Annotated in this window: 48 protein-coding genes and 1 pseudogene (1 of these 49 running past the window's edge); 17 read left to right on the top strand and 32 right to left on the bottom strand. The window is 43.0% G+C overall.

Features of this window, described 5'->3' with window-relative positions; genetic code table 11:
• Both D9736_RS19355 and D9736_RS19350 read right to left on the bottom strand, forming a co-directional pair.
• Positions 1–172, bottom strand: the 5' portion of a protein-coding gene (locus tag D9736_RS19355) for a transposase (protein ID WP_130236376.1). It extends 167 nt beyond the left edge of the window; only the first 172 of its 339 coding nucleotides appear in the window; its start codon is at positions 170–172; its stop codon lies beyond the left edge, outside the window.
• An 81-nt stretch (positions 173–253) separates the two neighbouring features.
• A pseudogene (locus D9736_RS19350) lies at positions 254–334 on the bottom strand (recombinase family protein); the annotation flags it as partial.
• Positions 335–727: 393 nt separating this feature from the next.
• On the opposite strand from D9736_RS19350, the gene D9736_RS19345 reads away from it, so the two are divergent.
• Positions 728–1933 (top strand): AAA family ATPase, encoded by a 1206-nt coding sequence (locus D9736_RS19345; RefSeq protein WP_130236377.1) that lies wholly within the window; start codon positions 728–730, stop codon positions 1931–1933.
• A complete protein-coding gene (locus D9736_RS19340) occupies positions 1930–2901 on the top strand; it encodes a ParB family protein (RefSeq protein ID WP_240725565.1) in 972 nt (323 codons plus the stop codon). The genes D9736_RS19345 and D9736_RS19340 overlap by 4 nt, the downstream gene beginning before the upstream one ends.
• 788 nt (positions 2902–3689) lie before the next feature.
• Here the strand turns inward: D9736_RS19340 and cadA are convergent.
• From cadA to flgB, 21 genes are all read right to left on the bottom strand, one after another.
• A complete protein-coding gene (cadA, locus tag D9736_RS19335) occupies positions 3690–5822 on the bottom strand; it encodes a lysine decarboxylase CadA (RefSeq protein ID WP_130209511.1) in 2133 nt (710 codons plus the stop codon).
• Between the two features lie 77 nt (positions 5823–5899).
• Positions 5900–7231, bottom strand: a complete 1332-nt coding sequence (gene cadB, locus D9736_RS19330) for a cadaverine/lysine antiporter (RefSeq protein ID WP_130236378.1) — start codon at positions 7229–7231, stop codon at positions 5900–5902.
• Between the two features lie 363 nt (positions 7232–7594).
• A complete protein-coding gene (gene cadC, locus D9736_RS19325; RefSeq protein ID WP_130236390.1) occupies positions 7595–9112 on the bottom strand; it encodes a lysine decarboxylation/transport transcriptional activator CadC in 1518 nt (505 codons plus the stop codon).
• 338 nt (positions 9113–9450) lie between these two features.
• Entirely contained in the window at positions 9451–10971 is a 1521-nt protein-coding gene (locus tag D9736_RS19320; protein ID WP_130236379.1) for a methyl-accepting chemotaxis protein, read from the bottom strand.
• 43 nt (positions 10972–11014) lie between these two features.
• Complete coding sequence (locus D9736_RS19315) at positions 11015–11524, bottom strand: chemotaxis protein CheW (RefSeq protein ID WP_130209517.1); 510 nt, start codon at positions 11522–11524, stop codon at positions 11015–11017.
• A gap of 10 nt (positions 11525–11534) precedes the next feature.
• A complete protein-coding gene (cheA, locus tag D9736_RS19310; RefSeq protein WP_130209519.1) occupies positions 11535–13553 on the bottom strand; it encodes a chemotaxis protein CheA in 2019 nt (672 codons plus the stop codon).
• 1 nt (position 13554) lies between these two features.
• Complete coding sequence (motB, locus tag D9736_RS19305; protein ID WP_130236380.1) at positions 13555–14514, bottom strand: flagellar motor protein MotB; 960 nt, start codon at positions 14512–14514, stop codon at positions 13555–13557.
• Entirely contained in the window at positions 14511–15404 is an 894-nt protein-coding gene (gene motA / locus D9736_RS19300) for a flagellar motor stator protein MotA (RefSeq protein ID WP_130209523.1), read from the bottom strand. Before motA ends, motB begins: the two co-directional genes overlap by 4 nt.
• A 237-nt stretch (positions 15405–15641) precedes the next feature.
• A complete protein-coding gene (locus D9736_RS19295; RefSeq protein WP_130209525.1) occupies positions 15642–16379 on the bottom strand; it encodes an RNA polymerase sigma factor FliA in 738 nt (245 codons plus the stop codon).
• 175 nt (positions 16380–16554) lie between these two features.
• Entirely contained in the window at positions 16555–18207 is a 1653-nt protein-coding gene (locus D9736_RS19290) for a methyl-accepting chemotaxis protein (protein WP_130209527.1), read from the bottom strand.
• 96 nt (positions 18208–18303) lie between these two features.
• Positions 18304–19239 carry a flagellar hook-associated protein FlgL gene (flgL, locus tag D9736_RS19285; protein ID WP_130236381.1) on the bottom strand — a complete coding sequence of 312 codons (936 nt, stop codon included), beginning with the start codon at positions 19237–19239 and terminating at the stop codon, positions 18304–18306.
• Positions 19240–19275: 36 nt separating this feature from the next.
• The gene (flgK, locus tag D9736_RS19280; protein ID WP_130209531.1) at positions 19276–20913 is read right to left on the bottom strand and encodes a flagellar hook-associated protein FlgK; all 1638 of its coding nucleotides are present in this window, start codon (positions 20911–20913) and stop codon (positions 19276–19278) included.
• Positions 20914–21011: 98 nt separating this feature from the next.
• Positions 21012–21962 carry a flagellar assembly peptidoglycan hydrolase FlgJ gene (gene flgJ / locus D9736_RS19275; RefSeq protein WP_165382767.1) on the bottom strand — a complete coding sequence of 317 codons (951 nt, stop codon included), beginning with the start codon at positions 21960–21962 and terminating at the stop codon, positions 21012–21014.
• Positions 21962–23023 carry a flagellar basal body P-ring protein FlgI gene (locus D9736_RS19270; RefSeq protein WP_276319617.1) on the bottom strand — a complete coding sequence of 354 codons (1062 nt, stop codon included), beginning with the start codon at positions 23021–23023 and terminating at the stop codon, positions 21962–21964. Before D9736_RS19270 ends, flgJ begins: the two co-directional genes overlap by 1 nt.
• A 68-nt stretch (positions 23024–23091) precedes the next feature.
• Positions 23092–23805, bottom strand: coding sequence for a flagellar basal body L-ring protein FlgH (locus D9736_RS19265; RefSeq protein WP_130209535.1), 714 nt, complete (start codon positions 23803–23805; stop codon positions 23092–23094).
• A 55-nt stretch (positions 23806–23860) separates the two neighbouring features.
• Complete coding sequence (gene flgG, locus D9736_RS19260; protein ID WP_130209537.1) at positions 23861–24643, bottom strand: flagellar basal-body rod protein FlgG; 783 nt, start codon at positions 24641–24643, stop codon at positions 23861–23863.
• A 23-nt stretch (positions 24644–24666) separates the two neighbouring features.
• Positions 24667–25404: a flagellar basal body rod protein FlgF gene (locus tag D9736_RS19255; protein ID WP_130236382.1), complete on the bottom strand. Its 738-nt coding sequence runs from the start codon at positions 25402–25404 to the stop codon at positions 24667–24669.
• Between the two features lie 9 nt (positions 25405–25413).
• Positions 25414–26622, bottom strand: coding sequence for a flagellar hook protein FlgE (gene flgE, locus D9736_RS19250; protein ID WP_130209541.1), 1209 nt, complete (start codon positions 26620–26622; stop codon positions 25414–25416).
• Positions 26623–26655: 33 nt separating this feature from the next.
• A complete protein-coding gene (locus D9736_RS19245) occupies positions 26656–27369 on the bottom strand; it encodes a flagellar hook capping FlgD N-terminal domain-containing protein (protein WP_130209543.1) in 714 nt (237 codons plus the stop codon).
• A 10-nt stretch (positions 27370–27379) separates the two neighbouring features.
• Positions 27380–27784, bottom strand: coding sequence for a flagellar basal body rod protein FlgC (flgC, locus tag D9736_RS19240; protein ID WP_130209545.1), 405 nt, complete (start codon positions 27782–27784; stop codon positions 27380–27382).
• Between the two features lie 8 nt (positions 27785–27792).
• Positions 27793–28206 (bottom strand): flagellar basal body rod protein FlgB, encoded by a 414-nt coding sequence (flgB, locus tag D9736_RS19235; protein ID WP_130209651.1) that lies wholly within the window; start codon positions 28204–28206, stop codon positions 27793–27795.
• A 277-nt stretch (positions 28207–28483) separates the two neighbouring features.
• On the opposite strand from flgB, the gene flgA reads away from it, so the two are divergent.
• From flgA to flgN, 3 genes are all read left to right on the top strand, one after another.
• Complete coding sequence (gene flgA / locus D9736_RS19230) at positions 28484–29182, top strand: flagellar basal body P-ring formation chaperone FlgA (RefSeq protein ID WP_130209547.1); 699 nt, start codon at positions 28484–28486, stop codon at positions 29180–29182.
• A 68-nt stretch (positions 29183–29250) separates the two neighbouring features.
• Positions 29251–29544, top strand: coding sequence for a flagellar biosynthesis anti-sigma factor FlgM (gene flgM / locus D9736_RS19225; RefSeq protein ID WP_130209549.1), 294 nt, complete (start codon positions 29251–29253; stop codon positions 29542–29544).
• 15 nt (positions 29545–29559) lie between these two features.
• A complete protein-coding gene (gene flgN / locus D9736_RS19220) occupies positions 29560–30006 on the top strand; it encodes a flagellar export chaperone FlgN (RefSeq protein WP_130236383.1) in 447 nt (148 codons plus the stop codon).
• Positions 30007–30128: 122 nt separating this feature from the next.
• Here the strand turns inward: flgN and flhC are convergent, their stop codons facing one another.
• The 3 genes from flhC to D9736_RS19205 all read right to left on the bottom strand — a co-directional run bounded on the left by flhC (position 30129) and on the right by D9736_RS19205 (position 32780).
• The gene (gene flhC, locus D9736_RS19215; RefSeq protein ID WP_130209553.1) at positions 30129–30680 is read right to left on the bottom strand and encodes a flagellar transcriptional regulator FlhC; all 552 of its coding nucleotides are present in this window, start codon (positions 30678–30680) and stop codon (positions 30129–30131) included.
• Between the two features lie 10 nt (positions 30681–30690).
• Positions 30691–31038 carry a flagellar transcriptional regulator FlhD gene (flhD, locus tag D9736_RS19210; RefSeq protein ID WP_130209555.1) on the bottom strand — a complete coding sequence of 116 codons (348 nt, stop codon included), beginning with the start codon at positions 31036–31038 and terminating at the stop codon, positions 30691–30693.
• Positions 31039–32147: 1109 nt separating this feature from the next.
• Entirely contained in the window at positions 32148–32780 is a 633-nt protein-coding gene (locus tag D9736_RS19205) for a response regulator transcription factor (RefSeq protein WP_130209557.1), read from the bottom strand.
• Positions 32781–33798: 1018 nt separating this feature from the next.
• Here D9736_RS19205 and D9736_RS19200 point away from each other — a divergent pair.
• From D9736_RS19200 to D9736_RS19190, 3 genes are all read left to right on the top strand, one after another.
• Positions 33799–34791 (top strand): RepB family plasmid replication initiator protein, encoded by a 993-nt coding sequence (locus D9736_RS19200; protein WP_130236391.1) that lies wholly within the window; start codon positions 33799–33801, stop codon positions 34789–34791.
• 2362 nt (positions 34792–37153) lie between these two features.
• Positions 37154–38575 (top strand): hypothetical protein, encoded by a 1422-nt coding sequence (locus D9736_RS19195; protein ID WP_130236384.1) that lies wholly within the window; start codon positions 37154–37156, stop codon positions 38573–38575.
• A 1187-nt stretch (positions 38576–39762) separates the two neighbouring features.
• Positions 39763–40290, top strand: coding sequence for a polymer-forming cytoskeletal protein (locus D9736_RS19190; RefSeq protein WP_165382768.1), 528 nt, complete (start codon positions 39763–39765; stop codon positions 40288–40290).
• A 334-nt stretch (positions 40291–40624) separates the two neighbouring features.
• Here the strand turns inward: D9736_RS19190 and D9736_RS19185 are convergent, their stop codons facing one another.
• The 3 genes from D9736_RS19185 to D9736_RS19180 form a co-directional block, all read right to left on the bottom strand.
• The gene (locus D9736_RS19185) at positions 40625–41047 is read right to left on the bottom strand and encodes a hypothetical protein (protein WP_240779359.1); all 423 of its coding nucleotides are present in this window, start codon (positions 41045–41047) and stop codon (positions 40625–40627) included.
• Positions 41007–41267 carry an Ig-like domain-containing protein gene (locus D9736_RS23640; protein WP_240730454.1) on the bottom strand — a complete coding sequence of 87 codons (261 nt, stop codon included), beginning with the start codon at positions 41265–41267 and terminating at the stop codon, positions 41007–41009. Before D9736_RS23640 ends, D9736_RS19185 begins: the two co-directional genes overlap by 41 nt.
• A gap of 482 nt (positions 41268–41749) precedes the next feature.
• Entirely contained in the window at positions 41750–42289 is a 540-nt protein-coding gene (locus D9736_RS19180) for a C40 family peptidase (protein ID WP_130209563.1), read from the bottom strand.
• 844 nt (positions 42290–43133) lie between these two features.
• On the opposite strand from D9736_RS19180, the gene D9736_RS19175 reads away from it, so the two are divergent.
• Positions 43134–44345, top strand: a complete 1212-nt coding sequence (locus tag D9736_RS19175; protein ID WP_167850505.1) for a conjugal transfer protein TraF — start codon at positions 43134–43136, stop codon at positions 44343–44345.
• Positions 44346–44763: 418 nt separating this feature from the next.
• On the opposite strand, the gene D9736_RS19170 is transcribed toward D9736_RS19175, so the two are convergent.
• From D9736_RS19170 to D9736_RS19160, 3 genes are all read right to left on the bottom strand, one after another.
• Positions 44764–45108 (bottom strand): hypothetical protein, encoded by a 345-nt coding sequence (locus D9736_RS19170; protein WP_130209565.1) that lies wholly within the window; start codon positions 45106–45108, stop codon positions 44764–44766.
• 512 nt (positions 45109–45620) lie between these two features.
• Positions 45621–46073 carry a hypothetical protein gene (locus D9736_RS19165; protein WP_130236385.1) on the bottom strand — a complete coding sequence of 151 codons (453 nt, stop codon included), beginning with the start codon at positions 46071–46073 and terminating at the stop codon, positions 45621–45623.
• Between the two features lie 827 nt (positions 46074–46900).
• On the bottom strand, positions 46901–47272 hold the full coding sequence (locus tag D9736_RS19160) for a winged helix-turn-helix domain-containing protein (protein ID WP_130209569.1): 372 nt from the start codon (positions 47270–47272) through the stop codon (positions 46901–46903).
• A 1097-nt stretch (positions 47273–48369) separates the two neighbouring features.
• Here D9736_RS19160 and D9736_RS19155 point away from each other — a divergent pair.
• The 8 genes from D9736_RS19155 to D9736_RS19120 all read left to right on the top strand — a co-directional run.
• A complete protein-coding gene (locus D9736_RS19155) occupies positions 48370–48987 on the top strand; it encodes a fimbrial protein (protein WP_130209571.1) in 618 nt (205 codons plus the stop codon).
• 18 nt (positions 48988–49005) lie between these two features.
• Positions 49006–49728: a molecular chaperone gene (locus D9736_RS19150; protein WP_130236386.1), complete on the top strand. Its 723-nt coding sequence runs from the start codon at positions 49006–49008 to the stop codon at positions 49726–49728.
• Between the two features lies 1 nt (position 49729).
• Positions 49730–50443 (top strand): molecular chaperone, encoded by a 714-nt coding sequence (locus tag D9736_RS19145; protein ID WP_130209575.1) that lies wholly within the window; start codon positions 49730–49732, stop codon positions 50441–50443.
• Positions 50444–50455: 12 nt separating this feature from the next.
• Positions 50456–51184 (top strand): fimbria/pilus periplasmic chaperone, encoded by a 729-nt coding sequence (locus D9736_RS19140; RefSeq protein WP_130236387.1) that lies wholly within the window; start codon positions 50456–50458, stop codon positions 51182–51184.
• Positions 51185–51279: 95 nt separating this feature from the next.
• On the top strand, positions 51280–51834 hold the full coding sequence (locus D9736_RS19135) for a hypothetical protein (protein WP_130209579.1): 555 nt from the start codon (positions 51280–51282) through the stop codon (positions 51832–51834).
• A gap of 2 nt (positions 51835–51836) precedes the next feature.
• Positions 51837–54440 (top strand): fimbria/pilus outer membrane usher protein, encoded by a 2604-nt coding sequence (locus D9736_RS19130; protein ID WP_130209581.1) that lies wholly within the window; start codon positions 51837–51839, stop codon positions 54438–54440.
• 310 nt (positions 54441–54750) lie between these two features.
• Positions 54751–55353 (top strand): hypothetical protein, encoded by a 603-nt coding sequence (locus D9736_RS19125; RefSeq protein ID WP_130209583.1) that lies wholly within the window; start codon positions 54751–54753, stop codon positions 55351–55353.
• Between the two features lie 305 nt (positions 55354–55658).
• Positions 55659–57671 (top strand): hypothetical protein (locus tag D9736_RS19120; RefSeq protein ID WP_130236388.1); only part of this gene is annotated, 2013 nt, incomplete at its 3' end.

Below are 57671 nucleotides of genomic sequence, written 5' to 3'. Positions count from 1 at the left end.
CATCGTCAATAAACCTGACGGTAACGCCCTGAGCGTCAAATTTCTTCTTCCAGTTGTAAAAGGTGGCCTCAGAAATACCCATCTTTCTGCAGACTTCCCCTACGCGGGTGCCGGTTTCGGCCTGTTTCAGCGCAAACGCAATCTGTTCTTCGGTATAACGGGTCTTTTTCATGGTAATAAGCCTCTCTGTTAGCAGGAAGAAAGACCGGAGACTTCAGTTTAGACTGGTACTGTTTTCAGGGAGGAGATCACCACGACCAAGACGTTTTAGCTTCTTCACCAGGATAACATCACCGTCTTCCACTTTCATACGTAGCAGATCCAGCCCCCTCTGTCGGTAGTGGGATCTGAACAACCACCAATAGCCTGAGCAACATCTATTGCGTAGGCTTTTTTTATCAAAAATACCCTGATATTACCGATGTTTTTGGACTATAGCCCTGACGCGTATTGACTGAAAATAGTGCTATCAGAGTTCCATCAAGTTGAACGCAATACAACAACGATATTATCCAGACAGGCGCTTTATGTACGTCATCAGCACGACATAACCCGGCCTTCTGCCCCACTCCGATCTGGCGAATAACGCCCAAAGATGCTCACAACTCAACAGATAAGTGAGCCGCTACCCGCTATTTTTACCTTATTGCATCTGAAATGTTTACTTTGCCACTTGTATGTAGCATTCTTGACGAAATTCATCATTTCAGCATAAAGGCAGAAAATCATGGATACGCCTGTCCATCTGTTAAAAGTTGCGCAACGTTCAGAGAAAATGCTGTTTTCTCTTACCGAACAAATTCAGTCACAGAAAGAAGAGTTGCAGGAAAACAAGTTTTATCAGGTCTATGCCAAGGCGGCGCTTGCCCGGCTGCCCCGTCTCACGCGCGCCAGCGTGGACTACGCCGTCAACGAGATGGAAGAAAGCGGCTATGTGTTTGATAAGCGCCCCGCTGGTAGCTCCACCAAGTACGCCATGTCGATTCAGAACATTATCGACATTTACCATCACCGTGGCGTTCCTAAATATCGCGACCGCTATCCATCGGCATTCGCCGTTTTCATCGGCAACCTGAAAGGTGGCGTGTCTAAAACGGTCTCTACCGTTTCTCTGGCCCATGCGCTACGCACCCACCCTCACCTGCTTTATGAAGACTTACGCATCCTGGTGGTTGATCTCGATCCGCAGTCTTCGGCAACCATGTTCCTCAACCACACCCGGGCCATTGGCATGGTGGAGGCCACCTCCGCACAGGCCATGCTGCAAAATGTGTCGCGCGAGGAGTTACTCTCAGAATTTATCGTGCCTTCCATTGTGCCGGGCGTAGATGTACTGCCAGCCTCAATTGAAGATGCGTTTATCGCCTCACGCTGGGATGAGTTATGCGCCGAACACCTGCCGGGGCAAAATGTTCACGCTGTGCTGAAAGAGAATGTGATTGATAAACTGCGCAAGGATTACGATTTCATCTTTATCGACAGCGGCCCACACCTTGACGCGTTTCTCAAAAATGCCATCGCCTCAGCCGATCTGCTGTTAACGCCGGTTCCGCCTGCACAGGTCGATTTCCACTCGACGCTGAAATATTTAACCAGACTCCCTGAACTGGTTGAAATTATTAATGAATCCGGCATGAAGTGTAATCTACGGGGCAATATCGGCTTCATGTCAAAACTGTCAAATAAATCCGACCATAAGCTTTGCCATAGCCTGGCAAAAGAGATTTTTGGCGGCGATATGCTCGATGTCGCGTTACCGCGACTGGATGGCTTTGAGCGTTGCGGCGAGTCCTTCGACACCGTTGTCTCGGCAAACCCAGCCACCTATATCGGCAGCAGCGAAGCGTTGAAAAATGCCCGCCACGCCGCTGAAGATTTCGCCCGGGCAGTATTCGACCGCATTGAATTTATCAGAACCAACGGAGTTGTATGATGAGCGCCAAGAGAGTCACCATAGGCCGTACCTTCAAAACCCCTGCGCTGCACGAGGATGATGGCGGACCGTCTCAGGAGCAAATCTTTACTCTCTCCACTGGGCGTCATGTTACTTTTTCGTTGCGCACAATCCCGGCCAATGAGGTCGAAAAAGGAACCTATGTCATTCAGGAGATAAACGGTCGCGATCAGACCTCGCTGACCAGCGAGTCCCTGAAAGACATTACCCGCACGCTCCGCCTGCAACAGTTTTTCCCTTGCATCGGTATTGAGCGGGAAGATGGTGTGGAAATTATTGATGGTTCCCGCAGACGCGCGGCGGCAATTTTGTGCCATACCCCGCTGAAAGTACTGGTCACCACTTCAACGGTGTCTGCCGATGAGGCTCGTAAACTGGCGGCAGATATTCAGACGGCGAAAGAACATAACCTGCGTGAAGTTGGGTTACGCCTGATGGCGCTTAAGGCATCAGGGCTGAATCAGAAACAGATAGCCGCACAGGAAAAACTGTCACCGGCCAAAGTCTCCCGCGCCATGCAGGCGGCCTCCGTTCCGCAGGAGCTGGTTTCACTGTTCCCAGTGCAGTCGGAGCTTCATTTTTCCGATTACAAATTACTGGCTGCGGTAGACGAAAGTCTCGCCGAGAAAAATGTCGAACTGAGCACGCTGATCGAACAAATTTCAGAAGATATTGATCTTATTCTGAGCGAAGGTGGCCTTGCGGAAGATGAGATTAAAAATAAGCTGCTGAAGCTTATTCAGAAAAAATCGTCTTTGCTGATCTCGCTGCCTAAAAAAGAGAAAGCGAAGGTCGTTTCGCTGTGGGCTTTTGATGACAAAGACCGATACGCGCGTAAACGCGTTAATGGCCGAACAATCTCTTTTGAATTTAATCGTCTGACAAAAGAAGTTATGGACGAGTTGGAGCAGTCAATTAATGACGTACTCGCCAGACATCTTGAGTAGGTGTTTTCGCGCGGACATCATGAATGTGCGCGGTAATGGCTATTTAGCCCGACGTAGTTTCTTGCCGGATGCGGCGTAAACGCCTTATCCGGCCTACAGATTTATGTAAATGTAAGCGCTTACTTCATGTAATAACCTGATATTGCTGACAATTTCAACAAAAAATATCCCGTTAACATCAGATAATTCAACGAGCTGACGTGCAGGAAAATGAATTACCCTTCACATCAGCTATATCAGCAGTCAAATACCTGATGGTGAAACGAAATACTCAGGCATTACCTATGAATTATAATTGTGCCACAACAGAACTATTCCTGCGATGACAACAAAAAAACCGATAACGCCGAGTAACAAACTGATCGATACCTGATGACTAAACTTAATTTTTCGGTTACTGAACATAATCTCATATCCTTCCATCTTGCTTCTCCTTTTTCTGTGCTGGTTAATAGCAGGTATATATTTTACAGAGCAACATTTATCTACAATACTTTTCTGGGTGAAAAGAAAGTTTTTATCTTATTTCTTAATTATGTTTAACTTTCTTCTCGAAATTAACTTTTTTGTAGTATGCGCACTATCACATACTGACACTCAGCGTAAGAGAAAACCATCAGGATTTGGCCTTAGTTTAACGGCCAGGAGATGTTGAGAATATTGCTAAAGAGGAATGAGCAGCGGAAAAAAATAAAGCCGGTGAACGACAGCATGTATTCACCGGCCCCTTCCAATAGATCGATATAAGACAGAAGGAAATAAACTGTTATATCAATTTACTACTTTAATTACTTAAGTACTTTCACGGTATAACGGCCATCGGCCTGGCGATACGCACCATGAATATCGGTTTCAAAGCCCGGATAATGCGCGCCAATTTCACACAGCATCTGCAGGAACTCCAGTACCGGACGGCTTTCAGCGGTGATCATTTCGCCAGGCATCACCAGCGGTACACCCGGAGGATACGGCAGGATCATATTGGCGTTCACGCGACCGACCATGTCATCCAGATAAACTTCTTCCACTTCGCTATGCAGTTCTTTCTGGAATGCACGATACGGCGTTACCACCATTTCAGGCAGAACTTCGAACGCGCGATACATCAGATCCGGCAAATTATGGTGAGAAATCAGTTTATGAATATTCTGTGCCAGTTCCTGAATACGCATGTCTTCATAGAATTCAGGATCTTCCTGATACAGTGACGGCAGCATGTTTTTCACACGCAGGTTTAAATCAAAGGCGCGTTTGAACTCGGTCAGACCACGCAACAGGCTCAGAGCTTTGGTTTTATCGATACCAATGCTGAAGAGGAAGAGCAGGTTATAAGGACCGGTTTTCTCAACGATAATGCCATGCTCATCAAGGTATTTCGCCACAATGCTCGCTGGAATACCGAAATCGTCCATCGTGCCGTCTTTCGTCATACCCGGCGTCAGCAGAGTGACTTTGATCGGGTCCAGATACATATGCTCGTTGTCAATGTTCTGGAAACCATGCCAGCCGTTGTCAGAATTGAGCGGCCAGCATTCAACCTGGTCAATCTGCTCTGGCTGCCAGACATCAAAGAACCAACCTTCTGATTCACCTTTTAAGCGTTTAATCTCTTTACGGAACCTGATTGCACGATTAATAGAGCCATCAATCAGACGCTTACCGGCATTACCTTTCATCATTGCCGCAGCCGTTTCAGTCGATGCGACAATACCGTAGTGCGGTGAAGTCGTGGTGTGCATCATATAGGCTTCGCTGAACGTCTCTTCGTTGACATCCCCTTTCACATGGATCATGGATGCCTGAGAAAACGCTGCGAGCAATTTATGCGTAGACTGAGTTTCGTAAATCACTTTACCTTCAACACGACCACCGCTCATCCCGCATTTACCTTTGTAAATTGGCGAGAAATTGGTGTAAGGCACCCAGGCGGAATCAAAGTGGATGGATTTTACGTCCAGCGTTTTCTTGATGTAGTCGGTGTTGTACAGCAGGCCGTCATAAGTCGAGTTGGTAATAACAGCATGTACAGGCCAGGTGGCATTCGGAGTTTCTTGCACGCGTTTGGCGATGGTTTCATGCTGAAATTCGCTCTGCGGAATACCGCCTAAAATACCGTAAGCATTACGGGTCGGGCGGAAGTAGATCGGCGTAATATCGCTCATCATCATCAGATGGGTCAGCGATTTGTGGCAGTTACGGTCAATCAGCACAGTGCTGCCCGCCGGAGCGGAATACATACCGACGATTTTGTTAGCGGTTGACGTACCGTTGGTGACCATATAGCTGCGTTCAGCGTTGAACACGCGAGCAATATACTCTTCCGCTTCTTTGTGCGGACCAGAGTGATCCAGCAGAGATCCCAGCTCAGATACCGAGATGGAGATGTCTGATTTCATGGTGTTTGCACCAAAGAAGTCATAGAAAATGCTACCGACAGGGCTTTTCAGGAATGCCGTACCGCTCATATGACCAGGGGTACAGAATGTGTACTTACCTTCACGAACATATTTGAACAGGGCTTTGGTCAGTGGCGGCAGAATGGTATCGATATATTCGTCAGTATTTTGCTTGATTTTTAAGGCGATATCTTCTGCCGCGCCCAGCGCGTATTCGAAGAAACGCACCTGCATACGCAGCTCGTTAAGGCTGACATCCAGGGTAGAGTGAGTATTTGCAAACGCATACAGTGGCATGTACTCATTCATGGCGCTGATTTCTTCGCACAGAGCAAGATTGTACTTATCCCAGTCGAAGATCACGCCGCAAAGTTGAGCATTATTTTCAATCAGCTTCAGCAGATCTTCGCGGTCGTTTGGATAGACAACGTGGAAGCCCCGTTTTTCAAGGGCGCAATGCAATTCACGGATAGGCTCTTCTTTAAAGTAAACACCCATCTGATTCATTATCGCGATAACGTTCATATTTATATCTCCTGATAGAGCTGGCTCCTCCCGTCTCGTTGTGGGAGAACGAGAGGAACGCAGAGAAACGAAGGGAATTAGTGGGTGTCTACGCTGCTAACGTCGTCAGCAGCATGTTCGCGCTGGTGCAATTTACGACCGTAAAACATCAGGATTATCAGGCTGACGATAAATGTCCCGGTCAGCTCGAAGGACGTGGCGCCTGACAGAGCGATGAAGCAGAAGACACAACCCAGCACTGAACAAACCAGGCTGGCGCTGTTACGCAGGTTGACGCCTTCGAAACGAATCAGATCAACACAGGAGTAGAAGTAAGGAAGCATGGTTAACAGCACGGCGATCCCGGTTAGCACACCAAACAGGTCAGAAGCTTTACCACCGGTAGAGTTCATCACCGTGATCAACACCATCAGGGCTGTCATTTTCACCGCTGCAAGCAGCAGGCCTTTTTTAGGGATGTTATTACTGTCAACATCACCATAAACTTTCGGGAAGTTGCCGTCGTTTGCCGCACGGACACCCGCCTGGCCAACCAGCATCATCCAGGAACCGAGGGAAGTCAGACAGGCGAAAGCGGTAAAAGCAGAAACCACCGGTGCGGCCCAGCCGCCAAACATCGTCGCGGCGCTAACGGCGAACGGAGCACCAGAAGCAGCCATACGGTCGGCAGGGAACATCCCGGAAAGCACCTGGGTTGCGGCAATATAAACAATACCGGCCATTGCCGTGCCAAGCATGGTTGCCAGCGGAACGGTGCGTTTTGGATTCTTCACCATGCCGCTGCTCACCGCAGCAGATTCAACGCCAACGAAAGCCCACAGGCAGAGCAGAATACTGTTAATCACAGCGCGGCTGTCAGTCGTACCGGAGGTGTTCCAGTTCGCCTGGTAAGTCGCCAGATCAAACCAGTGCCAGCCAATAACAGCAGTCAGCGCGACAGGAATCAGTACCAGTATCAGGCCAATCGTCGTCAAACGACTCACCCAGGTACCGCCAAGCATGTTGACGAACGTAAAGATCCAGACGATAGCAATACAGGCAATGCCGGCTGGAATTGGGCTATTTAATACAGGGAAGAAAGTAGAAAGATAAGAGACTGCGGTAATACCAATAGCAAGGTTACCGATCCAGTTCGCATGGTAATAAAGAACACCGGTCTGGAAACCGAATGCCGGAGATATTTCCCCCGCATAAGCAATTGGACCACCTTGTTGCGGGTTTTTGGTCGCCAGGCGGGCATAAACATAGGCCAGCGACATCGCGCCAATAATAGAGATAATCCATCCCCAGATTGCAATACCACCAATGCTGGCAAGATTCGCGGGTAATAATGCAATCCCGCTGCCCATCATATTACCGGCTACCACGCCAGTACAGGCAAATAGCCCGATCTGTTTGGCAGAACTCATATTTTCAATCTCCTGGATTTAATATTCAAGGCACTAGTCAACATGTAAACAACGCTGCAGACTGGCCGACTACAGAAAAGAGTACTAATTCAGGAGAATGAAGTCCTAAAGATAAAATGAATAAACAATAAACGATATATAAATGATGTTTTTTAGAGAACCATAAAGGTTATCTGGATTATCTACGGTTATCATGAAAAGATAAATCTTGTTGAATATCAACAAATTAAAGTAACTTTCTTAAGAATAAAACCGTAGTTCATCTGACTTATGATGGATTACGTAAAATATAAATACGGTGACTGATGACATGAAAAAAACGCCTTATCATATTATTTAAGAAAAAATATGATAAGGCTTCATTTATTCTGCTGAAGAATAATTTTCAAGGTAGGGTACGATGCGGTTTAGTGATGTCTGGAATATTCCGTTTTTAATCCAGTACAGCGTGTTTTCACCAGGACGCAAATTAAATGCGGTAATATAGGCATCAGCAGCAAGACGGTTTTCGCCTTTCATTTCGTAGACTTTTCCCAGCAGGATATAGTTTAGCCAGGAGAGCTCATTTCGGATACCAAGATTAATTGCCTGATACGCCTCCTCCACGTTGCCACGATCTAACAAATCGACAGTTTTAATCTGATAGTAAATCGCTGAATCCTTGATCCCTGGGCTGTTACGAATTTTCTCCATCGAGGCATATAACGTTTTAAGCTGTTTGTCATCAAGCAACTGCTGCGTATGGCGAAAAATATCGATCAATGCTTTTTCAGCATTAACATAGGTAAATTCCGGGGACTGTTTCGCCACGTCTTCGAGGATTTCACTGGCTTTGTTTAGCGATGCAGCATCCCCCTGCATTAACAACTGATGTGCTTCAAAAAAATGTGCCAGAGACTGACTTTTAATGGGTTGATAATGGTTCATCATTTCCGTCATTTTGTCTGACCAGGATAGCGAGAGCGCCGATGATAAATTGCTCAGTAAATCATTCTGGATCGCAACCTCATTAGACCCCGTAATGAAGTAACGTTTATCCAGCATAACCTCGCCGTTCGCATGATCGACCAGGCGGACAGACATAAAACATTGCTGTGCGCGATAGTGACGTTGATTGAGAAACTCCAGCGTTAACGTTTTCCCTGAATTTCCCGAAACATGGCCACTGTAGTTTATTTTGTCATGCACCATATAATTAGAAAATGTGTTAAGCGTGGATGTCACCAGGCTTCCTAAGCCAACGGCATAAAAAAGCTGTAAATTCCAGTTATTACATGCATTTCCATTAACGAGGTGTATATCAATATCAAGTGGATTCAGCAGAAGCTGAGTATTGGTCGTCGTTAAATTAGATTTAATTGCTGTTTTTGCAACCATAAATACACAACTGAGCACGGCTAGTAAAAATATAGCCCAAACGATAACAACACGGAAATGATGATATTTACGCGGCTGATTATCCGTTAATTGAGGTGCGGTAATGGTGGGGGCATTGGTCGGTGGCGGAGTATCAGACATAATATCGGATTGTTCAGGCGTCAATTCCATTTCTTCAGCACACCATATTACCGGCGCGGTGAGTTTATATCCACGCTTGGGGATAGTAACGATATATTCATTATTTTCATCATCATCGCCATTTTTTAATGACTTGCGTAATTCAGAAATAGATTGTGTTACAACGTGGCTGGTAACGATATTACGCTTCCACACATGGTCAATCAACTCATCGCGCGTAAGCACCTCTCCGGGGTGATGAGCAAGAAAAACCAGAAGATCGATTAATCGCGGTTCGAGTGTTGTCCGCCGCCCGTTGCAGCTGATTTGATTAACATCGGGACTGACTAACCATTCGCCCACTCGAACGACAGGTTGCTGCATAAAATTAGCTCCAAAAAACGGCTTGTTATATGCAGATATTAACACCCTCTTCAATTGTTGCATCTGTTTCCATATTATTAACCATAAAATAAGTTAAATCTGTAGCAAAAATAAACCAACTTAAGATATTTAATGAGATTAACTCAGGTGTTTACCCTGGCTAATATAAAGGCATTTATATTAATCCTATATAAATAGATTAAGCCTACTACTAAAAATTAACCAGTCCAAACCAGGAGTAGTAACGAGAAAAACAGGAATAGTAATCGTAGTTATCGACAACGATGGCAGATATAACACCCTGGTAGGGTGCTATATCTGATGTGCATCGGGGATAATCAAAGATCATTAATCGGTAATTTAAAGAAGGCGATCATTTCCTGTAATTGTCTGACCTGATCATGCAGACTCAGTGCGATGGTTTCCGATTCGCCGACCAATATGCTATTACGCTGCGTCACGCTATCCATTTCAGTCAGTGCATACGCAACCTGCTGAATTCCCTTGCTCTGCTCTTCAGACGCCTGTGAGATATCATTCATAATGCTGTTGACATCATAAATGGCATCTACCATTTCATTAATCGTCTTACCCGCATTGGAAGCCAGCGCATTGCCTGTATTAACATGTTCAACGGCTGTGGTTATCAATTCATTGATTTCTTTTGCCGCACTGGCGCTGTTTTGAGCCAGATGCCGTACTTCACTGGCAACGACAGCAAATCCACGTCCATGATCTCCGGCTCTTGCCGCTTCAACAGCAGCATTAAGCGCCAGGATATATGTCTGGCGAGCGATGTCATCCACAACTTTGTTAATTTCCGATATCTTTTTAACACTTTGCTCAATAGTACGGATGGTTTCCGTAACCGCCTGCGCCGCCGTCAGCCCTTCCTGTGCCGTCGTATTTGCCGCGCTGGCAAATTCATTCGCTTTTTTTGCGTTGTCAGCATTATGCGCGACTGTCGTACTAATCTCTTCCATATTGGCAGCCGTAAGCTGTAATGCCCCCGCCTGCTCCTCTGTACGAGTTGACAGGTCGCTGTTGCCATGCGCCATTTCATCAGTACTGTCACTGATTAATTCAATTGAACTTTTAAACGTTGTAAGGATTTCGCTTAAATTGAGCCGCATAGTATCCAGTTGCTCAATAACTTCGCCAATTTCGTTTTTCTGACCGATGTCTAAGGTATGGTTAAGTTCGCCATTAGAAATTAAAGAAAAGCATTCTTTAATGTATTCAAATCGTGAGAATACTTTATTTTTTAACCATAGCCAGCCAACAACCGATAATATTATCCAAAAACCGAAAGAGAATATACTAACATAATAAGAGTCAGTTAACAGACAGTTAATAATATCCTTAGCTTCAGGCTCATCATATTTATAGACATAATCATCCAGAGCATTTTCCTGAATAACAAAATTATCGACCTCTTTTTGCACTTCACTCAGTCGACCCGAACTAAACGCCTTTTCAACATTTGCAAAAGCATTACTGACTGCCTGAGTGGATTTCGAACCAACTTTAGCATCATCAGAAATTACATTCAGATACTCATGGAAATAATTTTTAGCAGATTCCATGTTATGCATGGATTTACTATTGTCACGGTAATCCCATTCTTCAAAGACAAGTTCAAGCGCTTGCCGTGTCTTTGACAATTTATTGATCTGATCTAAACCTGTCGTTAGCCTGAAAACGTTATTCTTAATCTCAATAAAATGATATAATGTTATAATATTTGACATAGTGAAGAGCAAAACAACAAAAGAAACGGCAATAATAAAAGTTGTTTTTAGAGATAATGAGTCAGGTAAGAACCTGAGCTTCTCGCTGATTTTTGATGAAAAAATCATTATTCACCTGACCTGTAAGCATGAAAATTACTAAAGCAACATTTTAGTCAACTGATATTTCTGCTGTACGCTCAACCAATTGCATTTCTTCACTGTTAAGCAATTTTTCAATATCTACGAGAATAAGCATTCTGGAATCAAGCGTACCTAAGCCAAGCAAGTAATCCGTAGCTAATTTTGCGCCACTAAAATCAGGTGCCGGGCGAATTTGTTCGGGTGACAAGGAGAGCACATCAGAGACACCATCGACCACTATCCCAACTATTTTATTAGAAAAACTTAACACGATAACGACTGTGTTTTCATCAAATGCGACAGTGTCGAGATGAAATTTAACGCGAAAGTCAACTACAGGTACAATAACGCCGCGAAGGTTTGTCACACCGGCAATAAAATCAGGGGTATTCGCAATGCGTGTAACACGTTCATAGCCGCGAATTTCCTGAACCTTTAATATCTCGATCCCATACTCTTCTTGTCCAAGAGTAAAAATTAAATATTCATTACCGACATTTTCTTTTGCCGACTGCTTATCGTTATCTGTGAGTTTCATAATGTATTCCTTAATTGAGAACCTTGCCGGAATCCACTATTGCAGGCGTCATTGCTGTTCTGGAATAAAGCGCAGCAACATCCAGGATCATAGCTACGCTGCCGTCCCCCAGAATAGTGGCAGCAGCAATTCCCGGCACCTTACGATAGTTTTGTTCGAGATTTTTGACGACAACCTGATGCTGACCAATCAGTTGATCAACCAGTAGCGCATAACGAACGCCAGCACTTTGCACGACGACCGCAATACCTTCATTTACACTCTGTAAATCACTCTGGATACCGAAAAGATTATTCAGCTCTATGAGGGCCAGATATTCCTCTCTGACTTTCAATACCAGCTCACCGCCGGACATTCTGTTTAACGGCATTTCCAGTAACATCAGCGATTCCATCACTGCGCCAAGCGGAAGAACATAAATTTCTGACCCAACGCGTACAGACATACCGTCCAGAATTGCCAGCGTCAGAGGTAATATTATCCGGATAGTGGTTCCACGCCCCTGCTCTGAATGGATTGTCACATGGCCGCCCATATCCTGAATGTTTCGTTTCACGACATCCATACCAACACCACGACCGGAGACATCGGTAACTTTCTCTGCGGTGGAGAAACCCGCTGCAAAAATGAGCATCCAGACTTCTTCATCGCTGGGGTTATCACTAATAGCGACGCCCTGCGCATGAGCGCGATTAAGGATTTTTTCTCTGTTGAGGCCGGCGCCATCATCCACGACTTCGATAACAATATTACCGCCGTGGTGCTCTGCCGATAGCGTCAGGCTACCGGTAGCAGGTTTACCATTAGCGAGCCTGACATCAATCGGCTCAATACCGTGATCCAGACTATTACGTACCAGATGTGTAAGAGGGTCGATAATGCGTTCGATTAAACTTTTATCCAGTTCAGCAGAACCGCCCCACAGCGTCAGTTCTACCTGTTTATTTAATTTATTAGCAAGATCATGAACTAAACGCGGAAAACGGCTGAAGACATATTCCATCGGCATCATACGGATCGACATCACCGATGCCTGCAAATCCCGTGCATTACGTTCGAGTTGCGCAATACTGTTAATCAGCGAATCGTACTGAGCAGGATCCAGCCCCGCAGATAACTGTGTAAGCATGGTCTGGGTGATAATAAGTTCACCGACCTGGTTAATTATCTGATCTACTTTTTCTACGGCGACACGAATACTACCGGATTCAGTACCTTGTTTACGGGATTCGCTGGCACCACGCAGTTTTCTTGCTGGCGCAGCGCCAGTCGGGGAACTGGCTGTTGCAGAAAATCCACTATCGTTTGTTTCTCCCGCAACACCGCCTGTATCCGGACAGGTATTTTCTACAAAATCGTCATCACAAACATCAATTGTGATTTGTTCTGGTTCCAGAATAAAACATAATACCGCCAGAATATCATCCGCAGCGGTAGTGGTAAACATACGAGCCTGCAGGCTGCTTTTCTCAATTTTAAGATCCTGCAACTCGCCAAGATTTTTAAGTTCCTCAACAAGAGGTTCGAAATCCTTTTCTCCCAGATCCCTGAGGGTAATCTTTAAAATATCTTCTCCCGTTCCTGTATCTTTTTTACTTTCTTTTATCGGCTCGGACTGAGTGTTGTTATTAACAGTGCCCTCCCTGGATTCCAGGGCCATCTGTCTCAGTGCCTCGCAAATATACCGGTAGCTGTCCTCATCCGGCGAGCGGGAAGATTTATATGCATCAAGTTGATCCTGCATAATATCCTTACTTTCTAAAAAAAGATTAATGATGCCTTCATTGAGCTGGAGTTTTCCGCTGCGGGCATCATCCAGAATATTTTCCAGAATATGCGTTGTTTCCTGCAATATGGTAAAACCAAATGTCCCCGCGCCGCCTTTAATCGAATGAGCGGCTCGGAAGATAGCGTTCAGGCTTTCCTTATCAGGCGTTCGCGGATTAAGCTCAAGCAAATGCCCTTCCATATCTGCCAATAGCTCATCGGCTTCATCAAAGAAAGTCTGATAAAAATCGCTGATATCCATCTTATTTCGTCTTCTCCTGAACAGGAATTTCGGACGCGGGGTGTAACGGCGGGTTAGCGGTGCCAAGTGTGCTGGATGGCGCAGAGAGTTTTTGTTCTGTCACATCACTGTTAAGCAACTTATCCTCGTTCATAATTTCTTGTTCTTTCTCTTCACTCAGCACGAGGATACTGATACGACGGTTGACGGGATCGTCTTTCGCTGTACCGGTCTGATTCATACTGTCAGCATCACCGATAACCTGTAAGAATTTGCCAACTTCCAGACCATGATTAATAAGTATTCTTCTCGCCGCGTTAGCACGATCAACGGAAAGTTCCCAGTTGCTATAGCCTGCGTCGCCGCCGGCATAAGGCAACGAATCAGTATGTCCGGTTACCATTATGTGATTCGGTAATTGGTTCAAAACAGGCACTAATGCCTCCAGAATTCCGACCATATAGGTTTCCGGTGTCCAGCTACCAACTTTAAACATCGGGCGTTCCTGGCTGTCCGTTATCTGTATCAACAGTCCATTCGGGGTCAACGATAAACGTAAATTTGAACGGAATTTGTTCAGACGGGCATCCGTCTTCATGATGTCGTGCAGCTTTGACTCTGCATGCTTCAGCGTTTTATTTCCCGAATAGAAATGATCTTCCTGCTTTTGCAAAACAGTTTTCTGAACTTCCCCATTCTGATGAACAACATCCTCGCCACCGCCGGGAATAATACTTTGGCTCTGAGTATCTTTGTCGCCATGTTCGGCCATAGGTACGCCGATGGGGATTTTGAAATACTCTGCAAGCTGATGACGCTGCTCTGGCGTGGAGGAAGAAACCAGCCACATAACCAAAAAAAAGGACATCATGGCAGTCATAAAATCGGCATAAGCAATTTTCCACGAACCACCATGTAAACCTTCTTTTTTATTACCTGAGCGTCTTACAACAACAATGTTGCCGGTCCCGTTGTTCTTCATGGGGCCTCACCTGTGGAAGAATTATTGGCCGAATATTTCGCCTGGCGAACATGTTCCTCAAGCTCGGCAAAGCCCGGACGTTCGCTGGTAAAGAGGGTTTTTCGACCGAACTCAACCGCAATTTGCGGCGCAGAACCATGAATACATGACAGCAACGTAGTTTTAATACACTGAAGCATTTTTATTTGCTCGGCACTTTTCTGCCGTAACAGAGACGCCAGCGGAAGCACCAAACCATAGGCCAGTAGGATCCCTAAAAAGGTTCCCACCATCGCATGGGCTATCAAAGCACCAAGTTCAGCGGCGGGTTTATCTACTGCGCTAAGGGCGTTTACGACCCCCATAACGGCCGCCACAATACCGAATGCCGGTAAAGCATCACCTGCAGTCTGCAAACTGTGAACCGTTGTTTCATATTCCATTTCGCAGGTTTCAATTTCCTCATCCATTAAAGATTCCATTTCAAAGGCGTTCATACTGCCACTGATCATCAGTCGCAGGTAATCAACCATAAAATTCATCACGCTTTTATCTTTCAATAAGCGGGGATAAGAAGAAAAAATATCACTGCTTTCAGGATCTTCAATATCATTTTCCAGTGACATTAGCCCTTTTTGACGTCCTTTACTTAGCAGTAAAAACATCATGGCCAGTAAATCCATGTACATTTCTTTTGAGTAAAGTGCCTTAGCCCGGAATAAGACAGGAAATGTTTTTATAGTTGAACGAATAGCCTTGCCATTATTACCAACGATAAATGCACCCAGACCTGCGCCAGCGATAATCAAAAATTCGGTTGGCTGATATAATGACATCAGATATCCTCCGGCGAGGACATAACCACCAAACACAGTCACAAAAACTACAAAATATCCTAATAAAACAAGCATGTTCGCTCCTTACCATCGGTCATGCCTGGTATAAAAAAGGCTGACAGAGATGTTCACTACGATGAAAAACTACCGAACATCCCGACGGCAGCGTAAACAACGACAAAGAGAAATCTCTATCGTGATAATAAAATCACGAAGGCGAATGCTCATGGTTGCATATCTGTACAGGAGGTACGACAATCACATATTAGATAATAATATCTGTAACTGAATGACCAACCTCAGGACATCAAGTTATTGCAGATTAATATCTGCATGCATTTCAAGCCTTGCTCTTAATCTTTTGATTGTCTGACTGTGTAATTGGCTGATGCGTGTTTCTGTCACAGATAACAAGAGGCCAATCTCTTTCATATTAAGATCCTGCTGATAATACAGATTTAATAGAAACTGCTCTCGCTCGGGTAACTGCTGAATTTCTTCACTAATTTTCTGCATAAGATCTTTACGCAGAATATCGTTTAAAGGATTTTCCTCATCAGTTTGAAATTCAGAAAGTTCGAACCCTTCAACCCCATCTTCCATCAGCTCATCAAGCGAACATATCAGGCTTGAGTTTGTTTCCTGTAAAACAGTCTGGTAATCCTGCAGCGACATTTCCAGTTCCGCTGCGACTTCTTGTTCTGTCGCTGCATTGCCGGTTCGCTGTTCCACGCGAGCTATCGCTGCGCTAACTTCACGCGATTTTCGCCTTATGCGGCGCGGCGCCCAGTCATTTTCACGCAGTTCATCAATGAATGCCCAGCGAACACGCTGCGCCAGAAAAACTTTCAGTTTCACCCCCATACTGGGATCAAACTGATCGACTGCGTTCATCACTGCTATTGCACCAGCCTGCATCAGGTCATCCAGTTCAACCCCGGCAGGGAGTCGAGCTTGCAATTTAAGGGCTTCGTGGCGGACCAATCCGCCAAATTGCGCCCATAAATCACTCTTATTATATGTTACAGCCAGATTATATAACCCCTTCACTTTACCATATTCCGTATTATTACAATGAAGGCTTATTATTCGGCATTCCCGGGTAATCACATAGCCTGATAAAAGCGATTAAAGTGAAACATATCAGGACTTCAATAATCAAAGGTAAATTCATCTTTTATATACCTAATAATTATCCTGATATGTATCTTACTATTATTTTAATTTAGAATGATTCCCACTCATCATCTGACTGAATTGGTGTTTTTTTCGATACATCAGGTAATACATGTTTTCTGGTTTGTTTTTTAACATTCCAGGAACGTTTATCTTTTTCTTCTTCGACAACAAAAGAAGAAACCATATTATCCAATTCCCCGGCATTCGTTTCGACATCACTGGTGGTTTTAGCGGCCTGCTCTACCATCGCAGCATTTTGTTGCGTAACCAGATCCATTTCATTGATTGCCTGCGCAATCTGGCTTATGCCGATACTTTGCTCATCAGAAGCTGAGGTAATTTCTGCCATGATATCAGTAACCTGAATGACAGATTTGACGATCTCCTTCATCGATTCCCCGGCGACAACCATCTCCTGAGAACCGGTATTCATGTTGGCGACACAAGTATTAATCAGCAAACGAATCTCTTTTGCTGCATCTGCGCTACGTTTAGCCAGGTTGCGAACTTCACCGGCAACAACGGCAAACCCGCGCCCCTGTTCACCTGCACGCGCCGCTTCTACTGCCGCGTTCAACGCCAGAATATTGGTCTGATTAGCAATGCTGTCGATAACGCCGTTGATATCTGCAATCTGGCGGGAACTGTCTGATATTTCACGCATAATTCCGTCAAGATTACTCATCACATCACCGCCGTTGCGTGCGCTAATGCTGGCGCTTTCTGCAAGTTGTCTGGCGCTGTGGGCGTTATCGGCGTTCTGACGAACGGTGATTTTTAGCTCTTCCATACTGGCAGCAGTTTGCTGCAGTGCAGAAGCCTGTTCTTCCGTGCGTGATGACAAGTCATTGTTGCTACTAGCAATTTCATGAACATTATGGTAAATCTGCTTCACGCCGCCACGGATGCCATTAACCGTTTCCGTCAGCGACAAACGCATTTTTTCAACTTCAGCCAGCATTAAGCCGATTTCATTCAGATTACCAATTTTTGTCTGATGGCTCAGGTCGCCGCTGGCTATTGCCCTGAACGCCTCTTTTGCCATCTCAAGTCGTTGAAAAAGATTGCGTTTCAACCAGATCCGCGAAACTAAAAATATTACAAAGCCCAGCAATAGCGTAATCACCGAGATGGTGGTTATTCTTTGCGTTTCTATGTCTGACTCGACATTAAATTTGTTGGTAACACGAGCGGCTTCGTCCAGATAAGCGTCAATACTAGTGCGTAATGCATGTTGCACGTCCATATCGTCAGCAACGATATTGCCTGGATAATCTTCCGGATGCGTGATGAATCCCATTTTATTGGTTTCTCTGTCCAGAGCATCCTCAAAGCTTTTTTTGACAACCAGCGCCCGGTTATGTTCTTCCTGGGTGGTGAACGGCTTATCCATAAACTGGCTGATTAGCTTACGTGATTTATTTAACACATCACGATAAGTATCTATTTCATCCTGAGTAATTTCTTGTTTGGTAATATTGTGCATCATCAGCGAATTAATTCCGCTGAAACTGTCAAGCGTATAGATAGCCGCCATCATCAGAGATTCATTCTTATCCAGAGATAAGATGGCTCTGTCAAAATTCCTTGATGCGTTATTTGAGTTCACATAACTCAAACCGGATACCAACACGAGAAATAAGATGAACATACCCAGCAGGATATTCATCCAGGTCGAAATATTAAAGTGTTTTAACATGATTTCTTAACCAAAGTAAAAAATACCCTACTGGTAAGTGATTACCCTAATAATAGATATATTTCCCCTTCCCTGAATCAGGTCAGGGTTCAATATTTACCCAAGCGTTTTGAATATAGAAAGCTGCTGCATTGCCTGAAAAACGCTCATGGATGAATTTAAAGCAAATTCAGACATTTTCGATTCAGATAATACGCTGATCATGGTGTCCCAGTCAGAACCGGTTGATTCCTGCAGTCGACTCTGTACGGTAATCGCCTGAGTATCAGCACTGCTTCCCAGCGTTTCCAGCTGTTGCAGACTTGAGCCTACACGCGCCTGGATTTTTCCCAGGTTATCAATGGCTTTATGTACATCAGTATTGGTTTGCCCAATGGTTTCTTCAAACGTTTTACGTTCAGCGTCGTTCGGGTTTTCCGGCAGATTATTTAACGCGTCAATGGTCTTCTGTAAGGATTGCAGGATATTATCGCCCGTTACCGCATCAGTCGGGAAAAGCGCATCACCTGTCGTACCGGTCTGCATTTCCGTACTGTCTGACACATTCTGTGTCATTGGCGTCGTACCGCCAACGTAGGTGCCATCGGCCTGAAACGGTGCAGCACCTGTTTTATAGCCCGCAAAAATGTACTGTCCATCGCTGTTTTTGCTGTTCGCCAGGTCGAGCAAACGGCTGCGGATCCCGGATAATTCTGTCGCCAGCGCTTCGCGGTCCGCTTTGCTGTACGTTTCAGATCCCGCCTGAACAATTTTGCCAGCAAGGTCTTCGGTCAGTAAGCCGGATATAGACGTCAGCGTGTTATCTTCCTGCCCGAGGGCATCCTGAGCATATTTTCTTGCAGTATCAAACTCGCCCAGACGTGAAAGCGCATTTTGATACATCACCGCCTGTGATGCCTGACCTGGATCGTCAGACGGTTTCAACAGAGTCTGACCGGCAGAAAGGCGCACGGAGAGATCGTTATAATTGGTCATGGCTTTAGACATACTGTCTAACTGACGCTGATACATAAAACTGGTGCTAAGGCGCATAGCGATTATCTCAAAATAGAATATGTCAGTGACGTATTATTTAAGGCTTAACAGTGTGTCAAAAAGACTGTTAGCTGTTTTAAGCACTTCGGCATTGGCCTGATAATATTGAGAAAACATCTGTAAGTTGACGTATTCCTCATTCATATCTACCCCTGAAACCGCCTGCTGTTGCATTGCCCACTGGTCGCAGGCTTTTCCGGCGGTATCCTGTTCTGCCTGAAGGGTGCTGACCGTCGATCCCACAGAACTTACCAGGTTGGCATAAGCACCGGTCAGGGTCATATCTCCGACAATCTTTTCATCCTTAAGACCGAGCAGTATCGCAATATTTTTGTTGTTGCTTTGGTCTGTCACATCTTGCGAGTCGGAGGCAGCAATTCCATCACCATCGGTAATCGCCACTTTAATGCTATCTGCCGCGCCGGAAGCAGGATTCAGCGTAAAGCTGTCACCATCATTGGGTGTACCTGTCGGTGTCACGGTGATGCCGTCAAATGAGAGTGAACCACCAGGATTAACGGTTGGCGTAACGGCTTTACCCTCGCTGTTTTTCACTTCCCAGGCATTAGATGTGCCATTCCAGGTGATAGTATAATCTTCGGCATTAACCGCTGAGGCGTTATCTATGGTCACTCCCAGGGAAGCACTGCCGCTATTAGAGTTATAGCCTGTTGCCTGCGGAGCATCGAGACTGAAAATATCGCCACCGTGATTACCGTTATGATCATAGCCACCTTTATTGACCTCATTAAATCTCGACGCCATTTTCAGCGCTAACTGATTAAGCTGATTACGGGCATCGACCAGATCGGTATTACGGAATTTAAACAAACCGCCGAGATTACCTGTCGTGGCATTTTCATCCAGCAACTGGGGATTACCGGTGGCATCGATGTAAGCAACCTGCATCTGAGACGGATTTTTATCTGACGGAGTCGCTTTTAAATTGTAAGACTTACTGCCATTGACCAGTGACATGCCGTTTTGCATTGAGACATTCACACTGCCCGTGTCTTTATTTTCCGTGACATTAATGCCGATCTGCGTACTCAGTTTATTTAACAGTTGATCGCGTTTATCGAGTAAATCGGAAGGCATTCCGCCCGTCTGGCCATGAATCTTGTCGATCTCCGCATTCAGATTTGCTAACTGAGTGGTACAGGAGTTGATATCTTCAACGCTTTGACTGATTTGCGTGTTGGTATTTTTATCAAGGCCATTCAGAGTCTTGCTGTTAGAACGATACTGATTCGCCAGCGCTTCAAATTGCGACAATACACCCTGACGCGCAGCAGGATCGAGCGGGTTATCACTGACCGCTTCCATTGCCGTAAACATATTGCCAAGCGTCGTGGAGATGTTATTGGTATCATCCCCTAACATGTCATCAATCTGGCTGACCTGCTGGTAACGGCCCTGCATGGTGGTAAATTCTGTTGTTGCACCACGTACCTGATTATTCAGGAATCCGTCATACATGCGCTGAACGTCATCCACGGCGACACCATAACCAAAAAAACCATAATTAGTAGACTGGCCGCCCGCTTCTCCAAGCATAATGTTTTGACGGCTATACCCTGCCGTTACGGCATTCGTCAGGTTGTTTCCGACGACGTTAAGGGCACACTGCGCCGCGCTTAATCCATTCTGAGCCAGATATAATAAATTCATAAAGTACCCGCCATGTCGACGCTGATTGAAATCTTTAGGTTATAAAAACGCTGCTTTACTAATAAATCGGCCTGAGTGAAATTCCCTAAAGACTGTATTTAAAATATTGATGAAAGGTCCGTGTTATAGGCATTCACAGCATGCTCAGCCCGACCTTTAACTTGTTGAATAATGTTAATTAATTTATGTGCGTATGCAGGATCGGTAGCATAACCGGCTGACTGAAGCGCTTTTGCCGCCGCCTCTGGTTTTACGGCATTGCAGACATGTCGGTAACGCGGGTTATTAACCAGTAATGACGCGTAATCCTCCAGCGCCGCTGTATAAGACGGATAAACCTTAAATCGCGCTTTGGTCTTATTCGCCACCCCATGTTTATATTCGGTGGTGGTTATTTCCGTCGTTTCACCGTGCCAGTCAGATGCGGCTTTTATGCCAAACAGGTTATGGCTGGGTTTGCCGCTTTGTGTTGGGATTTCACGATTTCCCCAGCCTGATTCAAGCGCGGCCTGCGCAATAATAAGCTGATGCGGGATCCCACTTTTGCGGGCAACGGCCAGAGCAGGTTGCAGCAGGCGTGAAATAAAACCGCCCCCTTCCCGTAGTGCCGTTTCGGGTAGCTCCCGAACAGAACGAGGCACTAATTGCGATAGCGAGAAAGAATGCGCCGGTAAATGAGGCAGCGCCGCATTAAAATGCGACGTGGACGGGACATACGGCTGAGAAGTGGCGGTATGCGGATGAACACCACCGCCCATCTGGGCGACCATCTGATCCGCAAAGCCAAGTTTCCCCGTTTGCGCGATGTTCTGCGAAATTTGCTGATCGAACATCGAAGTAAACATCGAGGACTGTTGTGAATCCATCGCCCCGCTTCCCAACGAGGCATCGCGCATACTCTTCAGCATCATCTGTACAAACAACCCTTCGAGTTGTTGTGCCGCGGCTCTCAGACCGTTTGCCGAATTACTTTTTACGTCCCGCTTAAGCCCGTCAAGGCTATGTTCATCAAATGCGGCACCATTAGATATCATTGACAGGCTGTTCATTAATTGATCTCCAGGCGTGCGTGCAGGCAACCGGCGTCATTCATCGCTTGCAGGATCGCCATCAAATCATTCGGCGTCGCACCGAGACTGTTCAGCGCCCGTACTACATGGCTTAAATCGGCACTGGTGCTGACGCGTTGCAAAGAACCGCCCTGCTCACGAACAGAGACTTGAGTTTGCGGCACAACTACCGTCTGTCCGCCAGCCAATGGCGTGTCCGGTTGACTCACCTGACTGGAATGGGCGATATCCACGCTCAGATCTCCCTGGGCAACAGCACAGGTATCAAGCGTGACATGGCGGTTTATGACCACCGACCCGGTACGCGAGTTAATAATGACGCGAGCATCTCCGGAACCAACATTCAGTGACAAATCCATCACCGCAGCCAGAAAACGGACTCTGGCAGCCTCGCCATTTGGCGCATACAGTTTTACTGTCCGCGCATCTTCAGCCACAGCTGCGGAATAGAAACGGCGATTAATGGTGTCGCTAATCTTCTGGGCAACAGAGAAATCACTCGCGTTAAGCAACAGTTTTAACGGGCGCTGGTTGGCGTAATCCATCGGTACTTCACGTTCAACGGTTGCGCCGTCGGTAATACGTGCGCCGTTGAGCTGATTCACCTGTACGCTGCTTCCGCGGCTCTGAGCTCCGGCGCCGGAAACCAGCAAATTGCCCTGCGCCAGCGCATAGATCTGATTATCCGCGCCTTTCAGCGGCGTCATCAGCAATGTGCCGCCACGCAAACTTTTGGCGTTACCCATAGACGAGACGACCACATCGAATTTTTCACCCGCACGGGCAAAAGGCGGCAGTTCTGCCGTTACCATTACTGCAGCAACGTTTTTCAACTGCATACTCGACCCAGGCGGGACGGTGATCCCCAGCTGCGAAAGCATGTTGTTTAGCGTCTGCGTCGTAAACGGTGTTTGCATGGTCTGGTCGCCTGTACCATCCAGACCAACGACCAGACCGTACCCCATCAGAGAGTTACCACGCACACCTGACAACGAAGCCAAATCGCGGATACGCTCTGCCCTGACCGACAGGGAGAGCATAATTAACAATAACAGGCCGGTCAGACGGGTAAATTTATGCCAAAAATAACGATTCATCACCGACACCTTTAGAACGGAGAAAGATTCAGGAACAGACGCTGTAACCAGCCCATTTGTTCGGCTTCGTTGATATAACCGTTACCAACATATTCGATACGCGCATCGGCAACCTGCGTGGAAACCACTGTATTGCTACCACTGATTGTCCGTGGGTTAACCACACCGGTGAAACGGATAAACTCAGTCCCCTGGTTTATCGCTATTTGCTTTTCCCCGACCACGCGCAGGTTGCCGTTAGCGAGGACATCGCTGACCGTGACGGTGAGCGTACCGCTGAAAGTATTTCGAGCAGCCGCACCGCCTTTACCCGAGAATTCATTTTTACCGCTGATCTCCGTATTAGCCCGATCGCCACCAAACAATCCTTCGATAAAGTGCGGGATTGTCTTGAATGAAAGCCCTGTCGAACCGCCATGAGAAGCATTGGCAGACGAACTTTTGCTGGCGCTGACATTTTCCTGCAACACGATGGTCAATGTATCACCCACATTTCTTGGGCGACGATCTTCAAACATCGGCTGAAAGCCATAGTTCATCGTGCCGCCAGGCTGAAAAATCGCGCCATTATTAGCAGGCTGATACGGGATCTGCGGCGTCACAGATGTTGCACCTTCGACCAACGGTTTATGAGGGATATACGCGCATCCTGAAAGAAGCGCGACCAGGGCAACATGCGTTAACAGACGCCGCAGTAAGCGGCCAGAATCTATCGGATAGGTCATAACGATCACATAATAAAAAAAAGCCGCGAAACCACCTGCGGCTCAAAGGCACAAATCAAAGCTGCGTTAAACGCTGCAGCATCTGGTCCGAAGTAGAGACAGCTTTGCTGTTAATCTCATAGGCACGCTGAGTCTGAATCATGTTGACCAGTTCCTCGGCCACGTTGACGTTCGACGTTTCCACGTAGCCCTGTCGCAGCGTACCTGCGCCATTCTGACCAGGTGTTGTTTCATTCGGTGCACCGGAAGATTGCGTCTCCCGGTACAGGTTTTCACCAATGCTTTCCAGACCGGTATCATTGATAAAAGTACTCAGGGTAAGCTGCCCAACCTGTTGTGGCTGCGCCTGCCCGGCAATGGTGACGCTGACAATACCGTCGTTGCCGATGGTGATAGATTTTGCATCCTGCGGTACGTTTATCGCCGGCTGAACCGGATAACCGCTGGAAGTCACCAGTTGACCGTTCTGATCAAGCTGGAACGAACCATCACGGGTATACGCTGTGGTGCCATCCGGCATCATAACTTGCAGGAATCCATCCCCTTCAATAGCCACATCTTTCGAGTTGTTGGTCTGGGCCAGGCTGCCCTGGCTATGAATTCGCTCAGTGGCCACCGGTCTTACCCCTGTTCCTAACTGTAAACCGGAAGGAATAGTGGTTTGTTCAGATGACTGAGCGCCCGGCTGGCGTAGCGTCTGGTACAACAGATCTTCAAATACAGCTCGCTGACGTTTAAAACCATTGGTACTTACGTTAGCCAGGTTGTTGGATATAACATCCATATTGGTCTGTTGTGCTTCCAGGCCCGTTTTTGCAATCCACAGGGAACGGATCATGCGTTATTACTCCTTACCAGTGATTAGCTGGCGCTCAATAACTGATTAGCGTTACGTTCATTGTCATCAACGGTTGTGATGACCTTCATATTCATTTCAAAGCTGCGCGCGGTGGTGATCATGTTCACCATTGAATTGACGGGGCTGACATTGCTGCCTTCCAGCATCCCCGGCATAAGCTGCAGACTCGTATCCGCCGCCAGCGAACTGGCATCACGGGTATGGAATACACCGTCATCGCCGTGCTGTAGTTCGCCTGGTAGCGCATTGACAATCTTGATGCGCCCGGTTTGCGCTACGGCTGACGGTTCTTCACCGGCACCCAACGCAGAAATGGTGCCGTCTGGCGCGATAGTTAACTTTGCCTGAGTAGGTACGGTCAGCGGACCACCATCGCCTATCAGTGGCAGACCACGGACTTGCAGTTGCCCGTCCGCCGTCATCTGGATATTGCCGTTTTTGGTGTAACCTTCGGTACCATCCGGCAGTTGTACTGCCAGCCACCCTTCTTTTGGCAGCGCGACATCCAGCGTGCGGTCGGTTTTTTCGACTGTTCCCGAGGAGTAGTCACTACCAGGAGTCGATTCGGTCACCAGCGTGCGGGTCGCCATTGACGGGCCGTCTACCGGAACGGCACGATAAGCGGCAATCTGTGCGCGAAACCCCGGCGTCGAGGCATTAGCCAGGTTATCAGACACCACGGCCTGGCGATCGAGGGCCGCCGTTGCGGCCCCCATAGCGGTATATATCGCGTGATCCATGTTTTGCTATTAACCCAGGTTAACCAGCGTTTGCAGGACTTCAGACTGTGTTTTGATGGTCTGAGAGTTGGACTGATAGTTGCGTTGGTAGACGATCATGTTGACCATCTCTTTACTCAGATCCACGTTTGAGGCTTCCAGTGCGTTACCGCGCAGCGTACCGAGGTTCCCGGTATCAGAAATCCCAACGACCGGCTGGCCGGATTCCGGGCTCGCAGACCAACAGTTGTTCCCTGCTGGCTGCAGCCCGCCTGGGTTATTGAAGTTAGCCAGAACAACCTGGCCCAGTAACTGCTGCTGCCCGTTGCTGTAAGAAGCAACAATCTGGCCGTTATCGCCAACGACATAACCCGTCATCGTACCCGGCGCATAACCCGTAGTTTCCGGGCTATCCATCGAGTTATCGGAAGCCTGCTGCGACAGTTTGGATAAATCGAGATCGAAGTTAAGTGCTGCGGCACCGTTGTACGAAGCGCCATCGACTTTCAGATTTGCGGGGGTCGTAACGAGCTTTCCGCTGGAATCAAATGTTATGTCAAGTTTTTGCGGTGTAGCGCCCGGAGCGGTAGAGTCATTAGAGTAGACGGACCATGTGTTATCTGCCGTTTTGACAAAATAAACATTAATGGCATGCTCATTACCCTGGCTGTCATACGCATTCACTTGGGTAGAATAGTTATAGGAATCGCCATCAGTCGTTTTAAACGGATGCGTTACTGTATCAATTTTTGTATTTCCGGAATCCAGGTTACCGCTCAGGCTACCTGCATTAGAGGCTTTTGCCGGCATCGCGCCCGTTGGGATCTGCAAAGGCCCGACCGGTGAACCAGCCTGGACAGTTGGCGGTGTACCAATGGCCATATAACCGCTCAGGCGCATCCCCTGACTGTTCACGATATAGCCATTGGCATCGGTCTTAAACTGACCGTTACGGCTATAGAATATTTTCCCCGCTTCGGTTTCCATACGGAAGAAGCCATTGCCCTGAATACCCATATCCAGCGGGCTGGCGCCAGCGCCAAGAACACCATCGCTGAAATTCTGATCAACGCCAGCGACCTGAACGCCCATACCGATTTGCGAACCTGCAAACACGTCGGCAAATGAAATAGAGCCGGACTTAAACCCGACAGTTTGCGAGTTGGCAATATTGTTGCCGACGACGTCCAGCGCCTGTGATGCGGCGTTTAACCCGCTAAGACCTTGTGAAAAACTCATTTTATTTCCCGAAAAACAACATAATGAAATTGATTATTCAATGAGATAGACATTGGCCAGCGTGGCCGTCTCATCATTACCTAACTGCAGAACAGCCCCTGTCTGGGTGAAAGAAACACTGTCTACTTTTGATTTTTTCAGCGACACGATGTCAGGAGTGCTGCCGTCCGGGTTGGTAGCGGAATACGAAACGGTAAAATTCGTATCGCTTACTGTGCGTGGATCGGAAGGCTCGAAATCACTGAGATCGTCCAGGGTATATTCATGCACGCCGGCTTTAACATCTTTCAATTTTCCGGTGTAAGCATTTCCTGCATCATCAGTCAGCGTGACAGTGACGTCGCTCGCATCCTGATTGACAGAGAGCGCAAACTGATTATTGCCACCCTGTGCGGTAGAAACAGTGGTATCACCTTCTACCAATACCTGGCGCCCTACCCATTCGGCAGCATTCATCTGCTGCATACTGGTGACCAGCATCCCGACGCTATTCACTGTGCCGTTCAACTGCTGCACACCCGCCGCCGTATTAAACTGCGCCAGCTGAGTCGTAAGCTGGTTGTTATCCATCGGATTGGTGGGGTCCTGATTCTGCATTTGCGCAACCAGCAACTGCATAAAGTTATTCATAATATCTTCGGCGCTGCTGCCATTGGTGGCGGAGGCCGCGCTATTACTGGTTGCTGCTTGACTGGCTTTATTAACTGCGGCAGAACTGCGTTGTGTCATGACGGGTAAAACCGACATTACTATTTCCTTACTGACCCAAAGTCAGTGTTTTGAGCATCATGGTTTTCGCGGTATTCATTACGTCGACATTGGCCTGATAACTGCGGGAAGCTGAGATGGTATTAACCATTTCGCCCACCACATCGACATTCGGCATATGGAGATAGCCTTTGTTATCTGACTGAGGGTTGTCAGGGTCATAGACCAGACGATCCGGCGCATCGCTTTCCACCACATCACTGACTTTCACTCCGCCGATCTCCTGATCCGCAGCATGATCAACGCTAAAAATGACCTGTTTGGCTTTATATGGTTTACCGTCCGGCCCGGCGATACTGTCGGCATTAGCCATATTACTGGCGCTGACGTTCAGACGCTGAGACTGGGCGGCCATCGCTGAACCGGAAATATCAAAAATACTTAGAAGTGACATAATTTTATTTATCCCTGACTAACAACCGTCATCATGTTTTTAATCTGTGATGTCAGAAACGTTAAACTGGACTGATATTTCACTGAGTTATCTGCAAAATTAACACGCTCGCGATCCATATCTACGGTATTACCATCAGCGCTGGGTTGATCGGGTATACGATAAAGAGGTCGTGGATCAGTCATTAAATGCGTACTGTCAGCAATATGTCTTTCAGAGGTGACCGTCAGACTCATATTATTGTCAGTCGCCTGACTGCGGTTAACGGCTTCCTTTAACTGTTGCGAAAAATCGATATCCCGTGCGAGATATCCTGGTGTATCAGCATTCGCGATATTAGAAGCAAGGATGCCCTGGCGTTGTGTCAGCAGACTCAACGCATGCTGCTGAAACCGGAATTCACTGTCGAGTTTATCCAGCATGAGATAAAACCTTTCTTGTTTATTAACAATATTGCGGTGCATTTTATGGTGAGAGGTCGAAAAAACCATAACGCAAATATGCGACAGCAATGACGTCAATTAACCAGATTGTTCCCCAAAATGGCATACAAAAAACACTTTGATATATTTTGAAATGTCTATCCTGCAAACAAACGCTTTTACGGCATCACATTAGCGAGTAAAAAAATTGCTTCTCAGGATATATTATTGTGCATGTCTTAAGTCGAAAGCTTTTCTGACGAAAGGTCGATAACAAATGTTATTTAAACGTTTACCCCTCGTTTTATTACTTTTCCTGATCGTTTATCTTAATCTGACAATCCTGGCTCATGCCTCACAGTCAACCGGTCAGTCGCTGTCGTCGCGTATCGCATTGCTGCTGGCCCCTTATAGTCAGGGAATGCCACAATTACAGGTTACGATCCTGACCCCTACCACTCAACTGGCAACACTTTGTGGAAACCCGGCATTACGTTTACCTGGCCATACAAAAAAACTAAGCGGCAATCACAGCATTATTGCCTCTTGCGGAACACATCAGAAATTCATCCAGGTTTCTGTAAGTGCCACGGCGACATACTGGCTGGCAGCACATGAACTTACACCTGGGCAAACGGTAAGTCAGAATGATATCCAGTCACAACGAGGGAATATTGACCATCTTCCAGCCGATCTCATCCTCGACCCACAGAAGATTATTGGTGCAACGCCAACCCGATGGATACAACCAAATCATCCTCTGACTTTCAGCGAACTACGCCAGCAATGGGTGATCCACACAGGTGAAAAAGTTGATGTGATGACCAAAGGCGATGATTATGAGATTCATACCACCGGAAAAGCATTAGACAATGCAACCCTCAGAGAGTCATTTCGCGTACAAATGCACTCCGGGCAAACCCTGCTGGCGACAGCCGTAGGTAACGGTAAGGCATTTATCAGCCAGAACGACTGACTTCAGTTATTTCCCTGTACGCCGATATACATAGTACCCATTCATTATTATTTCGAATCAGGATAACTATGAGTATCGAGCGTATTTGCCAGACCTCTCCTGTACAGGGAGCTGACATCCGACAATCAACGGATTCACGTCAGCCTCAACCGCAGGGTGGATCACTGCGATCCGACGATCAAGATGCCAGTGTGCATGTTGAATTAAGTCATCTGTCTGACAGATTTACCTCAGATGATTCCAACGATGTAGACCACGCCCGCCTCGCCAAAATCTCTGCGCAAATAGCCGCCGGTGAATTAACCCTGGACAGTGATCATATCGCCGCCCGGTTGGTTGATGAGATTATTCGATTTTCATAAACCAGGAGTAACAAAGTGAAAGATCAGTTAGAAAAAAATCTTATTAAATTGCAAACACTTCTTGATGAACTGGAAGGTACCTTGCTGGAAGAAGTTTCCCAGCTCAGCCGCGCGAGAATAAATCCAGTCTCGCTTCAGGTTATCTCTGATAATAAAAGTCGTTTGTTGGCTGCAATTAATTTTTATGATGAAGAACGTAAGCATGCAGAAAAAAATGCACAGCTTTATATTCCTTATAAAAATAATGCCAGACTTGCCACTCGTTGGGAAGGGATTACTTTGGTGCTACGTCGTGCAAGTGATTTGAATCAAAGGAGTAATCAATTACTCGAAATCCATATGGAAAGAGTAACCACTCTGCGAAAATTAATAGTTCAGACTGGAAATATGCCATCACTTTATGGAGAAGACGGCGATCATTCTCATCATCACGTTGGAAATAGTTACCGGATTTCTGTATGAGTCTGGTGAAGATAGCAGCCAGAAAACCTCTGTCACTCCACGTCTTTATAATCGCCCCCATCCCTGCCATTCTGTGCATTTGAAATCCACAGATGGCAGGAAGATATGCGTATTAGTTTTCATTAAATCTCATGGCTTACATGTTCAATTGATTGTTCTTTCATTTTTTTGCTTGCGCGAGAAGGTGGAAAACACAGGCTACAGGTAAAGGTGTGCAAACTGTATCCTGGTGTTGTGACAAAACTGCCACCGCAACCGCAACAACGCGTCAATTCTACCATTCCGCAGTCAATGAAGCGTAACAGCGTCCAGGCTCTGGTTAAGCTCAGGATAGACTTCTCACCGGATTCCTTCTGAATCTGGTCCAGATACAGTCGGTAAGCTTTAAGCATGACTTCGACTGGACGGCCAAAGTTTTTCTTTTGCAAAAAGCGATAGATGTTATAGAAAATCGAAGAATGAATGTTCTGTTCCCATGACATATACCAGTCAGCAGAAAATGGCAGCATACCTTTTGCAGGCGAACACCCTTTAATTTCTTTATAAAGTCTTAATAACCACCGACGACTCAGATTCGTTTCACTTTCAAGAACCTGCATTCTTGCGCCAAGATTAATCAGTTCCATTGCAATTTGAGCATCCTTAACTTCATTAATAATGCTTTTATCACTCATAATCGTACCCTCAGATGGCAATGTTTTTCTGTTCGGACAATGAATCCAGTAATTCTGTGGAAAGAATAATTCCAGTGTGAATACGTTGCAGAGCATCAATCCTTGAATCTCTGGTTAAACAATTAAGTATCATTTCACTGTCTATACGTAAACGACAAATTAATTGTCCGGTAGACGATAATTTAATCAACTGAGGAAGAGATAATCCCACCAGAGATTCCATTGTCGCTTCATTTAGTCCCAGTCTGAAGCCGGCAGATATTTTATCCTCCAAAATTAATCGTTGTGCCAATAAAAGGTAAGTCAGATTCAAATCATGGATTGCTTGTGATTGTTCAGAAAGTTCAATCGCATTCATTATGTTATTTCTCCAGACAGACTCTTATTGAGCCCAGCTATTAATATTTAGACACAAAATAAAACATTATATTATCGCCTGATTCTACTGAACACATCAGGTTGGCTTACTGATAAATATTTAAAGATGACTGCTTCAAAATAATATCCTGGTGTTGGGAAACCTATGGTTTTCTGCTATTAAGTGCAAAAAATCATCTAACATATTATTTTAAAAGAAAAAAATCATAGTATATACGCAGACATGCCACTCTTATGATAGGTCGAGATGGCATCACAGCACTGTGAGGATGATTTCAATTTTACATAAAAGGTCATAACTCTTATGAATGGTGATAACTATGGGTTATTTCCAGAAAAGCAAAATGCCGTTGAGTTATTTCATGAGTTAGATTTTAAACAAATGATCTCGCTATCAAAATACCTTAGGAATCATTTCATGATAAAATATTATTCTAATATAAACAAGATGTTACGTGTGTACTATAAAAACATTCCTAATGATATTTAAGTTGTAATTAAGTATCTTGTACTAACAAATGATACTTTACAGTAAATTCAACTGGCTTAGAGAGATTTCATTCTTAAAAGCTGTCATCCACCTTTCAGTTGAGTTATCAGACAAATACCCATTTTTGTATGCATTGCCGATTTTCGTTGATATCAGGTTATTCAGACAGGAAAGACAGTGAAGTGATAAACGTTGGCTGGAGTATCTCAGACGAAAACGTCAGGGGCTGCATCACCAGTCAGCAGGGAATAGCAGGACGAAAAGCGCCATGAAGAGCTCTTCAGACGTCTGGAAACAAAATGGGGTCCCGTAAATGGTTAAGCGACTAAAGACAAGGTCTGGCAGTAAAACAGAGGTTATGTAGTGGGCGACGACTATTGTGTCGGCTCTCTCTTTTTCCAACGGCGGGCTGACATGTGAAGAATCAGAGTGCGGTTATTGCTCTTGCCGTAGAATAGTGGTCACAATCATATGACCACTACAGTGACAGTATTCTGACAACGCTTTCCTGGACAGGCTCTTACTCCTATAGAGCTAAAAACACCCGAAACGAGCGAAATTTATACTAACTACCAGGCGCTATACCTTTCCCTTATACACTATATGGTACATACACCCATTCTCAGACCTACTTTTAGAAGTTCAATTCCACTATGAACATCCATTTTTTTCATCAGATTTAAGCGGTGTGTTTCAACAGTTTTATTACTGACGTCCAAAATTTTTGCGATATGTTTATTTGTTTGCCCATCTGCAATAAGTTGCAGAATTTGTCTTTCACGCATAGTCAGAAAATTACAAGGGACGGGTTTTCTTGTGACGGGCGATGTCTGAAGCAAACCATCATCGAAATAATGAGTATTATTATAAATATTTTCAATCGCGTGGTTTAAATTTTCAGGAGGACTGGTCTTCCAGACAACCCCCATAGCACCGGCATCAATGAATTTGTTTGCATCTATATATGGTTTTTTTTCCATATATGATATTAATTTTGATTTTATTCTCATAGAGTGTATCCAGCGTATAAGTTCAATGCCCCCCAGACCGTCAGAGAACTCACCAAGAATCAATACATCTGGCTGATATTGTGAACAATACTCAGCTGCACTCAGAGCATCAGTGAAGGTAGATGATACTTCATAAATAGATGGATACTTTGATAAGAATGTTACTATTCCCTTTAACATCAGTGGATATTTATCAGCTACCACCACACTAATTTTCTTCATTGTCTTCTTCCTTTTCCGGCAAATCCCTGGATCACCTTATAAATTTTAGGTGATTAACCCTATTGATTGTAAATAGGACTAGTTATATAGTCATGATGGAAATATGATTTATAGTTCATAACTACTTTTATATTTTTCTGATAATTTATTAATGACTAACTATGTGCTTAATGTAATAAGCTCTGTTTTTATTTTTATAAATATATGATCTCAATTTTTGTTGTTGTTATTCGTTCAATGCTATTGAGTTATTTTTTATGATGTTTATTTGTTGTTTAATACCTTCCAATTGTGACTTTTCTTCACACAGTGCTCATTCGTCTGTACAGATTATGCTGCTCCAGCAGCGCCTGATAGTCAGTTGAACCGTATTGGCTACCACATCAGTGTACTGTGACGTTTTGAGGCCTCTCACATCTCTACAGCGCTATTTACAGGGTATTACAGGACGTCTTCCCGTCGTACGAGATGATGCGTACCGGTAGTAATCGTATGTGGCCTCAGGTTGATGATGATTGCCTGGCACACTTTACCTTCAGATAATCAGCTGATGTCTCTTGTCATTCCCGGGTTCTGGCGATGAACTTTTCTGCTCATTACTCATAATTACTTTATTCGTTTAGATCACAGTAGTTGATCCTAAGTAGATCCTTTTAAGATCCTAAATAGATCCCAGATCGCTGTAGCCTGCGTCAACATTGACTTCCGGGCGATCTTGATAAGCTATAGTTTGTAAATTATAAACTATAGCCTGCATTCATATATGCTGTAGCGAGATAAACCCAGGCTGTAGTTTGCAGTCTGTATAAGCTATAGTGAGCACTCTCTATAAAATTAAACGATAGCGATAATGTATTTTTTCTTTATTTTATAATGACATACGGATGCCCTTATAGATTCATACAGGTGTATACACAGGTTACGCACAGCATATCAACAGCTGTTTTCTTGTGCTATTAGCTCGGTTATATGGACTGGGTGCCCAAACTTGGAGCTGATTTTGGAAAAAGATATTGATATTAAAGATTTTTTTGATGAAGTAGATAAGCGAACAGGAGAAGTTGTATCTCTTACTCCGAACGCTAATAACACTGTACAGCCTGTTGCGCTAATGCGCCTGGGGGTATTTGTGCCTACCCTCAAATCGCTTAAAAACAGTAAAAAAAATACACTCTCAACGACAGATGCCACTGAAGAGTTGACCAGACTCTCACTTGCTAAGGCTGAGGGTTTTGACAAAGTGGAAATCATTGGCCCGCGACTGGATATGGACAATGATTTCAAAACCTGGGTGGGAATCATACATTCTTTTGCAAAACATAAAGTTATAGGTGATAAGGTTCAGCTTTCGTTTGTTGAATTTGTAAAGCTTTGCGGGATCCCGTCAAGCCGATCGTCTAAAAAGCTTCGTGAACGTATCAGCCCTTCCTTAAAACGGATTGCCGGGACAGTCATTTCGTTTACCAGCCAGACTAAAGAATATACGACGCATTTGGTTCAATCCGCGTACTACGACACAGCTAAAGATATCGTCATACTCCAGGCTGACCCCCGATTATTTGAGCTTTATCAGTTTGACCGAAAAGTTCTGTTGCAGTTAAAAGCGATAAACGCGCTTAAGCGGCGTGAGTCCGCGCAGGCTCTGTACACCTATATCGAAAGCTTGCCCAAAAATCCTGCACCTATCTCAATAGCGCGTTTGCGCGCCAGGCTAAACCTGAAATCGCCTGTTTTTTCGCAAAATCAGACGGTTCGCAGGGCAATGGAGCAGCTGAAAGAGATCGGATATCTGGATTACACGGAGCTGCAACGTGGACGGAGTGTGTATTTTAACGTGCATTATCGCAGGCCTAAGTTAAAAGCTCCCCGCTCTGATAGTGAAGCCTATGAACAACCTGAGCATACAAATGACTCGGTTGATCCTTCTCTGATTGAAAAAGTTAAGTTACTAGAAAAGCTGGGGATTGATCTCAAAGATTTGGAAGCTCTTTTGAACCTTCGTAAAACATAAGCTGTAGTCAGTAGAATGGACTGAATACTCACTATAGTTTATGTTTAATCGGATAGTGTCTTTCGATTTTGCAACGCTGATATCTTCAGTTTTTTATATAACTAGCTGAAAATTAATGTGTTTTATACATCCCCTCTCATTCTTACATCAATAGTGGTGCTGTTCTGCATCACTATTGATTTCTTTTAAGCCTGGTTTTACATAGGATTTTGACGACCTTTGCTCTGCTCAATGGTGTTTGCATCAAGTTAAGGATTACTGATTTAAATATAATAAGTAATAAGCAGATTAAAAAGTAAACACAAATGCTATTAATGCAATATAAATCAGATAGTTACTTGTTTTTTGCCTTAGTGCTTATACTCGCTATAGCTTATATTAATCTTAAAAATCGACACTACTCCCTCTCTATAGTTTATGTTACTACCTATAGCATATGTTACTCTCTATAGTTTATATTGCTGCCTATAGTTTATTTAAATGAAACTAACGTACTGATATGCTGAGAAACATCAGCTAAAGAAAAGATAAAGACAGGAAAGCTCAGAGGCCAAAGTTCGGGACGTGGTTATCATGTAAGAGTGTAAGAAAGCTGATAAAGTGCTTATGACACACTGTTATATTGGTTTGAGCGATGAGGATATAATGTTGTCTGATTAACGAAAGTGCCTGTTATATCTGTATCATTTATCATATGTATTTTTATATCTATATGTTATTTCAAAATAACAGAGCTAATCTGAAGATATCTCTTACAACATCTGTTCTCTCTATAGCTTATGCATCATGATCTGGTTCAGATTGCTTTGATAGCTCTGGCTTCTTGCTCTTTTGAGCGTACGAATGTTTGTGCAATTTAAAATCAATATATGAATAAACAATAAATAATTCAAAACGATAACTATATCCTGGCATTCTAGGTTAGAGCCTGGTGATGATCATACTTATGCTCATGCATATTAAAGATGCTTATTACTCACTGTAGCTTATTTATCCTTAATAAGTATGTTCTGTCTATAGTTTATCATAAGGACAATCCTTCATTATCCTGGTCAGCCAGAGTATAAGATTACTATCTATAGTATTAATTTGAATTGGTCTTTTATAGAAATGACATCAAAACTTGAACCGTCTTTTCTGGCTAATTACCCTTTAATTCTGTTATTCATATGTGTGTTATTCTTTTTTGATTCATATCAGTCTGTAAGTTGAAAAGCTTCCCCCATGATGTCGCCCGATTTTTAGCAGGCTATTTAATTGTTTTCTTCTTGTCATTATTAATTCATTCCTTACGTTCTTAGCCCGCTGTATGAAGATAGCTTTTCTTTGATCGAGATGCTTAGTCCTTTTTTTATGTCATATGTGGAAAGGTACTCCATTTAATATGGCTGATATGTGGACGTAGTATCCATTTCTGCCATATTTCTCATTGGTAAAAAAAATTATAAAGTTATGTATGAAATAATAGTTTGCACTGAGTAACCGTGTGTCGATTTCACCCTGAAATCGGTAGTAAAAAACGCTATAAATCAAAGCTTTATTTGTGTTTTCTCTATGGCGAAATCACCAGGGTGAAGAGGGCTGAAATATCATTCAGTGATTGTTAACACATTATACCTATTGTGACTCTCGACTCATTGGCGCCGGAACTGAAAGTGGAAATTACGGATTGAGTTCTGACCTCAAATTTTTGGGCTATAAAGTCTGTTGATGCGCTTTTCTTACTGCCTGCAAATAGCTACCTGGTCGCTTTATCAATAAAAATCTCACTTAACATTGTTAAATGATGAAACGTTGTTATAAAACGTATCTGTTAAAGGTGTGGACCAACGTATGGTTAATGACTGACAGAGGAACCTTAAGTACACGAATGCTAATGTTGACGATTTCAACCTGAAATTTTTTGAAAAAATTCAGTAAATCAATGGATTGCTTACACTGAAGGTTGGCGAAAGATTTTAATCATCATGAATGAAAAAGGCGGTTCAGTAGAACATGAAATCGCTTTGTATAAGTCAGCATGACTAAATGGCAGATTACAGTAAGGCAACAACCTGATAGAAAAGAGCTTTATTTCGGAATGTAATGGCTACTATGTACCAATAATCCTTCATGTACTTTTCAGGTATGTAGGCAAAAAACGTTTAGATAAATACTGAACTGTTCACCTTGCGACAGTATTGCCATGATGGCTGTTTGACCCAGTTTTTATTTTATTAACGTTAACGTTGGAAAATCTGAATAAAAGAACCGTAAGGATTAAGCGTCGGGATCGCAACTGATGATGTGTTCTGTGCTTGTTAAGTCGTGTTAAGACATATCAGCTTAGTGTGCCGATCCTTTTGAAGGGAGAAAATCGCATATGTCAGAAAAATATGTCCAGGTATGCTCTACTGTATGTGCGATGAGTCATTTAGAAACCGCTGCATTGGATGGAATTGAAACGTATTCGACAAAATATCAGCTGGATGTTGCAGGGGTAAACGTCGATTTTAGCAGGGCTGATGCTATTGCTGATTATGCAATTCATAACTGTCTCAATATTATCATGCGTACAATTAGCCCTGATTTTGGCAAGGCGCAGAAAAAAGAAGCGAAGGTAATTGCTGGTTTATTAATGGTATCTTCGCAAATAGCAAAACTATCTGAAAGCGCAGAAAAAGAACTTGCTCAACAAAACTATGTTGAAGCATTGCGTCACCTGGTCTCACAGGCCTGTCTCAGTTTGAGTTTATTGGTATCTACAAATGATAAGTCTGGTTACGGCAACTACCGGCTATTATGCCGATTGCTGGATATAGCAAAAAATTCTGATTGCCGACAGCGGTTGTTGAAGAGGTTTCAGTTAGTAGACGCATACTTTACTATGTGTAGCGTTGATGACCATTGTGTAAAAAAATTAGGGATTAACGGGACATTAGCTTTTCGTAGTGAGACGTCATCACATTATTGCGATGACCTGCCAATACTGGTTCAATTTCCTGTTCAGGTGGTAGATGTAAGCAAAGAACCTTACGCTCTGTCACTTATCAAAAAATATCATTATCCGGCCTTCCCTGAATCCACAATTGAAGGTGATTTTGTTGTTAATGCTCGAATCGCAGAAAAATTAGAGAAAACTCGCCAACAAGCTTTAATACGTTCAAAACGTTACCAGAAAGCAAATGATAAGCTCAATGAAGCAATTAAAATATTACTGCACGATATAACGCGAGGCATTTCTGGTATTTTCGAACTGAATGGGGGAGAGGGGGATTTTAGGGAAATTTATCAATATATAGATGTTGTAAAAAAGGAAAATGAAAACAGAAACGAAGAGTATCAAAAGTGGCAAAAATCATCCTTGCAATATATAGAATATGCGAAAAAATTATTAGATAACACATTGATTATACAGAATAATATACAGAACATCTTTGCGATAGTTGCAGGGTTGGAAGCATTGGGTACTGATTATGTTACAGTAATGGAAAAATATCTTGAATCAAAAGGTTTGATAATAGATGGTAATGATAAAATCAAATCAAAATTCAGGATCCCTGCTATCTCATTAAATGGAAATTTAATAGAATACAATATTGAATGCGGTTCAGTAATATCTATTCTTGCTGAGGCTGAACGTTGTTATTCAGGTAGTGAGAAAACTAAATTTATATGTAAGAGTAATGATGTTATTCCTGTAGTTGATCCTTCTCTTTATTTTGAAGTTAAACAGATCATTGAGTTAGTAACTAATTATAAGAATAGTGCTTCTGAACTTATAAGGTCTATTAGCTCAGGTTGATTTGGCTGTTACTGATTATTTATAAGAACCCGAGCAGCTAATGTCTGGCTCATATCTTTCTCTATTCCTGATGTTATGGATGACTTGCTGATCAGGGGCTCATGGGCAATGCCTGACTTAGCGTTGACTCATTAACCATTTGAATAACTCCCCGGTAATTACCCGAATTGACATAAATGTGCCATTGGTAGAATATTCCAGTGCTGTAGTAAATCTGCGGCCGGGATTAGCCTCCCGACAATCATCGTGCCATATACCGCATTAGCGGTTTTTTTATGCCCTAAGCATGGTCACTTTCGCATATGATGGGTGTACAGGGGCGAAGGCATTCGCGCCGGTTTCATGATGTCCGGTAGGCTAACCCTGTACGGCTCACTACTTTCTCAATACCTTCGCATCGATATCAACACATAACGCTTAACGTGGATTTGTATTGATTAACTAAAACTGGCCATCTCTCAACCAGTTAAGGTGATTCAAGATAGCGTGTATCCAGGACCACCGCGTTTATACCCATGGTGGGCAGCTGGCAACTAACTACCCCTGTTCTTTCGTGAGCCGCCATCAGGCTATAGTCCCATCATTACACCCTTCATGGTTGTTATTGTTGCGATACTTTTTACGCCATCGGCTGTCATGTTCTGTGGAGAGCATATTATCTCTGTTCAGATGGCCAACGACACTTTCTGGTTACCTACCGTTTAGCGCATGACCTCAACCCTTTAGAATTTTCCCCCTGGGCCGATTTGTACAGTGAGTCAATGTACATTGCGGCAGCGATCCTCATTGCAGTCGTATAACCACTGAAGAAGGTATGTTATGTCCCGGTCCATGATTATTGTAAATCAAAGTAAATATGTTGAGATGAGAAGCAATACATCACAGTTATTGTGGGATGAGGTAGCGTACACAATCACAGTAATGGCGACTGTATTTATGGGGAAGTTACCTTGCCTTAACATCATTTGGGATAAGCATCTTCCCGAAGATATCGTTTACAGATGATTTCACCGATGAACTCTATTTCTCATAATTATACAGCGAACAACATGTTTCTGAATGCGGGAATCATTTCCTGGAGTCTGGCATTATTTTTCTGGTATTCAGGAAAGTTTTTTATCGCAGTGATATTGTTTTTTCTCATAATTTTTTCTTTCTCAACGCATTTTTTACAGAAAAGGATACTCATGATGTTTAACAAATCTAAGGCAGCAAAAGATAAATTAGAAATACTTTCAACACCGGAAAGTGTTGTAGACGTCGGTAGTACTGTAAAAAAAATGGAAAACAGAAATTCAGCTAATGAGACAGGGACAGATAGCACGGTTATTGCCAGTGATGTCGTCTTTGATGGCAATATAAATTCTAATAAACAAATATACATCTATGGTTGTGTGAATGGGAACGTAATTGCTAAGGATGGGTTGGTGAAAATAATGCGCAATGGTGTCGTGGAAGGAAATATTACCAGCCGGGAGTTAATTGTGGATGGTAATATAAAAGGGCATTGTCAGTCTGATTCTGTTGATATTTATGAAAATGGCCGTCTGGATGGAACATTGGTTTATATTTCTTTATCTATTAAGAAAGGTGGTGTTTTTACAGGTAAAGCTGAAGTATTAACTCAGGCTCCCGTAAAACAAAAAATTGTCGAGCTAAAAAGTGAGAGCGTCACTGTTGTTCCAGAAAAATGTGCATCACGCGAGAAGCGATAATCTGCACATGGTTGCAATTTAAGAACTGTAACTGGTGAAAGTGCCTGGTCAGGATTTACAACAGACAGGTAATCGATTCCTGCTATGAACGTTAAACGCTTCAGATTTCCTGGAGCATAAAAACGAGCGAAATGCAGTAAGATTGTACCTCAAACGTCCTCATTCGTACGGTCTGGTGTTGCAGACAGGTTTGGTAAGGATAAGGACTGTATGGATAGCGCAAGAAAGGATCTTTATAAGATCCTTTTTTACTGCGTGTATTTTGATAATTTTAGTGGTTGTTTACTTTACAATAATGAAAATGACAGTGAGCAAAGGAATTTAACCTTTCTCACTACTTGGCTATAGGCTCGCCATAGAATGCTACTGCCTGAACGATATACCCAGAATCAGTGAGCTGATCTAGTCTATTATTCTCTGCACAATAAAATTCATCGTTTTCAGCCGTATAAATGCGACAGTAACCATCTAACTGTGGTTCTAATTTCCATCCAACATTAGCCAATGTGCCCCATTCCTGATAAAGGCCGGTATTAACCTCGCGCCTGTTATATTGTTCATAATTGTTCAAATCGGAATCATTAATATCGCGCCGTGCTGGAAGTTGTCCCTTTACACTTGCAATCCATGTTAAAGCCCCTTCTTTTGTGTGATAAATTTTAGTGCTATATTTAAAATAACGTTTTACAGTAAAGGTATATCCTGACAAAAATTCACTAAGCAAAAATATAAAACGATTTACTACAACAACTTTCATCCACGTTCGGAAAGGTCACTGTGCCATCCTGACTAACAGTCAGTATTTTATCAGGAATACACTTCCAGGCTACGTTAGTATTGTTGGCCGGGTCATCATCAATGACCATCTTAAAGGTAGCACCAGGGAACAGAGTGTTAGGAAAATGATAATCATCAATCATATAATTTTTAATATCAAAAATATATCCATCCACTAAAACACCGGTAATTGCATTCATAAACAACCCCTCATTGCTGGTAAAATTAATATTTTTATTCCTGTAGAATGGAACACTATGGATATTAATAAAATTAAATGAAATCCGATGTTATTTATGGCTTATATACTAACCTGTTTATGGTTATCTTATCGTTCATTCAATCTTATGTACTGTATAATTTATTACCATAGGAATAATAATTATTATATCCTTATGGTGAAGTCTATAAATATCGTTTTAAATCATTTGGTTAATTAATTTGATAGGTATAAAGTGGTGTGCGATATAGAAATAATTTGATATGTCTGGTGAATTGTTCTTCTCGATGATCGCATAAGTGTTCCCCGTTTCCGGGCGGTCTCTCTCCAGAGAGAATGATGGATATATATGACGCTTTCTAAGCACATATCCATTGGAGGGAGAACTCCAGTCCGTCCAGTATAAGGATGTACTGAAGTCCTCCCTGCTTTTGTGTGGTCAGCATACGGAATCGGAACGCCTCAGGAAATCATCAGACGTCTTGCTCCCAGATAATGACGGCGGTAAAAATCTTTTTCCAGGCTGACAATTTTGACATTTTGCCCTGTATGTGGCGCTTCTATGAAATGTCCATTTCCCACATAAACACCGACATGATCGACACGTTCCCCATGTATTGAGAAAAATACCATGTCACCAGGTTGTAGAAGCATATAAGGAACATGGTGTGCCTGTGGCATGGAATACATGCCGGCGGCGGTCCTGGGAAGGGTAATGTGAAAATTCTTACGCCACGCGTACCAGATAAGACCACTGCAATCAAATCCGGTTTCAGGGGAAGCGCCTCCCCAGCGATATGGCTTACCCAGTTGTGCCATCAGCGTATTAATGAAGACTGTATTGGGCGACAATTTATGCTGTCTTGTCGAGTGGGATGTTTTTGTTTTGCGATGATGATTGACGACAGGAGTGTGTCTGATGTGGTGTACCGGCGATGCCAGTGTTGAGGCATGGTAACCTAACATCAGTAAAAACAATAAAGAACGATGATGTCGATACATAATGTAGACCTCTCGTTAATATGTAGAAATTCCGATGCTGTAAATTCATCCGATGATTTCTTTAAGATCTCTTTGAACCCGGGAGTTGGCACGATGTGAAAAACTGTTAACTCTGGACCGGCTTTTGAACGGGTAGAAAAGATCGGATTTTGTTCGTCTATCATTGCAACGGGAGACTGGAATATCCTGATGGTGTCGTGATGAAATTCTGATGGGAAGTCATAAAGCAGGAGCTGTTACAATGAATCTGCTTTCCTATTCAGTGATGGATTAGAACGTGAAATACGAATTGTGTTTTCTTAAAGTAATTTACTGTTTGGTGTGACTATTTTTGTATATCATCAATGGTTTATTTGTTAATGAATTGTACGGTGGTGGTGATTTTATTTTACATAAGGCTAAAATATGATGTTTGATAAAAAATCATAACTGAATGAATTTAAATAAACATAAATAAAATAATGTGCAAAATACGGAAAATATGAGAGTCCTGCGTAACACAGGAATGGCGTGCTTGTAAGTCGTAAATTAAATACACATTGTCGTTTATGTAAGTTATATTCATTAAAATCAATAAGTAAGCATTGTCTGATGCTGGACATGGTAGTGCTGAACCAGCCTCAGAGTATTAAAAAAAGATTATTAGTTACTGCGATTAATATCCGTGAACTTACCGATTGGTTAGGTGTCTTGAGTTATAGGAAACAATCTGTTTCGGCATCGATTAAATATCAGAATCTCCCTTCGTGATAACTACGCACTATTTTTTGGGGGCGATGCCTGTATATAGCTTCGGTGGGATTTTTATTAAAAACAATTCATTCTTTTGGCCAGGAAAATAAAAATGAAATTTACGCTAAGTCAGTATTCTCTGCTGACCTGTGCTTTTTTTACTGCTCTGTCTGGTAATGCTCAGTCGTCTACGACCTATATGGAAGCCAGTAATGATGCTATGGGAGGGACGGGAGTTGCATCGTCTCATTATTGTGCGGCAGCACTCGCTAATCCGGCACTGATGACGAGTGCCACCGCTTCCGATGATTTCAGCATGATTCTGCCGTCAGTCGGAGTACAGGTATCGGATCCCGACCATTTGCAGAGCGATGTGGATGCCGTGAAAGATGCCTGGGATCGCTATGATGCAGCTCTATCTGGTGCAGTCGCGCCTTTGGGGGCCGCGACCGATCTGCAACATCAACTGGAGAAATTTAAAAATACACAGGTGAATGTGCTGGCGAGTGTAGGCATGGTCGCGACAGTTCCGAACAGTCAATTACCTTTTGCCCTGATACTGAAGTCATGGGGGACGGCAACGGTGGAAGGAAAGGTCAGCGACCACGATCTGCAATATCTGGATGATGTGACTAAGGGCAAAATTATTCCAACAGCGAGCGATACTGATACGTTGACATCGCGGGCCTATGGTCGTGCGGCGGCAGTGAGTGATGTCGGGATTGCTATTGCTAGGACGTTTGAGACGAACGGGCTCAGGTATTCTCTTGGCGTAACTCCGAAATATCAGCGTGTGGATCTGTTTAATTACAATACCACGGTACAGAATTACGACAGCCACGATTTCCGTAGCCATGAATACCGTAATAATACTCCCGGTATTAATGCCGACATTGGTTTTGCTACTGAGCTGAATGAACACTGGATGCTGGGTCTGGCTGGGCAAAATATTGTTCCCCGTAGTATTGATACGAAAGAAGTTAACGGGCTGAAAGAAACCTTCAGGATTCGCCCACAGGTAACTGCCGGGGGCTCATGGCATAACGGAATCGTGACGACTGCATTGGATGTAGATCTGACGCCGGCCAGTGGTTTTACCCATGATACAAAGCGCCAGTTTGCGGCTATGGGGGCTGAAGTTAACGCCTGGAATTGGGTGCAACTACGTGCGGGCTATCGTCAGAACATCGCTTCTTCAGAGGGTAGCGCCTTTACTGCCGGTATCGGCATTTCACCTTTTAATATGGTACATCTGGATCTGGCAGGCCTGGTGGGCACTGATCGGACATATGGTGCTGTGGCTCAATTAAGCGAGACTTTCTGACAGAAAACAGAATCCGGATTACAGTAACATATTACTGTTTTAGTACGGGCATATAGCGGCGCTGTGACAAATATAGTGAAGCGTATGCCCGTAGTTTTTGTGGCAGCTGTCGATGTATGATGTCAGTAGGGGGGAATTATATAGCAATACAATAATGTATCGGTAATGAACAGGGATATATTGAAGAATACAAAATGCGCACTGACTAAAATTATAACGATAAAGATAATCGAGCGTAATCATATTTAGATGATATTTTCTTTTGAGATAAAAAATACCCACCATGATACATGGTGGGAAAATCGAACAATGAGTAGGACGGTTGTAGCAGGAATTACCTCACACAAGAATCATTATTAACAGGATTAAAAATTGTGTATATAGGGCCATTGCCTGATAATTATTCTTATCACTTACCTTACATAAGCACTTTAACTTTGGATATCCATCCCCTTTGTTGCATACAAAGTTCTATCCACTCATAACGAGTATGTTCATTGACATCAATCACATAACTTCGTAAGGTTGGTGAGCTATCATACTTTTTTTTGCAGTGCCTGTTGTTGCGACATTTTTCGACGTGTGCTTCATAAACTGTTCTTTCCGCTACTCTATTCTTAACGGGATATTTCTCTTCAGCCAATGTTCCGCATTCATATTGTGCAGTTGAAAGATCCTGGGCATCAGAGCGAGTGCGTTGCCATTCTGTTGTGCATCCTGATAATATGAATGAGACTAGTAGTAGGACGTGTATTTTTTTCATATCATGTTCCTTATGTTCTGCTTGAGTATCTACTTCTTATATCACACACACTACGTTTGTCTAACTGAACAGTATTGTCGAAGCGAAATACTTATTATTGACCAGTGTAATAAAAATAATATAAAAATAGAAGATTTGTATCAGATATTCAATACAGTTGATTACTTATGTCTGTGATCATTGAAGGTGGTTAAACGTGTCATAATCCTCTGGCGCTTAGATGCTAACTGGCATAAGACTGCTGTTTATCATCCTGGCTGCGAAATGATGACGAAAACTAGGCTACGATAGTTCAGATCGTAAACTCAGTTATGGCTGAGTATGAAATGGACATAGAAAAATAAGAGGAACAACAGTGGCATATACGGCGGAAATCGTGGGGGCGGGTAACCTGAAGTTACTGTAACAAAAAAAGGTATATATCATCAGAGAGTGAGCAGGAATAATACTCATTCCTGCCTGGTAACAGGAATGATTTATCTATGATAAATGTGAAGTTGGCGGGGGGGGGGCTATTGTAAAACGGCATTTCTATGAGGATATGGAGTATGATGATCAATTACAAAGCGGGTCACTTTGCCAGTGATAGAAGATAGATCACAGCGGAAATAAAATGGGATCCATTTCGACCCGTAAATAAGGTATTGGCCATTGCCAGTTAGTCTGATAGGAGTATGTAATATTAAACTATTTTGTTCCCCGTCACTGAGTGTGACTTTCTCGACGAGAGATTCATGTTTTTGTATAACAGTCATTGCAACGGGGAGGCACAGGAATTCTGCTACCTGATGTGCTTCGGTCCACTCATTTTTGATCGCTGTTCTATCTTGTTCATTACTGATTTGTGCCGCCATAATTTCTTCAAGATAATTTTTTTGCTGTGCCGTAAGAACTGAAGAAAAAGCAAAAGCGGGAAGAATTAGTGTGCCGGCAAAAAGTAACCTGGTTGTCATCTTTGTTATCATATAATTCTCCATTAAAAACAATAAAATCCAGGGTTATTGATCTATCAGATACATTCATTTTCACACGAAAAAAAATAAAATCTTGATGATAATTATGAAATCTGGCATCACCTGTCATTTGATTGTATCAATTAAGAATAACAAGTTACTGAAGAATGTGGTTTTGGTTATAACTTATTGAAAGTGCACATTATGATCGGGTACCAAACCATATAAAGGAACATGTTTAAAATTTACCATGTAACTCTGGACGTAGCCAAAGATAACGAGGGGAGCTGAGGAATCATGCAAGGTGAGCCTCGTCATTGACCTGAACTTGTTAATATTCAAAGGTAAGGTTGTGATACAACCTGGTTATTAAAGCAAATGAAAGGCTCAATAGTGCTACATTTCCTGTTGACAAATTAGCTGAGTAAAAATTTAAAAAAACAATAACGCCGATAATCAAAAGATTGTGGAATATAGAGAGTAACTACAATTATTCTTGATTATTAGTTAAAAAATAACATTTCAGTGATTTATAAATAAAAATGAAGAAGAACGTTTATGCCAATGGTAGCTTGTTTCTTCAATTATAGTTTTGTCAAATTAGTTAATAAATGATTTGTATGTTAATTATATGACCTGTAAGCGTTTTGTCAGAAATGATACTGTGGTTGCTATATTGCAGTGTTAATAAAAAATATTCCCCTGCCATCTGGATGCACAGAGGAACAATAGCTAAAGCATTGCATAATATTGAAATTTAATTATTCTAATGTCACTAATAAGGAATTAAACTATTAGGCTACATAAATAATTATAGGTATAGTGTGTGTAGCGTGAACTCAAATAAAATTTAATATTAGTGAAACAAATCGAGTGATTAAATTACGTCTTATCGTATTTCCAGCTCCTTGTGCATGAATGGTCATTTTATAACCTCGTTTGTAAATGTTTTCAATTATCACTGGTCCACCGACAGCATCAATTTTTCTACGAAGCTGAAGAATAAGCTGCTGAATATTATTATTACTGATCACCTCCCATCGTTCTCCCCAAACAGATTGAGCAAGCTCATTTCGTGGTAGAATACTATCTGACTGCTGCTTATGCAGCAGCAACGAAAACAACGCCGCTTCTTTTGGGCTTAATCTGGTCGATTTTTTTCCAAACATAAGCACACCGGTTTCATCATCAAAATTCAATTCAGGGTTCATATTATATCTCCTTGCCAAATATGTATTACCATATAAACATTAATCTATTATCAATACGTGAAACTGGTTAAAACATAATGATTAATAACCACCTGATAACAGAATTCTGATACTGTCATAATTGTTTTTTATGTCCCTGGTGATTTCTTATGTGAATTTTGGCAGGCACTTATGTAAATCAAAAGTTTAATAAGCAAGATAAAATTACTTAACGAAATGAACTATACACAAAGAACCTAAGGTGATTTATTCACTATCTTAAAATAAGTAATAATTCGGGATGCCATCAGCGTCGCTATATCAGGAAGGGGGGGGCGACATCGAATCCCTGAATTCTTGTACACTGACGAAATGCAGGTTGTTGCAAGTATGCCCATTCATTAATTTTCATATTTACCGTATCGGATTCATATGAAGACTGTACAGTGATGATACATGAGCCTGATATTGACAATATCAGGCTGATCTTTTTTATCTCATTGATTAAGTGAGGGATATGAAACACATAGATGGGTGCATACCAACAAATGATTAGCTGTTATCGATGCTTCAGATTTCGTCCACGACCATAACCAGTCTACCGCAGAACTACCGTTTACAGCCTTTATTCATCAACTCGTGGATAAGGTGACCAATCTACGGTGGTTTATGCTGGCGCTGAGCTCTGGCAATCATAATGGAGCTTCATCGTTCAGAAGTCGTCAATACCATCGCCAGCTCATTTACCACACCTCCTGATGTACCGGTGTTCCTGGCCCGACTTATTGTTGATGGATGATGACAACTTCATGTTGCGTAGCATGATCCTCAGAAAGGATAAAATCAAATAGCTTCAATGAGTACAGGTATAGTGTTTTATTTTTTTTAGTGAACAATTTTAATCCAGGAATTTAGCTAAAAGGCGTAATTATTGTTTTGAAATATATCTTCTTTTTTTCTTTTTTTATCTTGTTTCTGATACTATTTCTGATTTACAGAGCTGTATATACTCAATTACGAGATTTTTTGATTGTTAGCGATATATTTTCCTGAAAGTGAGTTTTAGTTTTGTAACTGGATTCAGGAATGACAAGGGAATTTAGCTATTGTTGTAAATAATGAGTAAGGTAATTATTGTGAAATATTGGTATTCGCTAAGTATTCTGACGGCTATAGTTACAATGGGAGTATGGAATAACGCTATAGCAATTGGCAAACCAGCTCATATTGATGTCTATGCAGAAATTTCGGAAACAACATGCGATATTAGTGTATCAAATGAAAGCATAGTATTAGGTACGTTCTCAAAAAATGATTTTGCAAAGTCAAAAACAGATGTGGGAACAAAATCTTTTGACTTAAGGGCCTCTAATTGTACCGAGTCCGGTAGTTCACAAGGAACTGTTCCGGGTGATGGAGGGGTTTATGCTGAAGTATTATTTAGTCCAGGAATGGGTATTCCTGGTGAGCCAACATTATGGAGTAATACCGGGATAAACGATGTTGGCGTGGTTCTCAAAGGTCGTGTGTATGATTTTGCGGCCAATACATCCACTATGACAGAAATTAAAAACAATGATTATATTCAGTTGGCCAACGTGTCTAAAGGCGATGTGATAAGTTCAATTGATGGAAAACAAACAACGTTGACCGCATCATTACAGGCGATAAATGCGAATACTGCGTCTGCTCAGCATATTAAAGTGCCTGTGGATTTTATGATGATTTACCAATAAGCATACGGTAAAAGGGTTATGTTGATTAAATTTTCACTGAGTTTGTTGTTTCTTTTTTTATTGCCATCTGCATGGGCAGATGGGATTGGAATTAATGCGTTAAGGATAATTTATCCAGCAGGAAAGACATCAGTTTCGGTAAGTTTGAGAAATAATACTGACAATACCTGGTTGATGCAAAGTTATATTACCAGAGTTAGTGCCGGTAAACCGGATAGTCAGTACTTTAAAGTACTTCCTGGAATTGAAAAAGTTTCGCCAAGAAATGAATCAATAGTCAAAATGATTGCGTTGGAAAATGTTGACAAACTTCCCCGTGATAGAGAGTCAGTTTTTTATTTTATCTCTCGTGGTATTATCACATCAGAACCATTACAAGATGTGATACTACCTGAAACTCAGGCTGGAATTATATTTTCTTTATCCTCACAAATAAAAATGTTTTACCGTCCAGTTGGATTGACGGAAGAGGGGGCTGATGAAGCAGCCAAAGAAATTGTATTTAATCGTACTGCTACGGGCGTCAAAATTATGAATAATAGTCCGTATTACATTTCGCTTCATGACCTCTTTTTTGGTCATAATAGTATAGCTACTATTACTCTGAAAAATATGGGGATGATCTCTCCCTTTGAGTCTATAGACCTAACGTCCACAAAAATTGGGAACAACCGACAGGTGTCATGGGTCACTCTCAACGATCTTGGTATGGCAGAAATGCATCAGGGAAAAGTTCATTAATATGCGCACCCTGTACTTTTTGTTCATTATCTTATGTTTACCTGTAAAAAGTCATGCTGATGGGTTAAGTATTGATCATACCAGGGTCATTATGAGCTCTACATTGCACAGCACAGAGATAGTGATTAGCAATACCAGTAAATATACCTGGCTTGTGCAGAGCGGAATTGTTCATTCTCTCGGCAGTACAGAGAAACTAACACCCTCGGAAAATTTTTACATTTTGCCACCGATTTTCAAATTGCCATCAGGTCAGTCGCAAACAGTACAGATAATTCGTCGGCAACCGGTATGGCAACATAATCAAGAAACATTACAATACATTGTTTTCAAGAGCATACCTGCAATTGATAAAAAATTTTTTGAACTGAACAAAGTCAAACAGCAGCTATCGGTATCACTGAGTTTAATTATTAAACTTCTTTCACGTCCCGCTGACCTTAATGTATCGTGGGAGAAGTCTGTTTCATTATTATCATTTACGAAAAAAGAACATGCGTTGACGATCAGCAATACCAGTCCGTATTTTATGACGCTTAGCAGAGTTTTTGTCAATGGAACAGAAATAGCATTAGATGGTAAACAGAGAACAATAACCCCTTTTAGTAAAATTACACTTGATAAGGTAATAACATCGTCAGGGGATGAAATTAAATGGACCCTCATCAATGGTCAGGGCGGTGAAACCAGAATGATGACGTACAATTTATTATAACAAAGGATATCTATGCCCTTTCTGCGCAAGATAGTTGTGTTTCTTATAATAGTAATAACAAACAAAGGGTTGTGCGATGAGACTACACAGGGTATTTTCATTAATAAAACTAAACTGGTCTTCTCTTCACATTTAAATAAAATCGTGCTCAGGGTGGTTAACCATACAGCCGAGCATTATTTATTACAGGCAGTAATTCAAAGTTACGATCCTAAAACGGGTATGGCAGCTAATGATAATCAAGTCTCACCCTTTATAGTTTCTCCTCCTGTCCACGAACTACGTGCCGGTGATGATACCTTAGTGTCTTTACTTGCAGTGCCGTCACGCGCGATTCTCTTACCATCAAGCAGAGAAAGTTTATACTATTTGACGCTAAGACTAATACCATCTGAAATTAAAATGTATAATTCGGTTAAGTTACGCTTAGTCACTGCTTATAACATCAGGGTCTACTGGCGCCCGATGTTTGATTCAATTAAGGAAAAAGATATTTATTTTTCTTGCAATAATGGTGAATTAAATATTTTAAATCGCTCGGGTTATTACAGGGAAGTGACGCAGCTATTTATTGATAAGTATAAGATAAAAAAGTCTCTACTTATTAGACCCGTACCACCTTATGGTAAATTGGAAATAAATACTTCTGTTCAACATTGCTCACCTGGCGTGCATCAGGTTTCATGGCGTTTTCGGGATGACTCTGGTGTGCCATCTGATTTATATCAAATGGATTTTTAGCGAGTTGTGATATGAATGTTTTGATAAGAAAATTCCCCTATATTTTTTGTAGCATTCTGATTTTTTTTGCCCCTGTTGTTACGCAGGCAATTACGATGCCAACTCCGACATCTGCTCCTTTAGAGGAATATGCATATTTAAACTTTCATGCAGTTGTTGAAGCCACAACATGCGATATCTCTCTGGATAAAACAGAGGTTGAAACGACGATAAATAAATCGGTACTGGCTGCTGTAGGTCCAAATAATGTCTATCCGCTTGATATTCTCGAACTAACTCTGAATAACTGCACAGGCCTCATTGATGCGGGAAAGAATGTGATGGTTGGTTTTAGCGGGCAGGTGGCAGATACTGATCGCACTTTCCGTGCAGCAGATTCGAAAAATGTTAAGTTATCCGCTGTTTTTAATTTTACCGATCAATTTACGGCACCCAACATTGCACATTGTAACCAGGGTAATGTGATTAATTATAATAATCTTACTGCAAATTTACTTCCCTGGCCAGTAACGCCAGCTCCTTCAGGTGAACTCCACTCATTGAATGATAGCAAGGCAAAACTATTCACAGGCATTTGTGTTCCGCCTGATGGTGATTCCGGAAATGGTCAATTTCACGCTGCATTAGATATCACATTATTCTTCATCTAATCATGAATCATAAGAAACTTATTGATCTGCTCTTATCCAGAGTCGAAACAAACCTTCTCAGATTATCATTAATATTAATGATTGTTGGGCCATTTTTTTCCCAGAAATCGTGTCATGCTGAAGATTATTTCGATCCTGATCTACTGGTGACAGACCAGCAGGGCAGCATAGAAAAAATAGACCTTAGTCAGTTTGAAAAGGAATCATCACTTGCTGAAGGAACATATCTGGTTGATGTTATTGTTAATACTGTATGGATATCTTCAGAAATGGTTAAGTTTAAGGTATCTCCCCACGGAGAAAAACTGACTGCGCAGTTAAACCGCGAACAACTTAGTCGTTGGGGCGTTAATACTAATAGTAATGACGCACTTGCAGCTTTAAAAAACGGTGAATATATTGATGATTTGTCACGTGTTATTCCTGGCGCAACGCTTCGTTTTGAACAGCAGAAACTAAAACTTAATGTTGAGATTCCTCAAATAGTAATGAAATCATCTGAATCCTCTCAGCTTCCTGCAGTTGACAAATGGGATGACGGCATACCCGCTCTGATGTTTAACTATATGTTCAGTGGTATGCAAAGTGATGCTGATTTCTCCAACAGACATGCAAGAATGCGTTCTTTTTTTCTTTCATCACAAGGTGGTGCAAATTGGGGACCATGGCGGTTACGCAGTTCCATTACATGGTCGCAACAGGCAAATTCACCGACATTCTCTAACCGATATATTGCGAGAGATCTAAAACAATTAAAGAGTGAACTTACTCTGGGAGAAACCTGGACACAAAATGACATACTGGACAGTATTAATTTTACAGGTCTTAAGTTGAGATCCAGTGATGACATGAAACCTGACAATCAACGTGGTTTTGCTCCTGTTATTTCTGGTATTGCCAGCTCGCGTGCGCAGGTTAGTATTTATCAGAATCATAATCTCATCTATCAGACATCCGTTGCTGCTGGAGATTTCCGGCTAACAGATATCCCACAGACAATGAATAGCGGTGAGTTGACGGTAATTGTCCGGGAAGCAAATGGTAATACCCAGCAGTGGGTTCAACCCTATACCGGACTCCCCGTCATGCAGCGAAATGGCCATGCTGAATATGAGTTTGAGATGGGGAAAGCTATATTTAACTCTTATCATAAGGATGTTAAACCAGCATTCGAACAGGGAACTCTTATTTATGGTTTACCTGCAAACACTACTGGCTATGGTGGCTTTTTGCTTTCTCGAAATTATGTAGCCATGACGGCAGGTGCTGGCGTTTCACTGGGAGAATTGGGCGCTGTATCGATTGATAATACCTGGTCTCATGCAAGCCAACCTCATAGTTCTACGGTATCGGGTAATGCATGGCGACTTAAGTACTCAAAAAATCTTCTTACTACGGGTACAACTATTGATATCTACGATTTTCGTTATGCGTCGCGTGGTTATATGTCCTTCATGGATAGTCAGACTTTACCTGTTATAACTTCTTTAATGGGGAGTCAGGTATTAGGTGCATTATACAGAAACAGAAGGCGTCGCCGGAATTTACAACAAATCATTTTGCGACAAAATTTTAGTCATTGGGGAAATTTGAATCTTAGCGCAATTCATGAGGATTACTGGAATTCAAGTGAAACTGATAACCGTTTTAGTTTTGGATATGGATTGTCTGTTAGTTCGGTTTCTCTGTCGTTAAACATCTCCGTTAATAAAAATCAGCTCACCATGCCAGGGCAGAAAAAGAATTGTGAGGTTTCTTTTAACCTTTCAGTACCGCTGGATACCTTCTCATCCAATTCAAATTCCCGTTATGGTGATCTCAGTTATCAGGCAATTCGCGACCCTCGGGGGGATTTTAGTCAAATGGCCAGCCTTTCCGGAATGTTAAATGACAACTGGAATTATGAGTTTGGACAGTCATCGTCACAAGGCCAGGATGCGATGACAATGTTAAACATGGGGTATGACGGAAGTACGGGTAATGCGCAATTTGCCTATGACTGGAGTCATCATCAGAAGACGGCGAGCGCCAGTGCTACTGGCGGCGTTGTCATCCATCCTTGGGGAGTGACGCTGGCACCTGTTTTAGGGGATAGTATTGCTCTGATCCGCGCCCCCGGCGCTTCCGGGGTTCATATCGTTAATACTCACGAAAATACTGATTGGCGAGGTTATGCCGTGGTTCCATCACTCACTAATTATCGCTATAACGCTATTAATCTCGATCCTGATGGTCTGGATAGCCACGTTATGTTAACGGAAACCGGAAGACGCGTTGTGCCGACAAAAGGTGCTGTTGTTGTTGCAGAATATCCCGTACGCACCGGAAGGCAGGCCATTATAACGTTGCATTATCAGCGAGGTGTTGTCCCTTTTGGTGCGATAGTAAGTCTAGCGACGGATCATAATAAAGGGAATGCGGGAATTGTTGGTGAAAATGGTGAAGTTTACTTATCCGGATTAACTGATGAAGGATACTTACACGTTATATGGGGTAGTGAAATAAATAAACAGTGCAGTACATCTTTCAAACTACCGCACGATTCCGACCGTTATTTAGATGAATTAACCCTGACTTGTCATCAACACCCCCTTTCCTCGAGATAAACTTATGTTCAGATTTATGTTCCTGCTGTTCCTTATGGTCTGTTCTTGTTCCCACGCAGCATCATTCTTAGCAACATCTGTCTCTGATGGCAGCCAGGCGCAATGCGAAATTACTGGCATAAGTCATACACAAGGTGCTGTTTTTCCTGTTGCGCTTGGTGTTCGCTGTAGTTACCAAACACAAAATAATCGAAAATTTGCACTGTCCATTGGGAGTTCCATTACTGTCGATATTTCCGTGAGCTGTAACGGACTTCTGAACACGCCTCCTTCACCATTGGGAAAAGTGTTGTCCCCTACAGGAACAGATATGAGCTCTTATTACCCTTTGGGATATTTGTTTAATGCAGGAGCAGGACAAATTTTATGTCAGATATTTTTTAATAATTCCAACCAAATAGTGAAGCCTGGATTATACGTTGCCGGGTTATTTAGTGATTATCAGGGCCAGCCAGACGCATGGGAATTGGATGGTTATGTCGCAATCAATAATAAGACCGTACCACAAGATACTGGTTCTGTTTACTGTTATCTTATTACTCCTCAAAACACTATAGATATGGGGATTATAAAACCGAATAGTGAGTCAAAACAGATGAGCATTGATGTTGGGGTTAATTGTTCTGGGGCAACCCCTTCGATGGATACTGAACTGGGCTATTCTGTGCGATTTAGTAAATTTAATTGTTCTACTGATTGTTCGTTACTGGGTGAATATGTTCCTTATCCTGGCAGTGTTGCCGATCCCGGCGATGATCCGCAAACCGGTTTTACTATGAATGATGTTATGCAGTTTAAAAATGGTCAGACGACGAATACAAAAAACTATACCACGTTATGGAAAATCAGAGATAACAGCGGAAACCCCAGAGATATTTCGGCTAAAGCATATGTGGATATATATTATTATTAGAATTTAGTTTTTTTATATCAACACTCTCTTCAGGATTAAATCCATAGCATTATGCATATGCACGGCTGATACTATGTTTTATATTATTTTACTGCCATTATTCCAATTAAAATTATTCCCCTTTAAAGCACCATTTCTAACCAGTTTATATGTGGGTGTTTTCAATTATATTTTAATGATTAATTTAAACGATAGCCTGTAATACTTATTACTGTTTATTATAACTGTTTTATGGTTTTTTATTTATTTTGATTTTTATTAATCTTGTTGAATCTAATCAGAGAGCAAAGGATCAAGGTTTTGATATGACTTCAACAGTATATGAAAAAAAAACCACGCATGATGGGTTAACAGTCACATTAAGCATGCGTAAAGGTGTTTATAGAGGAGGCTTATACTTCGACAGTGCTGACCTTGGGTATCTTGGGGATATCGAAAAATATCATATTTATTATCTTTTGAAGGTAACTGATAAATATGGTAATCCTGTTTCTGGAAAACAAATAAAGCTATGTGTAGATGCTATTACATTTCATACAGTCTCTGATTATAACGGTTTTGAACCAGTAATAAACTACTCTGGAGATTTGAAGCAAAGTAATCCTGAGGTTAGTGTCTGGACTAATGTAAACATTGACAGCAATGGTGAGTATCTCGCTGGCTTGCTCCCTTGTCTGATAAAAAAAGGGAACAGCCAAACTAAACGAAATACAGTTGGACCATATACTTATGCAGTCGTTGAATTGGTTTTTATTGTTGATGATGTTGATATTCGAGCCGTAATGAATATTGATGACACTTTCGAACCACTAAATCTTTCACCGCTGTATGATTATCCAGTGGTAACTAATTCCACAGGTAACTATAGAGATATCACTGATACAGTAATTTACTATCCATCAGTTTATGATCTTGAATACCCACAGTTAAGTAAAAAAGTGTATTTTGGGTTTCGTGAAGATGCTATTTACATACATGAGGCAAAAGATCTGGTCGGGGTTTCGGTAGATGAAAATAATCGAGCTAAAATGCCATTTACTGAGAGTGAAATTAATAATCGAGCTGTCTGGGCTTATGGAGCTAATACATCTGGTTTTTTATCTGCACCGTTACGTTGTCGGGAGGCTAATTCTCAACCCAAATCCGAAATTATAATCAGCCCGCAAAATAACAGTAATATCTTTCCCGGGCAGACGGTTTATGCCACTTTCCAGTATCAACTGAAAACCGGTGAAAGTTTTTCCGGAACCGAATGTCCATTTAAATTAAACCGGGGGAATTTTTATCCTCCTGATATCTCCTGGTGGCAGGACGGCAATACCTTATATGGCGGCTGCTTACTGACTGTGAATGACAGCCTGAAGAAAGGTGACCAATTGTCGTGGACGGTTTCCTGCTGCCTGGACAATAGCGGCATTCCGCTTGCCTCTGAAACCGTGACCTGGAATGTAGCCTGGGATGCCGATATTGATGTTGACGTCACTTTTGCTGCCGATACACCGGTGTTAATTGATTACAGCAATGACAGCACGCGACCATTATCTTCTCGTCCCACCATGACCTGGCGACTGACCGTGCCGGGACTCAGAAACACCCAGGCCTGTTTTTATCCCCTCGTGACCCGCATTACTGAAGATGCCATCATCAGCGACGCCTCGTTCAGTGAAATTGTCCCCTGTGCGGCAGACAGAACCAGTGGGGATTATTTTTACGTCATGCTGGACGACCTGGGGAGCGCTGTCATTAACGTGCAGCCCCGGGAAAACCGCACGCTGCTTACCGCGTTCAGCGCCGGGATTTATGGCGTCGGGACGATGGTCAACACCGCGAACTTTTTTATCAACAGTGCCTGGGAGGCTGCGACGGCGCCAGCTGTCAGCGTGGCAGAAGGGCAGAACCCTCAGGCGCGCCCCGGTGATGACAGCTATGGCCTGGCGACATTTCCGCTGCTTTCTAACTGGGAGGCGGTGAAGGAGCACGACCTGCTCGGCGGCGCGGTGTATCTGTTTGCCGGAAAAGAGATACAGAAAAAGAACCACTACACGCCACTGACGTTACTGGGAAAAACGCAGATCCCGCTTAAAGCCAGTGGTGGCGCACCCGATATCGCCCTGTATTTTACCGAATCTAATTTCGAGGCCGGAAAGACTTATTACATCCATGCCTGTCTTGTCGAAAATGCCTATCTGCACAAAGGGGTGAATTATCTCCGTCTGCAGGAAATCAAATTTGAAATTCCGCAGGACCAGCCTGCCGCACCGGACGGGGTGAAGCGGACCTATCGTGCACCGGAATTTGTCTGTAAAGACGGCGCGGTT

It is taken from the genome of Escherichia sp. E10V10 (genome assembly GCF_004211985.1).
Lineage (GTDB): Bacteria > Pseudomonadota > Gammaproteobacteria > Enterobacterales > Enterobacteriaceae > Escherichia.
Note: the sequence above shows the minus strand (reverse complement) of the source record. Positions and strands in the feature narration are given on the sequence as shown.

Excerpts from the sequence above, each read along its gene's own strand:
- D9736_RS19345 (WP_130236377.1), top strand. The coding sequence starts at position 728 with ATGGATACGCCTGTCCATCTGTTAAAAGTTGCGCAACGTTCAGAGAAA.
- D9736_RS19340 (WP_240725565.1), top strand. The coding sequence starts at position 1,930 with ATGATGAGCGCCAAGAGAGTCACCATAGGCCGTACCTTCAAAACCCCT.
- cadA (WP_130209511.1), bottom strand. The coding sequence starts at position 5,822 with ATGAACGTTATCGCGATAATGAATCAGATGGGTGTTTACTTTAAAGAA.
- cadB (WP_130236378.1), bottom strand. The coding sequence starts at position 7,231 with ATGAGTTCTGCCAAACAGATCGGGCTATTTGCCTGTACTGGCGTGGTA.
- cadC (WP_130236390.1), bottom strand. The coding sequence starts at position 9,112 with ATGCAGCAACCTGTCGTTCGAGTGGGCGAATGGTTAGTCAGTCCCGAT.
- D9736_RS19320 (WP_130236379.1), bottom strand. The coding sequence starts at position 10,971 with ATGATTTTTTCATCAAAAATCAGCGAGAAGCTCAGGTTCTTACCTGAC.
- D9736_RS19315 (WP_130209517.1), bottom strand. The coding sequence starts at position 11,524 with ATGAAACTCACAGATAACGATAAGCAGTCGGCAAAAGAAAATGTCGGT.
- cheA (WP_130209519.1), bottom strand. The coding sequence starts at position 13,553 with ATGGATATCAGCGATTTTTATCAGACTTTCTTTGATGAAGCCGATGAG.
- motB (WP_130236380.1), bottom strand. The coding sequence starts at position 14,514 with ATGAAGAACAACGGGACCGGCAACATTGTTGTTGTAAGACGCTCAGGT.
- motA (WP_130209523.1), bottom strand. The coding sequence starts at position 15,404 with ATGCTTGTTTTATTAGGATATTTTGTAGTTTTTGTGACTGTGTTTGGT.
- D9736_RS19290 (WP_130209527.1), bottom strand. The coding sequence starts at position 18,207 with ATGTTAAAACACTTTAATATTTCGACCTGGATGAATATCCTGCTGGGT.
- flgL (WP_130236381.1), bottom strand. The coding sequence starts at position 19,239 with ATGCGCCTTAGCACCAGTTTTATGTATCAGCGTCAGTTAGACAGTATG.
- flgK (WP_130209531.1), bottom strand. The coding sequence starts at position 20,913 with ATGAATTTATTATATCTGGCTCAGAATGGATTAAGCGCGGCGCAGTGT.
- flgJ (WP_165382767.1), bottom strand. The coding sequence starts at position 21,962 with ATGAACAGCCTGTCAATGATATCTAATGGTGCCGCATTTGATGAACAT.
- D9736_RS19270 (WP_276319617.1), bottom strand. The coding sequence starts at position 23,023 with ATGCTCTCCCTGTCGGTCAGGGCAGAGCGTATCCGCGATTTGGCTTCG.
- D9736_RS19265 (WP_130209535.1), bottom strand. The coding sequence starts at position 23,805 with ATGACCTATCCGATAGATTCTGGCCGCTTACTGCGGCGTCTGTTAACG.
- flgG (WP_130209537.1), bottom strand. The coding sequence starts at position 24,643 with ATGATCCGTTCCCTGTGGATTGCAAAAACGGGCCTGGAAGCACAACAG.
- D9736_RS19255 (WP_130236382.1), bottom strand. The coding sequence starts at position 25,404 with ATGGATCACGCGATATATACCGCTATGGGGGCCGCAACGGCGGCCCTC.
- flgE (WP_130209541.1), bottom strand. The coding sequence starts at position 26,622 with ATGAGTTTTTCACAAGGTCTTAGCGGGTTAAACGCCGCATCACAGGCG.
- D9736_RS19245 (WP_130209543.1), bottom strand. The coding sequence starts at position 27,369 with ATGTCGGTTTTACCCGTCATGACACAACGCAGTTCTGCCGCAGTTAAT.
- flgC (WP_130209545.1), bottom strand. The coding sequence starts at position 27,784 with ATGTCACTTCTAAGTATTTTTGATATTTCCGGTTCAGCGATGGCCGCC.
- flgB (WP_130209651.1), bottom strand. The coding sequence starts at position 28,206 with ATGCTGGATAAACTCGACAGTGAATTCCGGTTTCAGCAGCATGCGTTG.
- flgA (WP_130209547.1), top strand. The coding sequence starts at position 28,484 with ATGTTATTTAAACGTTTACCCCTCGTTTTATTACTTTTCCTGATCGTT.
- flgM (WP_130209549.1), top strand. The coding sequence starts at position 29,251 with ATGAGTATCGAGCGTATTTGCCAGACCTCTCCTGTACAGGGAGCTGAC.
- flhC (WP_130209553.1), bottom strand. The coding sequence starts at position 30,680 with ATGAGTGATAAAAGCATTATTAATGAAGTTAAGGATGCTCAAATTGCA.
- flhD (WP_130209555.1), bottom strand. The coding sequence starts at position 31,038 with ATGAATGCGATTGAACTTTCTGAACAATCACAAGCAATCCATGATTTG.
- D9736_RS19205 (WP_130209557.1), bottom strand. The coding sequence starts at position 32,780 with ATGAAGAAAATTAGTGTGGTGGTAGCTGATAAATATCCACTGATGTTA.
- D9736_RS19195 (WP_130236384.1), top strand. The coding sequence starts at position 37,154 with ATGTCAGAAAAATATGTCCAGGTATGCTCTACTGTATGTGCGATGAGT.
- D9736_RS19190 (WP_165382768.1), top strand. The coding sequence starts at position 39,763 with ATGATGTTTAACAAATCTAAGGCAGCAAAAGATAAATTAGAAATACTT.
- D9736_RS19185 (WP_240779359.1), bottom strand. The coding sequence starts at position 41,047 with ATGAAAGTTGTTGTAGTAAATCGTTTTATATTTTTGCTTAGTGAATTT.
- D9736_RS23640 (WP_240730454.1), bottom strand. The coding sequence starts at position 41,267 with ATGAATGCAATTACCGGTGTTTTAGTGGATGGATATATTTTTGATATT.
- D9736_RS19180 (WP_130209563.1), bottom strand. The coding sequence starts at position 42,289 with ATGTATCGACATCATCGTTCTTTATTGTTTTTACTGATGTTAGGTTAC.
- D9736_RS19175 (WP_167850505.1), top strand. The coding sequence starts at position 43,134 with ATGAAATTTACGCTAAGTCAGTATTCTCTGCTGACCTGTGCTTTTTTT.
- D9736_RS19170 (WP_130209565.1), bottom strand. The coding sequence starts at position 45,108 with ATGAAAAAAATACACGTCCTACTACTAGTCTCATTCATATTATCAGGA.
- D9736_RS19165 (WP_130236385.1), bottom strand. The coding sequence starts at position 46,073 with ATGATAACAAAGATGACAACCAGGTTACTTTTTGCCGGCACACTAATT.
- D9736_RS19160 (WP_130209569.1), bottom strand. The coding sequence starts at position 47,272 with ATGAACCCTGAATTGAATTTTGATGATGAAACCGGTGTGCTTATGTTT.
- D9736_RS19155 (WP_130209571.1), top strand. The coding sequence starts at position 48,370 with ATGAGTAAGGTAATTATTGTGAAATATTGGTATTCGCTAAGTATTCTG.
- D9736_RS19150 (WP_130236386.1), top strand. The coding sequence starts at position 49,006 with ATGTTGATTAAATTTTCACTGAGTTTGTTGTTTCTTTTTTTATTGCCA.
- D9736_RS19145 (WP_130209575.1), top strand. The coding sequence starts at position 49,730 with ATGCGCACCCTGTACTTTTTGTTCATTATCTTATGTTTACCTGTAAAA.
- D9736_RS19140 (WP_130236387.1), top strand. The coding sequence starts at position 50,456 with ATGCCCTTTCTGCGCAAGATAGTTGTGTTTCTTATAATAGTAATAACA.
- D9736_RS19135 (WP_130209579.1), top strand. The coding sequence starts at position 51,280 with ATGCCAACTCCGACATCTGCTCCTTTAGAGGAATATGCATATTTAAAC.
- D9736_RS19130 (WP_130209581.1), top strand. The coding sequence starts at position 51,837 with ATGAATCATAAGAAACTTATTGATCTGCTCTTATCCAGAGTCGAAACA.
- D9736_RS19125 (WP_130209583.1), top strand. The coding sequence starts at position 54,751 with ATGAGCTCTTATTACCCTTTGGGATATTTGTTTAATGCAGGAGCAGGA.